This is a genomic window from Cupriavidus sp. GW822-FHT02D05 (assembly GCF_058802485.1).
In genome coordinates this window covers 1-57,056 of sequence record NZ_JBXAOE010000037.1, presented here as the reverse complement: position 1 = coordinate 57,056, position 57,056 = coordinate 1, and the positions used below count along the sequence as shown (strand labels likewise).

Below are 57,056 nucleotides of genomic sequence, written 5' to 3'. Positions count from 1 at the left end.
ATCCGGAGAACGGCATGAACACCGCGAACTGCCAGGCCATCCAGGTGTTGATCTACACAGCCAATCACGAAGGCGCCACCATTGCCCATATCGTCAAGGAGATCCAGCACCTGATTGCCGCGGACAAGACGCCGAACGTGGCGTTCCGCCTCGCCGGCGGCAATATCGGCGTGATGGCAGCCACCAACGAAGCGGTGGACGAAGCCGAGGTAACCATGCTGCTGGCGATCTTCGGCGCCATCACGCTGCTGTGCCTGCTGACCTTCCGTTCCTGGCGGGCCGTGCTGTGCATCATCGTGCCGCTGACGCTGGTGTCCGTCCTTTGCAGTGCGCTGATGGCGTGGCTGGGGATCGGCCTGAAGGTCTCGACGCTGCCGGTGATCACGCTGGGCGTAGGGGTTGGCGTGGACTATGGCATCTATCTTTATGAGCGCATGCAGCACCAGTTGCGCCATGAAGGGCAGAGCCTGCCGCAGGCGTTTGCCGAGGCCATGCGCCAGCGTGGCAATGCCGCCTTGTTCACCGCCATGACAATGTGCATCGGGGTGGGTACGTGGGCCTTCGCGGCGCTCAAGTTCCAGGCAGACATGGGCATCCTGCTGGCCTTCATGTTCATGGTCAACCTGTTCGGCGCCGTCTTCCTGTTGCCGGCGCTGGCGAGCTGGCTGGGCGTGGAAGAGGAGGAACGCCGGCCGGCCGGCAACAAAGCCCGCGGCGCGCAGGCACGCGTGGGCAAGATGGCCGGTAGCGAAGGGCGCCCGTTCAAGTCCGACGCGGCCTGAACCGCCGGGCCTTCGCGCGGCCGGCCCGTCATCATTTGAAGAATCTGCTGCAATTCGGCGGGGGCGGACGCTTACAATTCACATCTCGATCTGGACATCGCGAGTGCACTCCTCGCGATTCGACATAGCGTCCCGCGGATGGCCGGGCCGGGCCGTGGGGCAGTCATCAAACGATAGTAGCCGGCGGCCCTGCCGCATGAGGCAGGGCGTGGCGTGCCAGGCGCGACATAGCATCGCGCAGGAAGGAGAATAAGATGTCGCAGCAGGCCCCCACTGATGGATCGCCGTTCTCAACGATCCGGATCGGCCCCCTTGCGTTGCGCAACCGCCTGATCAAGGCAGGTGCGAACGAGGGCATGACACCGCAAGGATTGCCGACACAGGCGCTGGTCAAGCATCACCGGGATATCGCTGCCGGTGGCATCGGCATGACGGTGGTCGCGTATGCTGCCGTCGCGCAGGAGGGGCTGACCTTCTCGCATCAGCTCGTCCTGACCCGCGAGGCCATACCGCATCTGCGGGTGCTGACCGACGCGGTGCATCGTGAGGGCGCTGCGGCTTGCCTGCAGATTACGCATGCCGGCTCGTTTACGATGATGCGGCATGGCGGGAGCCGCGCGCCGCTGACCGCATCGGCCGGCTTGAATGCCTTCGGCATGATGTATGGCGTGTATTTCCAGCGCGCCATGGGCGAGAGCGATATGTCCCGGGTCGCCATGCAGTTCGCCGATGCTGCGCGCCTCGCGCGGGAGGCGGGCTTTGACGCGGTCGAGATCCATATGGGGCACGGCTACCTGCTCAATCAGTTCCTGTCTCCGCTCAGCAACCGGCGGCGCGACCGTTTTGGCGGTGAAGTGGAAAACCGCACGCGCTTCCCGGCGATGGTGCTGCGCCACGTCAAGGACGCCGTCGGGGCGGAACTGGCGGTGTGCTGCAAACTGAGTGTGGTTGACGGTGTGCCCGGCGGCAACGAGGCAGCGGATTCCGCCATCACGGCGCGCATCCTGGAAAGGGAGGGGGCTGACCTGCTGACGCTGAGTGGCGGACGTAATGTCGAAAGCCCGTGGGTGTTGTTTGGCAGTGCGATGCCGACGGCCCAGATGAAAGCCACGGCGCCGCACGCGCTGGCCAGGCTCGGCATCTCGATTCTGGAGAAGCGTACCCCGCGCGAGCTGAAGTTCCGTGAACTGTATTTCCTTGAGGCTTCCCGGGTGATCCGCCAGGCGGTGCGGATGCCGCTGGCCTATATTGGCGGCGTGAAGTCGCTGGACAATGTGCGGCAGCTGTTGGGCGAGGGCTTCGACTGCGTTGCCCTGGCGCGGGCGCTGATCCATGATCCCGCCCTGGCCGATCACTGGCGAACCGGCGCGGTGACACGTTCGGCATGCGACAGCTGTAATGCTTGCGTGGCAAAAATCTATGATCCCGCCGGCGTTTCCTGCATTTACGGGCCACCGGCGGATCCCAGGCTGACCACGATACTGGCTGCCGCGCAGGCTGATTGAGACTTGCGTGACTTCCGACCACCGATGCCGGGCCGATTTCGCCCGGCTTCCCGACGCCACGCCCGGACCGACGCGCTGTCAGCCGGTACTCGATTTCCTGGCAAGCCAGTCCTGTTGCGTCATGATCGTGCGAAAGCCCAGGTGCGACATGGCGCTGAACGGGTCCGACCCTCTCCTTGCGCTGACCCGGTAGCTGGTGCAATAAGTCTCGCTGCACAAAAAAGAGCCGCCCCGTATGACTCGCTTGGGGGCGTCGACGGGTACCCCTGCATCGTCGGGGTCATAGGAGTCGACGGGGCCTTGGGGGTCCAAGGCTTGTCCTTTGCGGGCCGCGATGGCGAACGCGTCGGAGCGATACCAGTCAGCCGTCCATTGCCAGACATTGCCGGCCATATCGTAGATGCCATAGCCGTTCGGCGCGAAATTGCCAACGGGCAATGTGCCGACCTGGACCTTTTCATTGCGGCTGACAACCGGAAACTGACGCCCCCGGTCGTCCCACGTATTGGCCATCTTCTTGCCATCGGGAGTGAGCTCGTCTCCCCAGGCGTAGTCCGCTTGTTCGAGGCCGCCACGCGCGGCGAATTCCCACTGCACTTCGGTCGGCAGGCGCCTTCCAGCCCAACGGGCGTAGTTCAGCGCGTCAACGTACGACACCTGCACCACAGGATGATTCTCCCTATCGGCCAGATTGCTATGGGGGCCGAGCGGATGCTGCCAATTTGCCCCAGGCACATACCTCCACCAGCGCGACCAATCGCCCAGGTCGACGGGTTCGTTCGTGCCGACAAACACCATGCTGCCGGGGACAAGCGTCCCGGGATCGGGCTCTGGCGTGCCGGGCGGCAGTTGCGGGCGTATGTCTTCCCACTTTGGTTTCTGCTCAGCTGTCGTGACGTACCGAGTGGCTTCGGTGAAGCGTCTGAAATCGGCGTTTGTCACATCGAAACTGTCCATCCAGAACCCGCTGACTTGCACGCGGTGGGCCGGTCCTTCGCTGGGAAGGGCCCGCTTGGATGAACTGCCCATCAAGAATGTCCCCCCAGGGACCCAGACCATGCCTTTGGGGCCTGTCACCCCATCGCCGATCGCGGGCCCCTTGAACTGGCCTGTCTTGGAAGAACCCCTGAAGTATTTCGCGCTCAGCAGTCCAGCCGCGCCGGCAACTCCGGTTGCCAGTAATCCCGAGATAAGCGCTCGGCGTTTCATGGTATTTCCTAATCCTTTTTTGTCGCAGCGTCCCGCGGTCTGTCTGGGCGTGCGATGAATTTAGTGGGTTGATTCCTGGCCTGGCTCATCGATGTCGTCCACGTTGGGCGATAGAGGAGGAGCCGCCGACTATCCGATGATCGCGATGATACAACTGCCTGGCATCGTCTTCCCGGACTACCGAAGCATTTATGTGTGCCATCTCCGGGCTCGCTTTGATCGGCTACGCCCACCGCGTGCATCTTTCGCTGTCTAGTCTGAAGAGACGATGAGGCATGGCCCTGGGCTATGTACTGTGGAACGTGCTAAATCAAAAGGAGGAGACATGCCTGCACCTGGCTACAAAATTGAATCCCGGCCGCTGGAATCGCGGTATGCGCGCGGCTGGCATTGCCTTGGGCCGGTCGCGGACTACCGCGACGGGAAGCCGCACACACTGAACATCTTCGGCCGCCGCCTTGCCGCCTTTGCCGATTCCGCCGGCACCATTCGCATCATTGATAGCTATTGCCCGCATATGGGCGCGGACCTTAGTACCGGTACCGTGCAAGGCGACCAGCTGGTGTGCCCCTTCCATGGTTGGCAGTGGGGCGGCGATGGCGCTTGCAAGTCGATCCCTTACTGCAAGCGAGTGCCGCCGAAGGCGCGCATCGGCAGCTGGGATACATGCGAGCAGAACAATCTGCTCTTCATCTGGCACGATCCCCAGGGCAACGCACCTCCACCCGAGGTGGCGATCCCGCGCATCGAGGCATGCTACTCGGAGCAATGGTCCGCGTGGGCAATCGACAAGATGGTGATTCAAACGAACTGCCGGGAATTGGTCGACAATATCTCCGATATGGCTCACTTCGACACCGTGCACGGTGCGCCGATCGACTACTTCGCCAATCTGTTCGAGGGCCACAAGGCCACGCAAGTGCTGGTCGGCCGCAGCGCCCGACTCTCCGCCGGAGATTGCCTGACCGCGTTATCCACCTATTTCGGCCCGGCGTACCACATTACGGAAATGCGTGGCCAGATGGACGGTCAGCCGATCCATTCGATTCTGCTCAACTGCCATGTGCCCATCGACATGAACAGCTTCGAGCTGCGCTATGGTGTCCTGGTAAAGAAGGTCCCCGGCCTTTCCGACGAGCAGAATGAGGCGATTGCGCAAGCCTACGTGGAGCAGGCGCGCAATGCCTTCTACGAGGATGTGGCCATCTGGGATTCCAAGATCCGCACCGACAATCCGCTTTTGTGCGAGGGAGATGGGCCCATCTACCAGATGCGGGACTGGTATAGCCAGTTCTATATAGACGCCGAGGAGGTACGGCCAGCCAGTGTCGGGCGCAAGGTGATCGAGATGAATATAGCGGGAATTGATGCGCCAAAACTGCATCATGTATTTGAAGCGTAGGAGGAAGAGGGCGCTGCCGTCTCCGATCCGGAGGTGGCAGCGGATTTCTAGGGGACAGCCTGCTAGAACTTGTGACGGATGCCAAGCACCGCACCGAACTGGTTTTCCGAGCCGGCAACCGTGCCGAAGCCGCTGCCCTGGACGGAGCCGGTGCCACCTGCGGTCAGACCCAGATTCGAACCATCCTTGTTCTTGGTGTAACCGAGGTTCAAGTAAGCATCGGTACGCTTGGACAGAGCGTAGTCAGCCGATGCCACGAAGCTCCACGGATCCGCATTGGTGCCCCGGAAGTCCTGGAAGTAGGCAACGCCTGTCAGGGACAATGCCGGGGTCAGCAGATAGCGCAGACCCAGCCAGTACAAATTCGAGACGTTGTTAGGGCCGAGGTTGCCCGGCAGCGTGGCGCCACCGAGCGCCTTGGCCCAACGATAGCCAGCGTAGGCCTTGACGGGGCCGATGGCGTACGAACCGGCCAGGCCGGCGCGGCGGATTTCGGCATCCGTCAGGGCACCGGTCGCAGCCGCGCCGGGATTGGTCGAGTCGTAGATGGCGCCGACAGCGAACGGACCCGCAGCGTAGGTCAGGCTGGCACTGTACTCGCGCCCGATCTTCGGGCTGCCAGGGACCTCACCAGAGGCGCCGGCGCCGGTGTTCGCGCCAAAGCTGTACAGGGCCCTGGCGGACAGGCCACTGAAGGTGCCGACGTACTTGACCGAGTTATCGGCACGGCTGCCGAAAGCGGCGTCCTGCCCCAGGATCGAGTAGTTGGTGCTGACGGCCATCGGGTCGAAGTCAACGTTGAAATCATGGAACGGGGTCTGATGCCGGCCCAGGGTCAGGGCGTTCCATTTGTTCTGCAGGCCGACATAGGCCTGGCGACCAAACAGACGGCCTGAGAAGGATGACTTGCCGTCGTCCACCGTGAAGCCGTTTTCCAGCACGAAGACTCCCTTCAGGCCACCTCCCAGGTCTTCCACGCCGCGCAGGCCCCAACGGCTGCCGGCCAGGTTGCCGGAGGTCAGGCGCGTCACGTCATGGTTGCCGCCGGACTGGTGGTTTTGGTATTCGATGCCCACGTCAATCAGGCCATACAGTGTCACGCTTGACTGGGCATAGGCACTACCCGCGGCCAGGACGGCGACGGTGGCTGCAAAGTGTCTCATTTCCATGTCGCCGCTCTCCTTGTCAGCTTATCGGGGAACCTCTCTACAGTACTTGCCTCGGCAAAAACAGTGCGTGCATTGCCGTTGGAATAATAGCCCTTTCCCGGCCGAAGGTGTCGCCAGGCGACGCTCCCGCAATGTCTGCGCCCTGCGTGCCATCAGGCGTGCGCCGCTACTTCCCGTCGCCAACGTTCACCCGCTTCGTGGAGAAGATGCCGCCGATCAGCAGATCCCCATCCTCGAGCAATGCGGTAATGCCGCCCCAGGCGTTCCATTTGCGGCTGTCGTCCGGGAACGGCCAGCGGGCCTTGATGGCGCCGGTATCCCAGTCAAGGCCTACGTACTCGTAGTTGCCGTTTTCCTTGTTGGCGAGGTAGATCATGTTGCTCTTGGCGGAAATGACAGGGACCATCACATCCGTGTTGTCGATCTCCTTGTTCACCCAGGCCTTCTCGAATGACTTCGTCCGAGTGTTCCAGTTGAACTTGACCACCCCACGCGGGGCGGGCCGGGTCAGGCCGGGCGTTATCGCGTTGCCCCATATATCGGGCGCGGGCTTCGGGTAGGAGTTATTCAGCAGGGCGACGCCATAGCCCAGCACCTCCGGTGACGGCTCGACCGTGGCCTTGGATATCTCCAGCGGAATCTGATCAGCGATGCGTGCGGACTTGGTGCCCGGCTTCTGCTTGAATCCGGGCGGAATCCGGTCGCGCCAGAAGGCCACGAGGTTGGCTCCCTTTTCATCACCGTCGGCAATCACAACCAGCTTGTCTGGGTCGTTGCCGAAGCCCATCAGCGTCGGCGTGGTGCCGGATCCGCCAGAAGTCGTCAGAGCGCCGGCAGCGATGGCCTGCGCCCTGCTCATGGTGTTGTAGTCGGACTGCCAGCCACCATCGGCTTCATCATAGGACAACTTGTTGCCGGTCCAGACGATCTTGAGCATGCGCTTGGAGGTGACCACATAGATGCCGCTATTCTCGTCAATGCAGATGCTGTTTTCGATCGCCTCGCCCGGCAGCAGCAGCGTGCTCTTGAGATTGAGGTCGCGGTCCAGCAGGAGCACTGCGCCATGCGCCGCGGCAACGACATCGCCGGCGTAGGTCATGCCCATGCCGATGATGGCAGATTTGCGCATGTCCTCAGGCAATGCCTCCGAGAAGTCCCGGAATTTGACGACGCGCAGTGGCTTCTTCGGATCATTGTCGTCGGTGGACTTGAGGATCTTCAGGCCACCAAAGGCCGCATAGTGAACGCCATCTTTGTCAATCATGTTGTAGGCGCCGTTGGCCAGCGACTGGCGCTTGAAGCCCAGTTCCTCCATCTTCCCCGACAGTGCCAGCAGCTTGGCGTCATCATTCGCGCGCCGAGCGGCATCGACTTCCTCCAGTGCCGCCCGGATCTTCTCGCGATTGGCATTCGTGGCCAGTTTCTCCATTCCAGGGTAGGGCAGGAGTGAGACCAGGTCATAGGCCTCACCAGTCGCGTCGATCTTGCTGATGCCCTCGACGCCGGCAGCGAAGATGATCGTCTTGTCGCCGATCTTCTTCACTGTGGGATTCGAGGTAAAGACGGTTGGAACGGACTTCACATCGTCTGTCGACAGCCTGCGGCCCTTGGTTGGGCCGGCATGCGGGACGGAATCGGTCGCGGCCGGATTGTCGTGCGAAATGGGATAGACGCTGTCGGTCAGCCACGGGTTGCGGCCCGGGAAGGTGGCGTTCTCTTGCTGGGCGGCTTGCGCGCACGTCAGGCTTGCTGTGGCAAGCGCAACCGCGGTCGACGCGAAGAGCAATGCTCTCATTGGGTAACTCCGTGGATAAGTATGGCTGTGATTGTGAGGTGAGGCTGACGAATTGAGGTTGTTCGGCGGAGCCATTCAATCGGCGGAATGCACGATGCGCTCACGCGGGCGTGCCGCCCGGCGGCTTGCTGTGGCCAACAACGCCAATGTGAAGGTGGCGGGGACATCTGGGCGCAGCATCTTGCCGGCATTGCGGCACGGATCTGACCAGGCCCGTCGGCATGGAACGTACACTATGGGACGCTGCGGTGATTCAGGAGGGCAACCGCGGCAACCCCAATGCTCTGCCGGCAGGTGTCGTCGCAAGACGCCTGCATGATAGCCGCGCCATTGGTTTCTTCGCCGGCCAGGTGTGCGTCGCGTCTGATCGCGCTCTCCGGATCAAAACCAGGCCGGGCAGACGGCAGGCCCTCAGCAAACGCAAGACCCAGGGCCACGGCCGCACCGGCCCCAAACAGACTACCCGCCCGCAACCATGCTCTCATCGCTGTCTCCTCTTGCTACCGCCCACCATGGGCAGGTGCCGACTCCTGTTGTACCGTTAGGGCCGGTCTCTTGATCGAAGCATATTTGCGGGATCTGGAGTCAACATCGTCCAATCGGACTATGCACATATGTGCGTCATGGGTAGCTTTAAGGGGGCTCTGCAAAGCCGTTCAGCCAACCGCGGCTCGGAAGTGTTTTTGTGGCAGCAAGAGGAGGGTTATCCCGGATTGCGTATAGATCCCGCGGGGGTAAACGTTCCAGCTTCCCTCTGGTCGTTAAGCTCTGGGCAACGTCGGACTTCACGGTTTCCAGCCCGTCTCAATCTACTGATGGGCGGGGATTGCCTCCGCCGATTTTCTCTGCCGCGATCTGATTCGCGGCGATGTAGCCAAAGGTCATCGCCGGCCCGATAGTCGAACCCGGTCCGGGATAGGTTTTGCCCATGACCGCGGCCGAGGTATTGCCGATCGCATAGCATCCCTCGATGACGCTGCCATCGGGACGGAGGACGCGGGCGCAGGCGTCTGTGCTCAATCCGCCCTTGGTGCCGATCTCGCCGGGATCGATGCGCAGCGCGTAGAAAGGGGCGCGGTCGATCGGGCCCAGGCACGGGTTCGGCTTGGAGGAGATGTCGCCATAGTAGCGGTCGAAGATATTGCTTCCCTTGCCGAATTCGAGGTCGGTACCATCTGACGCATAGGCGTTCATTTGCGCGACAGTCGTGGCAAGGCCGCGTGGATCGACGCCGATTTTTGTGGCCAGTTCGGCCAGCGTTCCGGCGCGATAGATGACATGGTCCAGCCAGCCATGCGGAATCCGGGAGTCAGGCTGTATGCTGCCGGGAAGCAGCACGCCGCACGGATAGCGTTTTCTATACTCTGCATCGAACACGAGCCATGCCGGCACATTCGCATTTGTTTGCGCGTGGTCGGCATACATGGCGTGGATGATGTCCGGGTACGGCGCGGCTTCGTTGACAAATCGTCGACCGAGCCGATTGACCAGCACGCATCGCGGCAATGAGCGCTCCACGAAAAGCCCGCGTTGTTTTTCCTCCCCTGGAACCCGTACCGTCGGCACACCCCATGTATGTCCCATCAGCGAAACGTTCGCGCCGAGCTTAAGGCCGGCGCGAATTCCGTCTCCGGTATTGATGGGCGGGGCGGCTGTCCATTCAGCTTGCGTGGGCTTGGGCAGGTATTGGTCGCGCATTTCCTGACTGGACTCAAATCCGCCGCAGGCGAGCACCACCGCGCGTCGCGCGCGTACGTTGTACTCGCGTCCCTGCCGCTCCACCGCCACGCCGGTCACGCGGGCATCGTGCGCGTGGAGCGTGCGCATCGGGGTGTTGAGCCACAGTGGTATGGACCGATGTGCGAGTGCCGCACGCAGGCTTGCGACCAAGGCGTTGCCAAGCGTCAGCCGGCGGTCCCTGGGCGTTCGGCAGCGCCAGCGCAAATCCGTTGCGTACCGGAACGCGAGGCGTGCCAACAGGCCGAGCCAGCCGGACTCCTTCGCTACGATGGTGTGGGCTTCGATCTGCGTCAGCGCTATGCGCCCGCCGACCAGGGTGGCGGGCGATGGGGCGCGGAGTTCGTCAAATGCATCGCCGAGCCGGCGCGCGTCGAATGCCGCTGGCTCCATGGTGCGGTAGCCCGGCTTTCCTCCCGTGCGGTCCGGATAGTAGTCGGGATAACGGGGCACCGCGTGGAAATGCGTCTGCGCCTGCGTGGCGAGATAGTGGACCATCTCCGGCCCGTTTTTGAGATAGGCATTGATTCTGCTCAGATCGAAATCTTCCCCTATGACATCCCGGAGATACGCCACCGCTTCCTCATAGGAGTCGTTGCCGCCGAGAGATTGGATCTGATCATTGCAAGGGATCCAGATTCCGCCACCGGAAATAGCCGTCGTGCCCCCATAGTGCGGGCTTTTCTCGATGAGGAGCACGGTCAGACCGAGATCGTGTGCGCGCAGCGCGGCCGTCATCGCGCCTGCCCCGGAACCGGCGACCACCACGTCGTACGTTGTATCCCAATTCACGGCCGGATTGCTGTTGTTCATTGGCTTGCCTTCAACGTTAAGTGTTTTCCAGGTGACCTGTACCAGTCAGTGGTTAGGCGGGCCGAAGTACGCCGGTTCAGAGGTCAACAAGTTGCCCGTTTCCGAGCGCGGCAAAGCGCATCGGGTGCGGCCACTATGGCACATAAATACAGAAATGAGTCAAAACAATGGCACAAAAAATATTCTTTGTGCAATACTGGGTGAAGGCGCTACGGCAATGCCGGGATCACACTGCGATCAAGAGCGCATCACTCCGCAAGAGGCAAGGTTCCGAATGAATAGACAACTTCGCTGGGGAGACGCCAGCCGAATAGACAGTCCCGAGCAAGGGCGCGTCCTGATTCTGAGGTCCACGCTCGACTGCATGGCCGAGATGGGTATCGAGGGTTTCACCGTGGATGATGTGGCCAAGCGCGCCAACATTTCACGCAGAACCCTTTACCGCTACTACAGCACCCGGAATGATCTGATCCAAGCCGCGATTGACGCGGAAAACGGCGTCTTTTTCGAGGAGATGCAGCGTAGCTTGTCGGGCTACGAGGGGGATTTCGAGGGGTATCTCGAAGAGTGCGTGTGTTTTGCCGTGAAGTACCGGCAACGCCTCGCCGGGCTTCGTCAGGACTACCTGGCCAGAAGCGTTACGGCGGAGGTGTTTCCCTACATCCTCGAGAACATCAAGCCCATGTGGCACAAGGTGCTGGCTGACCGCTACCGCGATTACGTAGAGAAGTCAGGCGCGACGCCAGCCTCGCTGGACGACATCATTGCGCTGGCTAGCCGCATCGGGCTTGCCTATAGCCTGGTTCCTGCGGACGAGGGTGCGATTCGCCGGCAGATGCGGATTCTCCGCGGCGTCCGGCCTGGTAGGACTGCGTGACTTTGTGCGGCATTCCGCCCGCATGACAGATTCACATGTGAACGAAAGACGCTTCCCCCCTCTGCCCGCTTGTCGGTGCGCAACTGGCGCCGATCGGATGACCGATGCGGAGCGATAAACGGCACGCCTTGCGCTCCCGTGGCGCTGGTGCTGGTATGTCTATCAAGACGCAATTACAGGAGCCAGTCAATGAGTCGCACATCGTATCGCCACCTGTTGGCGCCTGGCCGAATCGGCACGATGACACTACGCAACCGCATCGTCGTCACCGCGATGGGTGCGAGCCTTGCGGAGCCAGATGGCCAATGCGGTGAGCGCATCGTGCGCTATCACGAATCGCAGGCCAAAGGGGGGGCGGGGCTGATCATCACCGGCGTCGCCGGCGTGGCTTGGCCGACCGGTGCCAATCAGGTGAACCAGATCGCCATTTCGGACGATCGCTTTCTTCCCGGCCTGACCGCTCTGACCGAAGCCGTCCACGCGCACGGCGCAAAGATCGCCGCGCAGTTGCACCATGGCGGGTTGATCGGCGTGGAGGATATGCTTGCGGGGCGGCCGGTGTGGGCGCCCTCCCTGCCTGAACCTCCCACTGGCGATTTCACCGAGGCGTTCTTGCTCGAAGAGTTGGCCGAGGCGCCGTTCGGCCGCATCACCAGTGTGACGATTCAGGTCATGACGAAGGCCGACATCGACACGCTGATCGCGCAATTTGCCGCGGCCGCGATCCGGGCGCGGCGGGCCGGCTTTGACGGCGTCGAGATCCATGGCGGGCATGGCTATCTCCTGTCGTCGTTCATCTCGCCCACGACAAACCGGCGTACCGATGAATATGGAGGCCCGCTGGAAAATCGCGTCCGTCTCCTGGTCGAGGTGATTCGGGCCGTGCGTACGGCGGTTGGTCCCGATTTCCCTGTGTGGTGCAAACTCGACTCGCGCGAGGAAGGCATTCCAGGCGGCATCACGATTGACGAGGCGGTGCGCACCGCGCGGATCGTCGAGGAGGAGGGGGCCAACGCGATCACCGTGAGCGCCTATCACGACGCGGGCAAGCCGAAGTTGCATTCGGCATCGCATACCCCGCATGAGCCCGGGCTCAATCTTCCGTTTGCGGCGCGGATCAAGGCCGCGGTCAGCATTCCGGTCATCGCATCGGGCCGGATCGAGCCCGCGCTGGGCGACGAAAGGATTGCCGATGGCTCGATCGATTTCGTCTCCATGGGGAGAAAGTTGCTAGCAGACCCGCATCTGCCGCAAAAGCTTGCCGAAGGGCGGCCCGATGACGTACTCCCCTGCATTTACTGCTACACGTGCATTAGCGCGATCTACGTTGGCAAGCCGCTGCGCTGCGCGGTCAACCCCGAAATCGGTTTCGAGTATTTGCATCGTCAATCGCCGAAGGGTGGCAAGCGGGTCGTGGTTATCGGCGCAGGCCCTGGTGGCATGGAATCGGCGCGGCGGCTACGGTTGGACGGGCATCAAGTGACGCTGCTGGAGCAGGCCAACCAGCTGGGCGGCACGTTGCGCATTGCCGCGCTCGCCTATGAGGCCAACGAGCCACTGCTCGACTGGCTCCGGCACCAGGTTGAATCGTCACGAATCGACGTGCGCCTGCGCACACAAGCGACGCCTGAGCTGCTGCGCACGCTATCCCCGGACGTCGTTGTCGTTGCAACCGGTGCGGTGCGCGGATTGCCGCCGATACCAGGAAACGACCTGCCGCACGTCATGAGCGGGGACGACATGCGCCGCCTGATGCTTGGTGAAGGCTCACAGGAACTGGCGCGCAAGGTCGGGTGGGCGACACGCATGGCATCAAGGATCGGTGCGGCGAGCGGCCTGACCTCGAATCTCGATTTCGTTCGCCAGGCGACCCGGCAATGGATGCCGTTGGGCAAGCACGTCGTGATCATCGGTGGCGAACTGGTCGGTCTCGAACTGGCCGAGTTCCTGTCCGAGCGCGGACGATTGGTGACAGTCGTCGATGAGGCGCCGCGGTTCGGCGCGGGACTGACGATAGTCCGCCGGATGCGGCTGCTTGCGGAGCTTAAGGAGCACGGCCTTGGTCTCTTTCCGGGTGCCTCGGACATCCGGATCGAACCTGACAGGGTTTGCTTCACCGACCAGGCAGGCAATGCGCAGGCGGTCGATGCGAATACTGTCATCGTGGCTAAAGGTGCGGCAGGTGACTTGACGCTTGCCAGGCAGTTGGAGAGCGAAGGCTTCAAGGTCCATGAAGTCGGCGATTGCACCGGCATCGGCTATATCGAAGGTGCTATGCGCGGTGCGGCGAGAGCGGCGAAGGAAATCTCGCAAATATGACTCCCGGCTTCAGAGCGGTGCCCCGGCTGGGTGTTGCGGGATTCCCCTTAGTCTGCCCAGACGAAGCGGCTCGCCGGGCCGGTGACTAGTATCAAGCAAGAGGCCAAAAAGCGCTCGGGAGACAGCGTTGATTTCGCCTTTTTCTTTTTTCCTCTTTTTCATTCACGAAACCGAACACCATGACAACTACCATCATCACTGGCTCGGCCTCCGGCATGGGCGCGGCCGTACGCCGGCGCCTGCTGGCGGACGGAGACAGGGTCATCGGCATCGACCTGCGCGATGCCGAGATCCAAGCCGACCTCTCCACCCGGCACGGACGCGAGGCCGCTATCGATGGCGCGCTGTCGCAGTCCGGCGGCAGGATCGACAGGCTGATCTGTTGCGCTGGTCTGGGCCCGCATGTCGATCCTGCGACGCTGGTCGCCTCGGTCAACTACTTCGGCGTGGTAGCCATGCTGGACGGCTTGTTCGCGGCATTGCGGCAGGGCAAGGCGCCGTGCGCCGTGGTGGTGTCGTCCAATTCGGCCACGCTGCAGTCCTGGGCAGGCAGCCCGCTGCGCGACGCCTACCTGGCGGGCGATGAGGACGGCGTGCACGCCCTGGTGCGCGCGGCGCAGGAGGCGGGTGGTGAGCAGGCCGCCCAGGCGGGCTATCTGGCGTATGCGAGCGCGAAGAACGCCGTCGCGGCAGCGGCACGGCAACGCGCCGCCAGCTGGGGGCGGGCCGGGGTGCGCCTGAATGTGATTGCGCCTGGCGCGGTGGAAACACCTATGCTGCAGGCTGGCCTGCGGGATCCGCGCTATGGCGATGCCATCCGCGACTTTCTGCCTCCCCTTGGGCGGCGCGCGCAGCCCGATGAGGTAGCCGCGCTGATCGCGTTCCTGTGCCGACCCGAGGCGGCATATCTACACGGCAATGTCGTGTTCATCGACGGCGGCGTCGACGCTGTGCAAAGGCCGCTGGAGTTCTGATCCGCACGGTCGCCGGGCCGGCATCCAGATTGGGGGGCGGCCCGGCCGGTTGTCGGAAAAGTCAGTCGAGGTCGAGTTAGCGGGTGGCACAGCTTATCCCCGCCTTGCTTTTCGCTGTAGCGCTGGATGGTAGCGTGCAAGTAGGGCCCGCTGCGCCCGCATTCGCAAGGGGCATCCCAGCCGCTCAAGGTAACTTCGTCGCCGGTGATCAAGTCACCCCAGTAAGAATCCGGCGACAGATCAATGTGGCTATCTCTAGCGCTCCATCTCGACAAAAAGCGGAGCGCCTTCCTTTGGTGCCGGGCGTATTTAGGCAAACCGGCCTCCGTCCGTGATCACATCGACAGCATTAGCCGTGCCTCGTCGTTCAGGTCCGCGACGCGACGAACGCCTGGTCACTATGGCGATGCCAATCTGCCTACGAACACTATCCGTTGGGATAGTTCGCGGCAATCAGACTCGTGCGAAGAATCGTAAATTGCGCATACATGTCGTGCACCAGGTAGAGATCGCGGCGCCGAGTCCAGGCCTGCCCTGACTGTGGGTCATAATTCAACGGCAGGGCGACTTCCTGCGCCGCGTAAGCGTCCATGCCGCGCGCTTTGGACGTCTGTATGCATCGCTTCGCATGATCCCGGTGACCAACGACGGCCACTTTACCCATTGCTGTCGCTGTACCCTCAAGCGCGACAATCGCGGCTGCCACGCCATCGGTACTCAGGTAGGTAATAGAGCCATCCGCCGCGATAACGGGCTCGACCGAATGGAGGTCAGGCAGTTGGTATTTTGATGTCAGAAACCGTGCAATTTCCCATTGCGCGTATACCTTAACCGGCTTCATCTGGTAGATCTTGTACACCGCATCTGCGAGTGACTCATTGATAGGGCCAGGATCAGGCAGTGCGGCTTGGTTGGCGCCATTACTGGAGGTGTTTCCACTGGCAGCGTTGGGCCTGTTTCCAAAGCTGTAGGCAACAATTCGATCGACCTGTGCCGCCGGAATTGTTGGTAGATCCCAGGTGAAGCCGATGTCCATCAGGTAAGGCTGAATGACATTGGCGATCGACGCATCGGTCAGTTCCGTCGTCAGCTTTCCAATCATCTGCCTCTTGAGTTCAGCGTCGGACATTGTCGGAACATCTGTGACAGCGGCGTCACTGCCACCACAAGCACTCAGAGCTGTTGTCAGCAGCGGGAGCGTTACTGCGGTCGAAGTGGAAAGAAGAAATTTGCGGCGTGTAGACAAGAGAACCTCTAATTGGGGAGCGGGAGACTAGTTTTTTACCGCACCACCATTACAGGTTGATGTACCAATAGGTTGTGTGGGGAAAGAGCAGGTGTACCACATCATTCAACCGTTCGATCTTCTCTATGCCTTGCTCGTCCGCCAGCCACAATCCACTTACACATCCGACGTACCGGCTCGATGCCGTCCTGTGGCATTGCCGTATCCTCGAAGAGTGCCGCAGCGCCGAGCGAGGGCTGCTCGACCGGGTGAGAACATCTGCGGTATTGCCTCACGGAAATACCGCAGAATGGATTCGGAAATCCCCGATGTTTGGCAGGAGAAATGATAATCGGCCTGTAGGTGAGGTTTTTCCGAAAGGATCAATTACTTTCCCAATAGTGCCAGGAAGCCCACGATATCGTCGAAGGTCAAGGCATAGAGGTCTGCCATCTATTGCTGGCGGGCCTCGCCTCACCCATGACGGGGTCGGCGAGACCCGGGTGGAGGGGGCTCAGCGCAGGAGGATATCCACTCGTTCGATGGCGCCGTTAAACGGATAACCGACGGTGTAACGTCCGGCTGGCGAGCCGGTATCCATGCCAACGTCAAAGGTCTCGTCAGGAGAGAAGAAGCCTGGCGTGGTGACCGGCAGATGGCCACTGCCTACCGCCGTGCCGTTCACCAGAAGCGTGCCGGTGCCGCCCTTGGCATAACCCGTTCCCTCGTAAGCGAAGTCGAACTGCACCACGTTCCTCCCCGGTTGCAGCGGCTTGCTACCCGTAATCTCCATGCGCGCCACATCGAACACTTTCTGCACGTAGACGGGCTTGCCCTCATCGTTAAGGTAAAGGGACCAGCCCGCGGTAGTGCCACCCATGGTGGCAATGACACCATGGGCGCCGCCCTTGGGAACATCCACCGTGGCCACGATGCTGTACGAGCGGTTCTTGATCGCTGGCGCTTCAGCTTCAGGGATGCCCACCGCTCCCGCGAAGTAGCTGAACTCCGTGCGCTTACCAGTCAAGTTGGGCAGAGGCGTGCGGGAGCAGGCCGTGTCCTGCAACGGTAGTACTTGATTCTTTGCTGCCTCTGCCAGAAACAACGCCTGCATCTCCTTGAGTTTCTCCGGCAATCTGGCCGCCAGATCGGTGGACTGGCTGAAGTCCTCGTTCAGGTTGAAGAGACTCCAGGTGTCGTCGGCGAGCCGTTTGCCCTGGCATGTGCTCGCCCACGGGTCTCGGTCCTTGTGCCGGGCCGAAGCCAACCAGCCATCGTGATAGATCGAGCGGTTGCCGAATACTTCGAAGTACTGCGTAGTGTGCTTCTCCGGCGCATTTTTATCGGCGAAGCTATAGAGCAGGCTCGTGCCGTCCATTGGACGTTGCTTGACGCCATTGACATCTGCCGGGGCCTTCAGTCCCGCCGCCTCAAGAATGGTTGGCGCCAGATCGTTCACATGAGAGAACTGGCTGCGCAGACCACCGTGATCCCGGATTCGTGCAGGCCAGGAAACCACCATACCGTTACGAATTCCGCCCAGGTGCGAAGCAACCGTCTTGGCCCATGGCAGGGGAGAACTCATGGCCCAAGCCCAACCGGCTGGATACTGCACATAGCTGTCCGGGCCGCCCAGGCTGTCGAGGCGCTTCACCAGATTGGCAGCCGGTGTCTCAGGCATGCCTTGCAATCTACCCATGTAGCTATCCCCGCCGTGGATGCCGCCTTCAAGGCTTCCCCCGTTGTCCCCCATCACGTAGATAAACAGCGTGTTGTCAAACTGGCCGCTCTCCTTCAATGATTGCACCAGGCGGCCAATCTGTGCATCGGTATGTGCGAGGTACCCTGCGTAGACTTCCATTAACCGTGCGGCGACCCGCTTCTGGTCTGTGCTGAGGCTTTCCCAGGCGGGGAGTTCATCCGGCCGCGGAGTCAGCTTTGTATCCTGCGGTACGACGCCAAGGGACTTTTGCCGGGCCAGAATCTCCAGCCGCATATCGTCCCAGCCCTTGTCAAACTTGCCACGGTATTTCTCGATCCATGCCCTGGGTGCCTGGAGCGGAGCATGGGTGCCACCTGGGGCGAAGTAGACGAAGAACGGCTTGTCGGGTGCGATCGAGTGTTGCGCATGCATCCAGTTGATGGCGCGTGTCGACAGGTCTTCGTTCAGGGTGTAGTCCTTCGAGGCTGTCCTTAGGACTGGCGTGGTGCCATCGTATAGCGAAGGATTGAACTGATCGGTTTCGGCGCCGATAAATCCATAGAATTTTTCGAATCCCTGGCCGGTCGGCCAACGGTCAAAGGGACCGACCTGTGATGCTTCCCAATCGGGTGTCAAATGCCATTTGCCAAAGGCCGCAGTGCTGTAGCCCTGTTGACGCAACAGTTCGGCGATGGTTGCGGAGTCCTTTTGCAGAACCCCACGATAACCCGGATAACTGCTTGGCGAGTTCAGCACTGCGCCGACACCGGCTGCGTGGGGATTGCGGCCTGTGAGTAGCGAGGCGCGTGTCGGCGAGCACACCGCAGTGGTATGAAATCGGTTATAGCTCAAGCCCTCACGGGCCAGGCCATCCATCGCCGGCGTCTTGGCCGGTCCGCCAAAGGTGGAGGCCGCACCGAAGCCTACGTCGTCAAGCAAGACCACTACCACATTTGGCGCACCGGCCGGCGCGTGCAGCAACGGCACGACCGGCGGGGTATCGCCAGGCTGCACCTCGTTGCTGGCAGCCCAGCCAAAACCGGTCGCGGCACAACTTAGGGCCAGGCACAACGCCGTGGCCAAACGCTTGCGTAGTCTGTTCATGATGATTTCCCGCGTCTCCTGTTTTTTTCGTTCTCGTCGATGCCTATTGCGCTTTCGCGTGGGCGTGTGCCAAAATTTCTGAGCATTCGATTGAATCAAATGTTCGAATGGAATTTAGCAAGCGCCGTGGACCGTCGTCAAGACAAAATTTCGCCGGCTACGGTCGCCGATTGCACGCTGCTCGGCGCCTTTGACTCAAAAGTCTCTGTTGCCAGACTCATTCGATCACTCAAACCATCTTGACAGGAGACCCCCAATGGAATCGTTACTCGCGTCACCCAATACAGCCGTGATCGTCACCGGTGGAGCGTCAGGGCTTGGGCTTGCCTCGGCCCGCGCATTAGCCGCCGTAGGCCGCAACGTCGCGCTGTGGGACATTCAGGCAGAAAAGGCACAGAACCGAGCGTCGGAGATTGCCAAGGAATTTGGCGTTGCGGCGGTTGGTGTTGGCGTCGACCTGTGCGATCCCAGCGCGCTGCGGGTTGCGCTGAACGCAACCCGCGCGGAATTGCCCCGGATCGGTGGCTTGCTGCACGCGGCGGGCACGGTCGATACCGGGTCGCTCGAAGGCATCACTCCGGAAAAATGGGATGCTGGCATCCATGTTCACCTCCGCGCATTTGCACTGCTGGTGCAGGCGTTGTTGCCGGATCTGCGTGCCAATCCGGGGTCTGCGGTGGTCGGCATCGCGTCAATCAATGCCACCTTGGGCAATCACATCAACCCCATCTACAGTGCGGCGAAAGGCGGCATGTTGTCACTGATCCGGTCGCTGGCGGACGGCCTTGGGCGCGATAACATCCGCATCAACGCGATTTCCCCGGGCCAGATCTTGACGCCAATGCTCCAACCCGCTGTGGACAGTTTGCCGGCAGGAACCTTCGAGCGCCGCATTCTCCTCAGCCGACTGGGACAGCCGGAGGAGATCGGCCGCGTTGCGCGCTTCCTATTGTCGGACGAGGCGAGCTACATCACTGCGGCGGAGATCGTGGTGGATGGCGGCAACATCTCATCGCAGCGTATGTGAGTCGGCAGTAGTGCTGAACGTATAATCGGGCGCCACATTCATTGAGTCGTGCCCTGCCGCGCTGTTTCGCTGGGGGTATTGGCGTCATTGGCCAATCGCCCCCAGCGGGGCAGGCGGCATCCCGTACTACTTGTAATCGATGACATCTCCTACTGTAAAAGGCGAGGCCCGGGAACGCATTCTGCTGGCGGCCGAAGAGCTGATGGCCAGGTATGGCGTGGACGGCGTGTCGGCCCGCAGCATCAACGCAGCGGCTGGCGTTAGCGCCGGTATTCTCCACTATCACTTCGGCGGGCTGGATAAGGTGGTGGACGCGCTGCTGGAACGCCATATGATGCCGTTGATGGCACAACGCCGTGAAATGTACGCTTCACTTCAGGCGCAACCGCAGGTCACGCTGCGCGGCGTTGTGGAAATACTTGTTATCCCGCTTGCCAGGAAAATCATTGAAGAGGGCAGTGCGGGTGCACGCTATGTTCAGTTTTTGGCGCGCCTCCATACGGACCGCAACCCGAAGATCGCCGAGATATTCGAGCAGTCGTTTGGGGGCAACGCCGCCGCCTTGGTTGCAATGCTCCAGCGCATCCTGCCCGAAATCCCTATGGAAGTGCTCAGGTCGCGCCTGATTGTCTGTTCCCATGCGATGCTCCATAGTCTCGCCGAAATATCCGCTCGTCCCCAAGCGCCGATATCTCCAGGCAAGCCGCCGCGGGATCAGCTTCTGTGGAACCACGTGGAGATTCTGATCGAGTTTCTTTGTGGCGGGCTTGCGGCGCCAACCAGCTTGCACAGTTAAGGCGGCACATCGGGTTCTGTCCGACATGGCAGGCAACGGTGGCGGCGATCGAATACGGTAGTACCGTACGCGCGTGTGCCGCCACCAGGGGGGAGCGCTTCAGGCTAGTCAGCCTAATCGCAGGCCACGTGTTTGAGGGCCAGGATTGACGGTTGCGGCGGGCTGGCCAGTCGCAGCCTGCTGCATTTGGCCAGCGCTGTTCTACGTCACAGCGTCCGGCCGGTTACGGGAGCCGTTACCAGATTGTCTTGACGTGCGGGTAGGCGCGGATCTTCTCGTCCTTCGTCACCAGCGGCACGGAGAACTTGCGCGCGGTGGCCACGATCATGCGGTCGGCGGGATCCTTGTGGAATACGCCCGGAAGTTCTACCGATTTGATGGCGATCTCGGTATCCACAGGTACTACGCGTACGGCTTCAATTTGCCCCACGGTGGCGAACCAGCTGGCCGCATCCATTGATAGAACAAGGCGCTCGCGTGCCACCAGTGCTGCGATTTCCCATGCGGAAATCGATGAGACGAGTATCTGGCCGCCGTCCAGTTCCTTCTCGATGCTCGCCTTCGCCTTCCTGCTCAGCAGCGGATCGCGACTCACCCACCAGACTAGCGTGTGCGTGTCCAGGACGATCACTGCGCCGCTTCCCAATCATCGGCGTCCACCGGCTCGGTCGGTGCGTTGTAGCGCACCACGGAATCGCGCAGGATTGCCAACGGGCTACGCGAAGTACTCCGATATGGCCGGACCTCGAGAACCGGCTTGCCGTGGTTGGTCACCACCAGCGGTTCGCCCGAGTCCTCAACCTGGCGGAAGTACTCCAGCGCATGTGCCTTGAAGTCCGATTTCGAGACTTGCTTCTCCATCTCTGCTCCTGGTCATATGTCTATAGTCATATATTCTAAGCCAAGATGACCGGCAGACTTGAGCCTTCTTTTGACGGCGGGTGATGAAACAGGCATCTGCCCTGGCCACGGTAGGTGGCGAGGGCAAGTGCGGGTGCCGCCGCGTCCCGTCAAGCCAGCAACCCACGCTCCCGCGCCAGCGTCATGGCGGTGTCCTCGATCATGTCTTCCTGCCCGCCCACCAGGCGCTGGCGCCCCAGTTCGACCAGGATTTCGCGCGCGGGAATGCCGTACTTGGCCTGGGCGCGCTTGGCGAACAGCAGGAAGGACGAGTACACGCCGGCGTAGCCCAGCGTGAGCGCATCTCGGTCGATGCGGATCGGCTGGTCCATGATGGGCACCACCAGGTCTTCGGCCACGTCGGCGATGCGGAACACGTCCACGCCGGTCTCGATGCCCATGCGCTCGCAGACCGCCACGAAGACTTCCATCGGCGTATTGCCGGCGCCCGCGCCCAGCCCGGCGGCTGCCGCGTCGATGCGGGTGGCGCCACAGGCCACGGCTGCCAGCGAGTTGGCAATTCCCATGGCCAGGTTGTGGTGGCCGTGGAAGCCCAGCTCGGTTTCCGGCTTGAGCGCCTGGCGCACGGCAGTCAGCTTGGCGGTGACGTCGTGCGGCAGCATATGCCCCGCCGAATCGGTGATGTAGAGGCAGTTCGCGCCATAGGACTCCATCAGCAGCGCCTGTTCCACCAGCGTCGCTGCCGGCGCCATGTGCGCCATCATCAGGAAGCCCACGGTGTCCATGCCAAGCTTGCGCGCCATGCCGATATGCTGCTCGGAGACATCGGCCTCGGTGCAGTGGGTGGCTACGCGGATGGTGTGCACGCCCAGTTCATGCGCCATGCGCAGGTGGTCGATGGTGCCGATGCCGGGCAGCAGCAGGGCGGAGACCTTGGCTTGCTTCAGTTCGCCCAGCACGGCTTGCAGGTATTCCTCGTCGCTATGCGCGGGAAAGCCGTAGTTGACCGAGGCACCGCCCAGGCCGTCGCCATGGGTCACCTCGATCAGCGGCACGCCCGCGTCGTCCAGCCCGCGGGCGATCGTTTTCATCTGATCGAGCGAGATCTGGTGGCGCTTCGGGTGCATGCCGTCGCGCAGGGTCATGTCATGCACGGTAATGCGTTGGTTCATATCGGGCTCCTTATGCGGTAGTGGCCATGGCGGGCAGCGCGCCGTGCAGCATGGCGGCGCCGATGCGCTCGGCGGTGCGCGCGGCGGCGGCGGTCATGATGTCGAGATTGCCGGCGTACTTGGGCAGGTAGTCGCCCAGGCCCTCGACTTCCATGAAGATGGAGACGCGCTTGCCGTCGAAGACAGGGCCGTTCTTGAGCGTGTAGCCGGGCACGTATTGCCGCACCTCGGCAATCATGTCGTGGACCGACGCCGTGATGGCCTCCACGTCCGGCTCGTCCTCGGTCAGGCAGTGGATGGTGTCGCGCATGATGAGCGGAGGCTCGGCCGGGTTGATGACGATGATGGCCTTGCCCTGCCGCGCGCCGCCCACCTGTTCGATGGCGCCTGCGGTGGTGCGGGTGAACTCGTCGATGTTCCGGCGCGTGCCGGGCCCGACCGAGCGTGAGGAAACGGTGGCAACGATCTCGCCATAGGCCACCGCCTGCACGCGCGACACCGCATACACCATGGGAATGGTCGCCTGGCCGCCGCAGGTGACCATATTGACGTTCATCGCATTGCTGCCAAGATGTTCGTCGAGGTTGACCGGCGGCACGCAGAATGGGCCGATGGCCGCCGGGGTCAGGTCGATCACGCGCACGCCGCGCGCGGTGAGCTGGTCAGAGTGCTCGCGGTGCACGTAGGCCGAGGTCGCATCGAAAGCGATGCGGATGTCGTCGGCGGCCAGGTGCGGCAGCAGGCCATCGAGGCCCTGGTCGGTCGTCTTCAGGCCCAGTTCGCGGGCCCGGGCGAGGCCATCCGAATTCGGGTCGACGCCAACCATCCAGACGGGTTCCAGGATGGTGCTGCGGCGCAGCTTGTAAAGCAGATCAGTGCCAATATTGCCGGGGCCGATCAGGGCGCACTTGATTTTTGCCATGGGGCTCTTTGCTTGGATTGAGGGTGTGAGGGAGTTCAGGCGAATTCGGTGCTGCACGTGCCGATCCCGTCGATGCGCAGTCGCAGACGGTCGCCGGCAGCGACCGGAATCAGCGCCGCAAGGGAGCCGGAAAGAATGGTCTCGCCGGCAAGCAGTGGAATGCCGAGTTCGCCGAGCGTGTTGGCCAGCCAGGCCACCGCTTCGGCGGGATGGCCGAGGGCGGCGCTGCCCTGGCCTGTAGCGACAACAACGCCGTTCTTTTCAAGCGCCATGGTGCAGGCGGCAAGGTCGAGGCCGGCCGGGCTCACGCGCTCCTCGCCAAGCACGTAGACGCCACAAGAGGCGTTGTCCGCCACGGTGTCCTGAATACGGATGCGCCAGTCGGTGATGCGTGAATCTACGATCTCGAAGCAGGCTGAGACCGCCTCGGTGGCGGCCAGCACATCTGCGCGGGTCACACCGGGGCCGCGCAGGTCTCGTTTGAGGAAGAAGGCAATCTCGCCTTCGGCGCGTGGCTGGATCAGCGTGCTTGCGGGAATGGCCTTGCCGTCTGGATATTCCATGCTGGCCAGCAGCATGCCGAAGTCGGGCTGGTGCACGTCCAGCATCTGCTGCACGGGCAAACTGGTAACGCCGATTTTCTTGCCGCTGACGCGGTCGCCTTGTGCCAGCCGCTGCGCAACGAAATGCTGCTGGATGTGATAGGCATCGCGCACCGTGAGCGGGTGGCCACGTCCGCTCAAGGGGACGACTGGCACGCGGGCTGTCAGGGCTCGATGAAGTTCATCGCCGAATTCGGCGATCAGTTCGGGATCCATGGTCAGGCTCGATGTTAAGGGGGCAATGCGATGAAATTCGCCCCCTGGCCATGGCGGGAAGGGGGCGAATGAAGGCGTGCGGTCAGTGTCCAGCACCTCGCGCCGCGTCGGGCGAAAAGTAGGTCTCGTTGAACTCGGGGCTGTTGTTGAGCACCGGCATAGGCCCCTCGTTGGTCAGGCGATCGGCGAGATACGCACCCGAGATCAAGTCATGATATGTGGTTGTGGTCGGGTAGAGGTTTCGTGCGTCATAGGCATAGACGGTTGCCGCCAGGTTGGTTCGCCACAACTGGCCGCGCGCATCATAATTGTCTGCAGCGAGGGCGGTCCAGCTGTCCTCGTCCAGGTAAAGCACCCGCTTGGCGTACTGATGCCGGAAGCCCTCCTTGAGGGTGGCTTCCAGGACCCATACGCGATGCATTTCATAGCGCATATAGTCCGGGTTGAGGTGGCCTTTGCCTAAGATGTCCTGGTACTTGGCCGGGCTCATCAGCTTGTAGTTGTTGTACGGCACGTAGATTTCCTTCTTGCCGACAATCTTCCAGTTGTAGCGTTCACCCGAGCCGTTAAACAGGCGGTCGTCGTCGAGCGTGCGGATTCCGCCTGCGCCGGAGGGCTGATCGAAGCCAAATTCCGGGGCCTGCCGTACGCGCCGCGTACCGGGGTTGTATTGCCACGCGCGGCGGGTATCGGAGCCTTCCTTGTCATAGAATTCGTGTCCGACAGACAGCATGCCTCGGTCGCGCAGGGGCAGGTCGGTCGCCGTACGGAAAAAGCCCCTGGTGTCGCTCTTGAGGTCGAAGTTGGCGCCATTTCGCGGCGAAAGGATCGAATAACGGACACGGCCCCAGGCGATGTTGCCGTCGCCGTATACGGCTGCCTGGTCGTAGGTGGCGGATTCGGTATTCATCGACGGGGAGTAGCGCAGGTTCCACATCAGTTCGAGGCCGCTCTTCGGGATCGGGAAGGGGACGATAGGGGGTGCATCCTTCAGTCCGTTACCGTCGGCCGTCATGCGGGTGCCGGGCGCGTAGGTGCGGATGTTCTTGTAGATCGTATCGTCGTAGCGGAAGTCGCGATGGGTCGGATATACCGGCATCCTGAAGGTATCCGGATACTTCTTGAACAGAGCCTTTTCGCCGTCGCTCAAGTGATCGGCGTACTTTGCCATGTTCTGCGCGGTGATCACCACGACCGGCTTTTCGCTGGCGTAAGGATCAGGGTAGCGCTCTCCCCGCTTCCACTGCACTCCGGGCGGTGCGCCCAGCCATTTCCCGCCCCAGGCGGGGATCTGCCCGTCCTTGCTGGCGGCGCGCTCGGCGCCCATCGGGGTCAGGTTTCCATCGAGTTGCTTGAGTTCGTCCGGCGTTACCGCGGCGTACGAGGCTGCCGCCAGCAGCACGCTGCTGGCCAGCAGCGTGCTACGGATCAAAAGATTTCTATGCTGTCGCATCACGGTCTCACTCCTTTAGAGAAATCTGGCGCTTGCGCGTGGTATCGCTGCCAGGTCAAAACGAATATTTCGCATTGAATGCCGCATAGCTGCGGTCGGCCAACGGTCGATTAACAATGTTCGCCGTGCCCAGGAACATCGCGTATGTCAGATTCAGTTCGAGGTTGTTCAAATACTTGAAGGTCACGCCGACGCTCGCGCGGCGGTCACCATACCCGGTCAGCGAACCGAAGGCGCCGGCCACGGCCGCCTTTCCGCTGAATTCATGCGCATACGTAAGCGGCACCGTCATGTCCCAGCCGTTAAAGATATTGAGATAGGCGAGCGACCAGCCAAGCTGCAGGGCCGCCGAGTTCCTGGTGTTGGTGAGCGTGCTGAAGCCATTGACCGGCGTGACGCTAAGCGCATGCAGGTAGGCGATTTCGCCCACCAGGCTCTGGGAGCTGGCGAGGAATGTCGGTCCGATGGAGTAAATGGCCGACATCTGGCCCTGGACTGCCTGGCCGCGCGTTGCGGTGGCAGCGCCGTTGACATTCACCAGGATTGGCACGCCGTCTTTGTAGCTGACTTCACCCGCCACGTTGGCGCCGAGAAATTGCGTCGAGAAGCTTGCGCCAGTCAGATTGATGCCGCTGAAAAACTTCTGCTGATACTGCAGCGTCGGGAACAGGGTTGTCACGACATTCGGATTCTTGTCGTGGTAGCGCAATTGGTACAAACCAAACTCGGCGTCGAACGCGCGAAAGCGAGTACCTATGCCCCATTGGCCGGAGTCTGGAGGGTTGATATCCGAACCGCGCGGGATCTGTCTGCCACCCGGGCCGATGATGAATTGGGCACCCGGTCCAACCACGTCAGTGGTGCTGAAGTACGCGCCAGCGGGGTTGAGTTGGTTGGACTTGTAGGTGAACTGGTAATAACCAAGCAGGCTGAAGTTCGGATTCACCTCCCACTGTAATGAAGCTTGCGGCACCGGCAGCAGGATATCCTTGACCTCTGCCCCCGGTACAAACGACTTGGTGGCGTCTGCTGGCCCCTGCGCGCCAGCGATGTTGGGGAAGAACAGGCTCTCGCCCCATGCCACGACTTGGTTGCCCAGCTTGACGTTCAAACGAGTGGTGTCGATGTTGAAGGCGCCATAGGCGTAGGCATCCAGCAACTGAGCCCGCTGGCCGTTGTAGTAGCGCGCGGAATCCGTAAACTCGTTGAAAGGGCCGGAGTGGTTGACGGTGGCGGGTGCATTGTTGGAATTGGAGGTGCGATATGCCTGGTCGTAGAACACACTGCCGCGAAAGAACGCACCAAAATCGCCGCGCTGGAGATTGGCCTCGCCAAGCACGGTGGCGCGGTTAGCGATCATGTCGCCGCGCTTGAAGTTGCGGTCGCCATCGTCGCCGTTGATGTTGGACGGCGACAGCAGCGCGCCGCTCTGCCCGCCAGTGCGGACCGCTGCGCCGTAGGTGGCGGTAAAAGAGTAATTCAGCGACGTATCGTTGCCGAGATCGATGGTGTTGCCGGCCCAGGCCGACGGCGTGATCGCCGCGGCGATGGCCGAAACGATGGCGGCTGGCCGTAGCCTGCGTGTGCGATGCGGTGAACTGGTTCTTGAAGTCTGCACTTGTCTCCTCCTATGGTTTTGGTGATGCGCGGTGATGCATTGACTGGCATGTCCCATGGCTTCTTCTTTGATGGGAAGCGTAATGAGCGAGGGAGGGCGCGGAATCGTCAGAACGGACTAGACGGTTTCCCCTAGGACCGCGCGTTCCTGCGCGTGCACGCCGCTAGTCCGAACGGAGGATGAGGCGCGGCGGCACGCGCGATAGCGTCGGGCATCGCCCCGCGCGGTGAGATCGCGGCGCGGGAATCACTGAGGAGGAATGCGATGCACAGTGCAAAGGAATCCATCGTTGCGGTAGTCACGGGCGGCTCGCGTGGCGCGGGAAAGGGCATCGCGCTGGCGCTGGCGCAAGCCGGCGCGACGGTGTATGTCACCGGGCGCACCGAGCGCAACGGCGAGGCGCCGTTGCCCGGCACCATCCACGAGACCGCGCGCGGGATCGATGCGCGCGGCGGCAAGGGCATCGCGGTGGCCTGCGACCATCGCGACGATGCTCAGGTGCGCAGGCTGTTCGAGCAGGTGGGCGACGAATCAGGGCGGCTGGACATCCTGGTGAACAACGCTACCTTCCTGCACGACGAACTGATCGAGCCGGGCGGCTTCTGGGAAAAGCCGCTGGCCCTGGTGGACATCCTCGACGTGGGCCTGCGCTCGGCCTATGTGGCGAGCTGGCATGCAGCGCCCTTGATGGTCGCTGGCGGGCGCGGATTGATGGCGTTCACGTCGTCCTTCGGCGCGAGCTGCTATATGCACGGCCCGGCCTATGGCGCGCAGAAGACCGGTGTGGACAAGTTCGCCAAGGACATGGCGGTCGACCTGCGCCCGTACGGCGTGGCCGCGGTATCAGTCTGGATGGGCCCGCTGCGTACCGAGCGCACCATGCGGGTCTGGGAGCGCGAGCCCGGCAAATATGCCACTTTTGCGCCGAGCGCGGAGAGCCCCGAGTTCACCGGCAAAGTCATACTCGCCTTGCATGGCGACGCCGCCGTCATGGAGAGATCCGGCCAGGTGCTGATCAGCGCCGAGGTCGCGCAGGAGTACGGCATATGCGATATCGACGGCAAGCAGCCCGTTTCCTATCGCTCGGTGCTGGGTGGGCCGGTGCAGGCGCATCCGGCCAAGGTCGAGTAGGCGCGCGCCGGGCGGCTCAGCCTGCCTGGTGGACTGCCGCGTCGAGGAAGGCCGGGCGCTCGCCGCCACCGTCGATGACCAGGTTGGCGCCCGAGACGTACGCTGCATGCGGCGAGGCCAGGAACAGGCAGGCGTCGGCGATGTCGCGCGGGGCGGCAAGGCGGCCAAGCGGCACGGTATCGGCCACCCGCTGGAGCGTGGCCGCATCGCCGTAGTGTTGCTGCTGCGCGGTTTCGGTCAGCACCAGGCCCGGACTCACGGCCGTGACCCGCACGCGCGGGGCCCATTCCACCGCTAGCGAGCGGACTGCGTTCAGGATGCCCGCCTTGGCCGCGCCGTAGGCGGCGGTGCCGGGGGAGGGCCGCAGCGCGCTGACGCTGCCGATGAAGATCTGCGTGCCACCGCTGGCCTGGGTTTGCATGCGTGCGTTGGCGCGCTGCGCCAGTTGCAGCGGCGCCACCAGGTTCAGGCGGATGATCGATTCCAGCAGGCGCACAGAGGCGTCGGCAGCGAGCGCGAAGGGAGCGCCGCCGGCATTGTGGATCACGATATCGAGCGAGCCGGTGCTGTCCACGATCCGGCTCAGCAGGGCCTCCACCTGCTCGGCGTCGCGGATGTCGGCTGTGATGAACTCCGCCTGACGGGACTGCCCCTCGGCAGTCTCGGGTGGAGTGCGCCCGCAGATGAACACGCGGGCACCTGCTGCCAGGAAACCCTCGGCGATGCCACGGCCAATGCCGCGCGCGCCACCTGTCACCAACACCGTCTTCCCGCTGAAGTCGATTCCCGTCATCTCTGTTTTCCCTTGATCTCGTTGCCTTGCTGGTCAGTGCGATCTTAGGGAAATCCACGGTCCGCTTCGTAGTCTGAAAGGACGATGCCTGCCCCGTTGCGCATGCGCATGATGGGCCGGGTTCGTCATGACAACAGGGGAGACACCGATATGTCCAGTACGTCGCCTGCCGCAATTCCAGCCGGCCAAACCATCACTACGCCAGACGGCCTGCGCCTGCACTACCTCGATGCCGGCGCCGGCGAGCCCGTGGTGTTCATCCACGGCAGTGGCCCAGGCGCCAGCGGTCACAGCAACTTCAAGCACAACGCACCGGCTTTTGCCGCGGCGGGTTTTCGTACCGTGGTGGTCGACCTGCCGGGATACGGCCAGTCATCGAAGCCGGCGGATGTGGAGTACACGCTGGACTTCTTCGTCGCCGCGCTGCGCGCGCAGTTGCTGGCACTGGAGCTGCCGCGCTGCGTGCTGGTGGGCAACTCGCTGGGCGGCGCCATTGCGCTGAAATACGCGCTGGACTACCCGGAGCATGTCAGCCGCCTGGTGATGATGGCGCCCGGCGGCGTCGAGGACCGCGAGACCTATTTCCGCATGGAAGGCATCGAAAAGATGGTGTCGCTGTTTACCGGCGGGCAAATGAACCATGACACCATGCGCGAGCTGCTGAAGTTGCTGGTGCATGACGCCACGCTGGTCACCGATGCGCTGGTGGACGAGCGCATGGCCGTGTGCAAGGAGCAGCCGCGCGAGGTGCTGGCCACCATGAAGGTGCCCAACCTGACCGAACGCCTGGGCGAGATCGCGTGCCCGGTGCTCGGTTTCTGGGGCACGGAAGACCGCTTCAACCCGGCCGGCGGTGCCCTCAAGTTCCTGCAGGGTTGCCGCGATGCACGCTTCGTGCTGATCAATCGCTGTGGCCACTGGGTGATGGTCGAGCACAGCGACTACTTCAACCGGGAATGCCTGGGCTTCCTCGCGGATACGGCCGAGGCCGCCGTTTAGCCTGGCTGTCCGGCCGGCGTAGCGGCAGCGCAAGGTAAAAAGACGCAGGAGACAACATGGAAGATCCGTTCAACCTGTTCTGCCTGTTCCAGCGAGGAATGGAATGACCATCGACATGACCATGGCCGCGAACAAGAGCGCCGACATGAAGGCCACTTTGCTCGATTACGTGGCCGCTTTCAATGCCGCGGACGCCGAGCGCGTGGCGGCGCTGTTTGCCGACGACGCGACCATCGAGGACCCCGTTGGCGGCCCGGTGATAACCGGACGGGAGAGCATCCTCGCCTTCTATCGTCACGCGACGTCGCTCGGCGCGCGCCTGGAAGTGGTGGCGGCGCCCCGGGGTTCGCACGGCAACGCCGCAGCCTTGTGTTTCGCCGTGTATGCGCGGATGCAGGGCCAGCCGGTTCGCATCGACGTGACCGATGTGATGACCTTCGGTGCCGACGGGCGCATTACCGGCATGCGCGCCTTCTGGGGGCCGGATGACGTGCATCCGCAGTAAGGCACGTGCCACGCGGCCATGGTGAGACGTCGCGCGTGTGATGCGGCGGTCACGCGAGAGCGCATCCTGGCCAGCGCTGAGTTGCTGTTCGAGCGCCAGGGCGTGCAATGCGTCACGCTGGAGCAGGTAGCCGGTGCCATCGCCATGACACGCGGCGCGGTCTACGGACACTTCCGTAGCCGCGCCGAGCTGCTGGCCGCCGTCATGGCGCGGGCGGAGGCGCATCTGGCCGCATGGCTTGCCGCCTTCGCCGGCAACGGCGGGGGGCTGGCCCGCCCGGATCTGGAGCGCGTGCTTGCGACGATGCTGCAGGACGAGGCGGTGCCGCGCTATGCAGGCATCGTCCTCGGCTTGCTGCACCACGCTTGCACGCCTGCGTGCGAGCTATGCCACCTGAGCGTCCGCATCCGTGCTCGTGCCAAGGTGCTGTGCGACGAGCTTGGCAGGTTGCTGGGCGAGCAAGACAAGGCCGTGCTGCTGGCGGCGCATCTCTGGGGCCTGCTTTGCGCCCGTTCGCTGCGACTGGCGCCGGTAGATCTGGCGGGGTGCGTTGGGCCGCTGCTGCGACTCTATGGGGACTAGCTGGCGCCTGCCTTGGCGCTTTGCCGGCTTGCCGGCGCGTGCACGGGCATACGGGATCGCCCCTAGTCTGCTTGGACGAGGACGTTTTTCGCTCCATTGCCTACCTTTGAAGCATGAGACCGTGCCGACGCAGCGATGCACGAGCATGGCAGTGGGAAAAAATACAAGCCGGGAGGAGACCGTCGTGAAATCTGGAAATCGCATCGCATGTTTGTTGGGCGCCGGCGCAGTGCTGGCGGTAGGTTTCGCCGCTGGCCTGATCACGGCGTCGCCACCAGCCTGGGAGGACAGCGCGAACGAACGCGCATCGGCCGCCACGACGGATATCCGGGTAGCGGTGGATGCCGCGCCGACTGACTGCGATGATGCCTGCTGGCAGCGCCGGGGCGCCGAGGCCGTGATGCTGCTGAGTAATCGCCCACCGCAGTAGCCACCCGGTCCTGCCAGGGATCAAGCCACTTCCGCCACCCGTATCTCCGCCAGCAGCTTCTTCAACTCCGGCACGCAGGACCCGCAGTTGCCGCCCGCCTTCACGCAGGCGGTGACTTCGGCCGGTGTCTTCAGATCATGCTTGCGAACCGCATCGCAGATGGTGTTGCGCCCCACGCCAAAGCAGGAGCACACGGTGGGGCCGGCGTCCGCTCCCTTTTCCATCGGCTGGCCCAGCAGCAGGCCGATGCGATCGGCGTCTTCCAGGCGGTCCTTGGCGAACAGCGTGGACAGCCACGCGCGCGAGGGTAGCTCGGGGCGCGTGCACACGTAGATGCAGGCCTGGAGGCGGTCATTGATCACATGGCCGGCGTGATAGATGCCGGCGGTGCGGTCTTCATACTCGATCCAGTCCGCATTGGGGTCGTCGATGCCGAGCAACTGGCGGGCCCACGCGGCGCGGTCGGCGATATTCTCGCGGCCGGCGAACTCGTAGCGCTGGAACTGGCGGCCCTGGACGCGCGTCCAGTAGGTCAGCTCGTCCGCCTTGAGGTCCTCGCGGCTCAACACGAAGCCATGCCACGACACGCGGAACTCTTCCACGCGCACCGGCGTGTGCTTGAACTCGGGCTCGCCGGAGACCGGGTCCACCACCGGGTTGACCAGCGCGCCCACGCGCGCGTCGGAGCTGAACTGGCTGTTCCAGTGGATCGGCACGAATACGCTGCCGCGCGGGATGCCGCCGCTGTGCTGCACCCGCGCCACCATGGCGCCCCAGCGCGTGGTCACGCGGGCCAGCTTGCCTTCGCTGACGCCGGATAGCAGGGCGTCCTGCGGATGCATATCGACGAAGGGCTCGGCGATGTGGTCGGCCAGCTTGGGCGATTTGCCGGTGCGGGTCATGGTGTGCCATTGGTCGCGCACGCGGCCGGTGTTGAGCACAAGAGGGAATTCGTCGTCGGTGGCGTGGAACGGCGCGCGCGGCGCGGTGGCGATAAAGCGGGCGCGGCCATCGGGGTGGGCGAAACGGCCATCGGCGAACAGCCGGGCAGTGCCGCCGGACGCGTTGGTGAGGCGCCCCGGGGGCGCGGCCATCACCGGCCATTGCACCGGTGAGAGCGCGTCGAATTGCTTCTGGCTCATGCCAGCCAGCCCGGCGAGGTCGAACATGCGCGGCGCGTGGGCCCGATCGCTGCTGCCCGCGTTCCGGTACGTGCTCAGCCGCGCGTGCTCGTCGAAGATCTCGTGCGGTCCGGCAAAGCGGAATCCATCAAAGCCCATGCGCGTGGCCACGTCGCACAGGATCCGCCAGTCAGCGCGGGCCTCGCCGGGCGCGGGCAGGAAGGCGCGCTGGCGCGAGATGCGGCGCTCGGAACTGGTGACGGTGCCGTCCTTCTCGCCCCAGCCCAGCGCGGGCAGCAGGACGTGCGCGGCGTCGTTGGTGTCGGTGCGCAGCATGATGTCGGAGCTGACCACCAGTTGGCACTTGGCCAGCGCGCGGCGGGCCTGGTCGGCATCCGGCAGGCTGACCACCGGGTTGGTGGCGATCACCCACACGGCCTTGACCCGGCCTTGCTCGATGGCCTCGAACAGCTCCACCGCCTTCAGGCCTGGCTTGTCCGCGATGGCGGGCGAGCCCCAGAACGATTGCACGATTTCCCGGTGCAGCGGATCGGCCAGCTCCATATGGGCCGCCAGCATATTGGCCAGCCCGCCGACCTCGCGCCCGCCCATGGCATTGGGCTGGCCGGTCAGCGAGAAGGGGCCCATGCCGGGCTGGCCCACGCGGCCGGTGGCCAGGTGGCAGTTGATGATGCTGTTGACCTTGTCGGTGCCTGCCGACGACTGGTTCACGCCTTGCGAGAAGCCGGTCACCACCTTGGGCGTGGCGGCGAACAATGCGTAGAAGCCGCGCAGGGCTTCAGGGTCCAGCTTGCAGGCCTTGGCTACCTTGGCGATGTCGGCGCAGTCCGGGCCGGCAGCCGCCAGCGCGGCGTCCAGGCCGCTGGTGTGGGCGTCGACGAATGACTGGTCCACCGCGCCGTGCTGCGCCAGGTAGTGCAGCAGGCCGTTGAACAGCCAGACGTCGGTGCCGGGCTTGACCGGCAGGTGCAGGTCGGCCAGCTCGCAGGTGGCGGTGCGGCGTGGGTCGATCACCACCAGCTTCATTTCCGGCCGGGCTTCCTTGGCTTTCAACAGCCGCTGGAACAGGATCGGATGGCACCACGCGGTGTTGGAGCCGACCAGCACCACCAGGTCGGCCAGTTCCAGGTCTTCGTAGTTGCCCGGCACCAGGTCCTCGCCAAAGGCGCGCTTGTGCCCGGCCACCGCCGACGACATGCACAGCCGCGAGTTGGTGTCGATATTGGCGCTGCCGATAAAGCCCTTCATCAGCTTGTTGGCAACGTAGTAATCCTCGGTCAGCAACTGGCCGGAGACGTAGAGCGCCACGGCATCGGGGCCGTGCTCGGCGATGATGTCCTTGAAGCCCTGGGCGACCTTGTCCAGTGCGTGATCCCAGGACACTGGCTGCAAGGCGCCGTCGGCACCGCGTACTTGCGGGTGCAGCAGGCGGCCTTCCAGGCCGACGGTTTCCGCCAGCGCCGAGCCCTTCACGCACAGGCGGCCCTGGTTGGAGCCGTGGCTGGCGTCGCCGGCCACCTCGACGCTGCCGTCGGCATGGCGGGTGGCGCGCACGCCGCAGCCCACGCCGCAATACGGGCAGGTGGTATCGGTGACGGTGACTGCGGCGTCGGCGGACAGCAGGGTGGGCGAACCGGTGGAGAGGATGACGGGGATATCGGACAGGTTCACGTTAGCGCTCGCTGCTGGCGGTCAATCGGGGACTAGGTCGTTCAAGCGTTCAAGCGTTCAGGCGATCGGGTGGTCAGGCTGCCATGGCCTCGCACTGTGCCTTGCCGAACAGCAATCTCTGGCGCATGGCGCCTACCGGGGCGCCGCTCTGGATCAGGTCGAAGTACCAGGGGCCGTCCTGCACGTCGCCGTACAGCACCGCCCCGACCAGCCGCCCGCCTTGCAGCACCAGCCGCTTGTACATGCCGCGGCGCGGATCGCGCATGACGAGATCCTCGCTGCCTTCGCCGCCAATGAAGTCGCCGGCGGAGTAAAGATCCACGCCAGTCACCTTGAGCTTGGTGGCCGTGGCCTGCTGCACATAGCGGCGATGCCCGGCGCCGGCCAGGTGCGCGGCGGCCACGCGCGCCTGTTCCCAGATCGGCGCGACCAGCCCGAAGGTGGCCTGCCGGTGCTGCACGCATTCGCCCACGGCATACACGCGCGGATCGTAGCTCTGCAAGGTGTCGTCCACCACGATGGCGCGCTCGCAGCGCAGCCCGGCCTGCTGGGCCAGTTCGATATTGGGGCGCACGCCGGCGGTCATTACCACCAGGTCGGCGGGGATCTGGGTACCGTCTTTAAAGCATACGCCGGTCACGCGGTCTTCCCCAAGGATGCCGCTGGTATTGGCATTGAGCAGGAAGCGCAGGCCCTTGCGCTCCAGCGCCTGCTTGAGCAACGCGGCGGCGGGCTTGTCGAGCTGGCGCTCCATCAGGCTGTCGGCCACGTGCACTACGCTGACCTCCATGCCCTGGCGCATCAGGCCGTTGGCGGCTTCCAGGCCGAGCAGGCCGCCGCCGATCACCACCGCGTGGCGATGGTTGCGGGCCGCCGCCAGCATGGATTCCACGTCCTGGATGTCGCGAAAGGCGATGACGCCGTCGAGCTGGTGGCCCGGCACGGGGATGATGAACGGCTTGGAGCCGGTCGCCAGCAGCAGGCGGTCATAGCCCACCTCGCGCCCGGATTGCGAGCGCACCAGCCGGCGGCGGCGGTCGATCGCCACCACCGGATCGCCGGCCAGCAGTTCGATGCCGTTCTGCTCGTACCAATCGCGGGTGTTGAGCATGATGTCCGCGACCGTCTTCTCGCCCGCCAGCACCGGCGAGAGCAGGATGCGGTTGTAGTTGCCGTGCGGCTCGGCGCCGAACACGGTGATGTCATAGAGGTCGGGCGCCAGCTTCAGCAGTTCCTCGACCGTGCGCATGCCGGCCATACCGTTGCCGACCACCACCAGGCGGGGTTTGGGGGGCGTGGTCATGCGGCCACCCAGACTTTGCCGTCATAGACGCGGGCCGGATACGCTGCGATGGAGTGTTCGGGCGCCTCCAGGCATTCGCCGGTCTGCAGATCGAAATGATGCTTGTAGATCGGCGACGCCACCACGATGCGTTCGCCCAGGCTCCCCACCAGGCCGCGCGATAGCACGGCGGCGTTGGAGTTGGGATCGTAGTTGGAGATGGCGAACACCTGGTCGCCATTGCCGCCCTGATCGTCACTGTAGCCGGCGCCGACCCGGAACACGGCGATCTGTGCCTTGTCCACCAGTGCGCACACACCGGTATTGGGCACGATGTCGCGCAGGCTGCAAACGGCGGTCCAGGCTTCGGTATGGTGGGTGGGGCTCATGATGTTCTCCTTGGGCGTTGGCGCGAGATGATGGGGCGGGACGGTTCAGGCTGCCTTGACGATCACGGGGATCTGCTCAAGCCGGGATTTACGCAAGTTCCGTTCCTCCGGCGTGGCCGGGCGGATCTGGCCGCGCTCCTCCATGAAGACCAGGTTGTCGTCGCGCAGGTCGCTGTTGACGAAGTGGCGAAAGCGCTTGCGGGTTTCCGGGTTGGTCACGGCGGCCTTCCATTCGTCTTCGTAAGTGTCCACCACGTGCTGCATCTGCGCCTCCAGTTCGGCGCCAATGCCCAGGCTGTCTTCCAGCACCACGGCCTTGAGGTAGTCCAGCCCGCCTTCCATGTTGTCGCGCCACACGCTGGTGCGTTGCAGGCGGTCCGCGGTGCGCACGTAGAACATCAGGAAGCGGTCCACGTAGCGCAGCAGCGTTTCGCGGTCCAGGTCGCTTGCCAGCAGTTCGGCGTGGCGGGGCTTCATGCCGCCGTTGCCGCACACGTACAGGTTCCAGCCGCGTTCGGTGGCGATGATGCCCACGTCCTTGCCCTGGGCTTCGGCGCATTCGCGGGTGCAGCCGGAAACACCAAACTTGATCTTGTGCGGCGCGCGCAGGCCCTTGTAGCGGTTTTCGATCTCGATGGCCAGGCCGACCGAGTCGTCCACGCCGTAGCGGCACCACGTGGAACCCACGCAGGACTTCACGGTGCGCAGGGACTTGCCATAGGCATGGCCCGATTCGAAGCCGGCCGCGATCAGTTCTTCCCAGATCATCGGCAGCTCTTCCACGCGCGCGCCGAACATGTCGACCCGCGCCCCGCCGGTGATCTTGGTGTACAGGCCATACTTCTTGGCCACCTGGCCGACCGCGATCAGGCCGTCGGGGGTGACTTCGCCGCCCGGCATGCGGGGCACGACCGAGTAGGTGCCGTCCTTCTGGATATTGCCCAGGAAGTAGTCGTTCGAATCCTGCAGGCTGGCGTGCTCTTCCTTGAGCACGAACTCATTCCAGCAGGAGGCGAGGATGCTCGCCACGGTCGGCTTGCACACGTCGCAGCCCAGGCCCTTGCCGTGTGCCGCCAGCAGTGCGTCGAAGGTCTTGAAGCCGCCCACGCGCACCAGGTGGTAAAGCTCCTGGCGGGAGTAGGCAAAGTGCTCGCACAGGTGGTTGTTCACCGCCAGGCCTTGCTTCTTCATCTCGGCCTTCATCACCTGCGTGACCAGCGGCACGCAGCCGCCGCAGGTGCTGCCGGCCTTGGTGCAATTCTTCAGGGCGCCGATGGTGGTGGCGCCATCGCAGACGGCGGCGCAGATATCGCCCTTGGTCACGTTGTTGCAGGAGCAGATCTGCGCGGCATCGGGCAAGGCATCGGCACCCAATCCCGGCTTGGCCTGGCCGTCGGAGGACGGCAGGATCAGGAATTCCGGCGACTCGGGCAGCTCGATCTTGTTGAGCATCATCTGCAGCAGGGTACCGTATTCCTCGGCATCGCCCACCAGCACGCCGCCCAGCAGGTACTTGCCGCATTCGGATACCACCAGCTTCTTGTAGACCTGCTTGCGCTCGTCGGTGAACTGGTAGGAACGGCTGCCGGGTGCGTTGCCGTGCGGGTCGCCCAGGCTGGCCACGTCCACGCCCATCAGCTTGAGCTTGGTGCTCATGTCGGCGCCGGCGAACTCGGCCTGGTGGCCGAGGAGGTGCTTGGCGGCCACGCGGGCCATTTCATAGCCGGGCGCGACCAGGCCGTAGATCTTGCCGTCCCACAGCGCGCATTCGCCGATGGCGTACACGTCGGGGTCGGAGGTCAGGCACTGGTTGTCCACCGTGATGCCGCCACGCTCGCCAATGGCCAGGCCGCTGGCGCGGGCCAGCTCGTCGCGCGGGCGGATGCCGGCGGAGAACACGATCATGTCGGTGTCCAGATGGCTGCCATCGGCAAAGTTCATGCGATGGGTGCCGTCTTCGCCGTCGACGATCTCCACGGTGTTCTTGCGGGTGTGTGCGGTGACGCCGAGTTCTTCGATCTTCCGGCGCAGCATGGCGCCGCCGCCGTCGTCCACTTGTACCGCCATCAGGCGCGGGGCGAATTCCACCACATGGGTTTGCAGGCCCATGTCGCGCAGCGCCTTGGCGCATTCCAGGCCCAGCAGGCCGCCGCCGATCACCACGCCGGTCTTGGCGCGGGTGCCACATTCCTGCATGGCTTCCAGGTCTTCGATGGTGCGGTAGACAAAGCAATCCTTGCGGTCCTTGCCGGGCAGCGGCGGCACGAAGGGGTAGGAGCCGGTGGCCATGATCAGCTTGTCGTAGGACAGCGTCTCGCCGGTGGAAACCGTCACCGTCCTGGCCGCGCGGTCGATGCCGGTGGCGCGCGCGTTCAGGCGCAGCAGCATGTTGTTGCGCTCGAAGAAGCCAGCTTCCACCAGCGAGAGATCCTCGGCGGACTTGCCCGCGAAGAACTCGGACAGGTGCACGCGGTCGTAGGCGGGACGCGCTTCCTCGCACAGCACGGTGACTTCGATATCTTGCGAGCCTGCCTCGGCCAGGCATTCCAGGAATTTGTGGCCGACCATGCCGTGGCCGATGATGATCAGTTTCATGATGGTTTCCTTGTTCTGTGGGGCCGCTGGTGCGTGTGCTTGCGTGGCGTTTTTGCGTCGGGCGGGCTCAGGAGCCGGCCAGCGCGTTGTCGAACAGCGCCTGCTCGCTGGCCTTGTGCTCCGCCGAAAAGCGCACGGCGATGGCGCACAGGGCGGAGACGATGGCCGCCGCGCCCAGCACGGTCAGCGTTTGCTGCAGGTTGCCGCCCAGGCCCTTCATCAGGAAGCCCGCCGCCACGGCGCCCACATTGCCGCCGGCACCAATGATCCCGGCCACGCCGCCCAGCGCCTTGCGGTCGATAAAGGGCACTAGCGCATAGGTGGCGCCGCAGGCCATATGGGTGAACAGGCCGAAGCCCAGCATGGCGGCCACGGCAGCCACGACGTGATGCGCCTGGGCAAACCACAACAGGCCCAGGCCTTCACCCAGGATCAGCACGAACAGCAGCATGGATCGCGCATCCAGGCCACGGCGCAGCGCAGCCTTGTCCGACAGCCAGCCGCCCAGGGCACGGGCGAACAGGGCGAGCAGGCCAAAGCTGGCCGCGGCCAGGCCGGCGCTGCCGAGCGACAGGCCAAAGTGATCCACGTAATAGGTAGCGGCCACGTTGTGGATGAAGATCTCCACGCCGAAGCAGGCACCGTAGGTGATGAACAGCATCCACACGCGGTAGTTGCCAGCAGCGGCGACAAAGCTGGCCCAGCCGCCTTTCTTGCCGCTGTCGATGGCGATGCCGCGCGCGCGCAGATCCTTGAAGTCGCCTTGCGGGCAGTCCTGCGTATAGCGCCAGTACAGCACCGCCATGATCAGCATCAGCACGCCCGGCACCAGCAACGCCAGGCGCCAGCCCATGGTGTGGCTCACGCCCAGCATCAGCACGCCGCCCAGCAGCAGCGGCATCAGCGCTTGCGCCGCGCCACCGCCGGCATTGCCCCAGCCGGCGGCTGCCGCGTTGGCGGTGCCCACCACGTTGGGCGCGAACATCACCGAGGTGTGGTACTGCGTGATCACGAAGCTCGCGCCAACCGCGCCAATCAGCAGGCGGAAGAACAGGAAGGCTTCATAGCTCTGCGCCATCGCCACGCCCAGCACGGGGATCGCACCGAGAGCGAGCAGGCCGGTGTAGGCGCGGCGGGGACCAAAACGGTCGCACAGCGGGCCAATGGCCAGCCGCACGAGAATGGTCACGGCCACGGCCGCGATATTGATATTGGCGATCTGGTCGGGAGTCAGGCCGAATTCGCCCTTGAGCACCGGCATCAGCGGCGCGCAGGCGAACCACGCGAAGAAGCACACGAAGAAGGCCATCCACGTCAGGTGGAAGGCGCGCATCTGCGGGGTGCGCAGGCTTAGCAGTTCGATGCGGGTGGCTTTGCCGGTCATCATGGCTCCATAAAAACAAATGGCGTCCCGCAATCCGGTCGTGAAGACCAGATCAGGGGACGCCGTTGTCCTGGTGGCAGCGGTGAAGACCGCTGCCACCCTGTGTGGGGTGAGCGGGCCGCCGTTGGTCCGCTCGCGTCTTGTTACGCAAGCGGTGTGCCAGGGCGGTTTGTGATGGATGAAGGGGTTTTTGCGCTGCGCGGGAGCATCAGGCCGGGAGGCGATGCGCCGAGGTGGGGCGGGGCGGCACGGTCATGGTGCAGTGCAATGGACCGGGGCGGTGCGCGCGGTGGTGCAGGTAGTAGCTGGTATTTTGGCTGTCCCGGCTCAGGCCGTGGATGCCGCGTGGTGATAGTTATGCCACTTCCGCCTGCGATGCCAAGTCCTTGGCTCCGAGCCACCAGAACCCGCACTGGACGCCACCGTGCCCAGGCGCCATCGTCAATTCGAGCATGTTCGAGTCAGATCGAGGCCGAATGACACACCGCCTCCACGCGATTGCCCGCCGGATCGACGAGAAACGCTGCGTAGTATCCGGCATGGTAGCCAGGCCGCAGGCCCGGATCCCCATCCGACGATCCCCCGGCGGCGAGGCCCGCGGCAAAGAACGCGTCGACCTGTTTGCGGGACGACGCCTTGAAGCACCAATGCCGCTTGTTTGCTTCGATCCTGCTCGGGTCGAGATAGACCGCCAGGCACGTCGACGCCACATCGCTGGACGTGCAGCGCTCGCCATAGCCAAGCGCATCGGAGCGGTCATAGACCTTCGTTGCGCCCAACGTCTGCATGATCGCGTCATAGAAGGGGCGCGCTGCGTCGAGGTTGGGCACGCCGATTGAAACATGATCGAGAAGTTGCATTGGGTTTGGCTCTGGCTGGTTCCTGGGCTGTTGTTCTTGCGCGGGGCATAGGGATCGTCGCCGGCAAATCTGCCTTGCGAGAGCCTGAGGGACATTTCCCGGCGCCGCCGGGGCATGGGCTGAAGCGTCGAACGTCGAAGAATGGGCTCCCACTTTACAACCTGCCTGGGAATCCGTGTTCAGCCCGTTCACTGAGCTTTGGGCAGTGATAATCGACGTTCTGCGTGAGGTAGCGGCCAGGTGGGATCTTCCGTCCGGGATTCTTGGCAGGATGCGGGGAGGGGGACCGGGAAGCCGCACGTGGCCCCGCACTCGAACGGATGCCTGGATAGCGGAGAACGTGCCAGGAGCGCCAAAGGCAAACTGGCTTCTCAATTCGGGGCTTCATGTCTTACACACGGTTGCTGTGTAAAACTAGGCGGTCCCGCATCAAACGCATCAAACGCATCAAACGCATCAAACGCATCAAACGCATCAAACGCATCAAACGCATCAAACGCAAGAGCGACGAACCACCACATGGAAAACATCCCCCCAAGCGTCCTGATCCACGTCTACGCCGGAGAAGATGACGCGGAGCCAATGTTCGAAGAACTGCCCGCCCGCCAAATCGATGAAGACATCTACGAGCTTCTCGCCTCGCCCGGTCTCGCCTTGAATCTGGCAAGAGGCGACATCGTCTCCATCAAGAATAGAAACGCGCATGCCGAGGTCCTGTCGAGGGGCGGGAATTTCTGCGTTCAAATTTATGAGGATGAAGATATCCCGCAGGCAATCCTGTCACGCCTGGAGAAGGAGGTGTCAGCTGAGCTGGGCGGAACGCTGGATGGGATCAACGGCGGGAATCTGTCATTGACCATCCCATCCAAAAACGGGATGGACCGAATCCGCGACGTCTTTGACAGGTTTCGCGACCAGACCGGGATTCAGTGGTACTACGCGAACATCTACCGGAATCTGGACGATCCCGATGATGAAACACTGCTGGACTGGTGGCTGAAGGATTGACGGCCGATCGCGCGCAGGCTCACGCTTGCGTGGCAGGCGCTTGCGGGGATTCGCCTTCAGCCGCCGGCGCTGGCCGCCGGCTGGCGTGGTAAATCTCGATATCGTTGGGCCGCACCAACTGATCCGCATCATCCACCAGCGCCGCGCGCACGCGGCGCCCCTCCGGTGCGGTAAGCAACGTCACCGGCCCTTGGCCGCTGGCGGCCAGGTGGCGATCCCCCCATTGCATCAGCCCGATGATCACCGGCAGCAACTCCACCGCGGCGCGCGTCGGCCGGTACTCGAACCGTTCCCGCTCGCCCGGCTCCCGATAGCTCACCTTGCGCAGGATGCCTGCCTCGGTCAGCGTTTTGAGCCTGGCCGACAGCACGGCGGGGGAGCACTGCAGGCGCTCCAGGAAATCGTCGAAGCGCCTGATGCCGTGGAAAACGTCGCGCAAGATAAGAATTGTCCACTTCTCTCCAATCAGCGAGAGGGTCGCGGCAATCGAGCAGTTGCGGAGTTCTTGGGCGGTGAGATCCATCCGTTGAGCATAGCAGGCTAACTTCATTTGCAAAAGTCAGGGTATTGCTTATACTCCTGACTATGAAATATGAAGTCAGGAGCCGGACATGCAGCCTTCGAATCCTCCCAGCCTTGCCGGCCAATCCCGCCTGACCGGCGGCGGCCGGCATGCTGGCTGCCCGGAATGCGCCGAGACCTGGAAGTTGAGCGGTGGCGAGCGCGTGGTCGTGCGCGCTGTTCGTGCCGCTGATGCCGAGAGAGAGCGGGCCTTCGTCCAGGCCCTGTCGCGCGAGAGCCGTTATTACCGCTTCCTGACCGGCGGACGCGTGTCCGACGAGGTAATCGACCTGTTCATCGAGAGCAACGCCGGCCTGGCGCTGGTGGTCACGGCGGAAGTGGAGGGGCTGCCGATGATCGTCGCCAACGGCAACTACGTGGTGACGCGTGGCGAGGATGGCGACGTTGGCGAGTTCGCCGTGGCGGTGGCCGACGACTGGCAAGGCAAGGGTATCGGCCGCCGGCTGATCCAGCGCCTGCGCGACGCGGCGCTGGGCGCCGGCCTGCATCTGCTGCGCGGGGATGTGCTGAGCGAGAACCGCCGCATGCTGGCGCTGATGCGGGAGTTCGGCTTCTCCACCCGGCGCAACCCGGAAGACAGCCTGCTGTATGAGGTCAGCCTGGTGCTGGGCGAGCTGGCCGGCTACGGCGCGCAGCAAGCCGTGGCGCGGCTATCGGCGGCCTAGGCCTCGGCGCTTGCGCGCTTGCGCGATCCGGCTGTCATCGTGCACCCCACCGACGCCGTGATGATGCTGCCAATCGCCAGCCATTGCTGCGTGTTCAGCGTTTCGTGCAAAAACGCGAGGCCTGCCAGCGCGCCCATGGCGGGTTCCATGCTGAGCAGGATGCCGAAGGTGCGGCGCGGCAGCCGCTTGAGCGCCACCATTTCCAGCGAATAGGGAATGGCGCTGGAGAGCAGGCCAACCGCCAGCCCTGCTGCCAGCAGCGACGGGCTGAACATGGCCGCGCCGGCATGCGCCAGCCCGAAGGGCAGCACGACCAGCGATGCCATGGTCAGCCCGAGCGAGGTGGCTTGCCCGCCGTGCGCGTTGCCTGCCATCTGCCCGAAGATGATGTATAGCGCCCAGCCCACGCCGGCCGTCAGCGCGTAGCCGATGCCCACGGGATCGAGCGTGGCAACGTTCTCCCCAAGCGGCAACAGCAACAGCAAGCCTGCCACCGCAAAGGCAATCCAGAGAAAGTCGATGGCCCGCCGTGACGACGACACGGCGACCGCCAGCGGCCCGGTGAACTCGATGGCAATCGCCAGCCCGAGCGGGACGGTGCGCAGCGACATATAGAACAGCAGGTTGGTGGCGCCCAGCGCCGCGCCGTATAGCGCGATCACACGGGCGTTGGCCAAGCTTAGCGGCATCCGCCAGGGCCGCCACACGCATAGCAGGATCAACGCCGAAAAGCTCACCCGCAGCGCCGTGGTGCCCTGGGCGCCAACCTCGGCAAACAGGCTCTTGGCAAACGACGTACCGACGCAGAGCGAAGCCATCGATCCGATCAATGCCAGCACGGCGATCAGGGTGGCACTTTGTTTCAGGCGATTCAGCGGCAATTGCGACTCTCAGGCGATTCTGCGAGCCCGAATCTTGAACGATCCTGGCCCGGCTGGCTAGGCTGCGATGTGCTGCAAGCGCACCGCGTAACGCTCGCCCGCGGCAGCCAGCGCTTGGTCATCCAGCTTGCCCGCCTCATAGAGCAGGAAGGGCTCGGACCACGGCAGGCCGCAGCGGTTGGCGGTGGCCTGCAAGGGGCGCAGCAACTCGGCAAGCGCAAACAGATTGACGCCGCCTGGCCCGTAGGCTTGCGGCACGTTGCCAGCGGTGGCGGCTACCAGCATGGGCTTGCCTTCCAGCGCGCGGCCCTCGGTCTCATAGGCGATGTAGAACATGCGGGTCAGCACGGCGTCCTGCCAGGTTTTGAGCAGCGCGGGCGTGGCATACCACTGGAGCGGGAACTGAAACACGATGCGGTCCGCGCCAAGCAGCCGGCGGACTTCGGCGTCCACATCAATGGCGCCGTCCGGGTAGAGGGCGTAGAGGTCGGCGATTTCTACGCCGGGCAGTGTGCTGGCCGCATTGCACAGGGCGCGATTGGCCTTGGATTGGCCGAACTGGGGATGGAACAGCAGGATCAGGGTCTTGGACATGGGGGGCTCCGGTTGGTAGTGCCGTGGTGCGTGCCGTGGTGATGTCTCAAGGATGCCGCTTCACACCAAATCATTCCAATGGATAGTTTGTATGCTCTATTATCCGTTTCATGAATTTACGTGCGATCGACCTCAATCTGCTGACCGTGCTGGACGCCTTGCTCGACGAAGCCCATGTGTCGCGTGCCGCGCAGCGTGTCGGGCTGTCCCAGCCAGCCGCCTCCAGCGCGCTGGAGCGCTGCCGCCATCTGTTCAAGGATCGCCTGCTGGAGCGTGCGCCTGGCGGCATGCAGCTCACGCCGAGGGCGCAGGCTCTGCGCGCGCCGCTGAAGCAGGCGCTGGCCTCGGTGGCGACGGTGATTGGTGAGCCTGAGGTGGATCTGGCGAGCTTGTCGCAAACGGTGCGCGTGCGGATGGCGGACCATCCCGCCGTGCTGGTGGCGCGGCAACTGCATCGGCAACTGGCGCGCAGCGCGCCGGGCGTCAATCTCGTGCTACAGCCGTGGCAGGGTGCCGATGCTGCGCTCGGGTCCCTGGCGCGAGGGGACAGCGATCTCGCTGTATCCGTGTTTCCCGCCGTGGGCGCGGATTTTCGCCGCCGGCCGTTATTGCGCGAGCACTACGTGGTTGCCATGCGGCGGGGCCATCCCGCGGCCACCGGCTTTGGCCTGGAGCGCTGGCTGGAGTACCCGCATGTGTTGGTATCCGGCCGTGGCGATATCCACGGGCCGCTGGACGATGCACTGGCCGGGCTGGGCCTGGCGCGGCGCGTCGGCATGGTCGTGCCGAGCTTCATGATGGTGCCGCCGCTGCTGGCCGATTCCGACCTGATCGCCATGCTGCCCAGCCGCTGCCTGCCCGAGGACCCGGCACAGGCCCTGGCGACGTTCGCGCCGCAGGTGGCGGTGGAGGGTTTTTCCCTCCACCTGGCCTGGCATGCGCGCCGCGACGATGACGTGGCCGTGCGGCATGTGGCGGGCCTCATCGAAGGCCTGCTGGCGGCGTAGCTTAGTAGTTGAGCGCCACGTTGAGCATGACCGTACGGGGATTGCCCACCGGCACGATGTTGTTGCTCAGGCCGCCGGCGTAGTACGCCTTGTCGAACACGTTCTTGACGTTGAGCGCGGCCTTCCAGTGCGATGCCACATAGCCCACGCCAAGGTCCGCCACCGCGTAGCCGGGCACGGTGTAGTTGAAGGTGTAGCCGCGCTTGGCGCTCTCCGCGCGCATGCCGGCGCCGGCGTACCAGCCTGCGAGCGGCCCGCGGAAATGCTTGGTGCCCCAAAGCGAGACGCTGTGCCGGGGCACGTTGTTGAGCGGCTTGCCCACATTGGCGGCAACCGTGTCTTGCGTGACCTCGCTGGCGATGTAGGCATAGGCGCCCGCCAGGCTCCAGCCGCCGCCAAGATCCGCCGTCAGCTCTGCCTCCAGCCCGCGCGTGCGCTGCTCGCCCGTGGCAATGCTGAAGCCGGTATTGACCGGGTCCGAGCTCAGCACGTTGCGCCGGGTCAGGTCGAAGGCAGACAGGGTCAGCAGGCCGCTCTTGTTGGGCAAATCGAACTTGATGCCCACCTCGGCCTGGCGCCCCGTCTCGGGCTTGAAGGTGCCGCCGTTGACGTCAGTGCCGCTATTGGGCAGGAACGAGGTCGCGTAGCTGACATAGGGACGTGCCCAGCTGGTCAGGTCGAACATCAGCCCGGCGCTGCCGGTGATGGCCCGCGCGGTGTCGTCCAGGCGCGTGGCGGCCAGGCGGTCCGTGGTGCTGGTGCGGGCGGTGTCGTGGCGCAGGCCGGCGGTGAGCAGCCAGCGCTGGGCAAACCGCACCTGGTCGCGCGCGTAGAAGCCCAGCGTGCTGACGTTGTCTTCCTGGTTCAGGCTGTAGGCGCTGGGGCAGTTCACGGCCGTGCCATAGACCGGGTTGTAGACGTTCAGCGCCGCGACGCGGCAGGTGCGCTGCAGGCGGCTCTCGTTGCTGCGGTTGTAGTCCACGCCGAGCGTGACCTCATGCTGCTGCCCGGCAAGCTCGAAGCGCCGCTGCAGGTTGGTGTCCACGCCGATGGTGGTGCCGGAGAAGTCCTGCTGCGTGCCGCTGCGGTTGAGCAACTGGCTGTTGACTGCCATGGTGCCGCCCGCGATCAGCGTGCCGGCCAGCGACAGCGTTTGCCAGCGGAAATTCTGGTTCAACGTCCAGCCGGAATCGAAGCGGTGGGTCAGCGCATAGCCCAGCCGGTTCTGCTCGCCGTCGTATGGCGCCAGGCCCGGCTCGCCGGTAAAGCGGCTGTTGGGCAGGGTGCCGTTGCGGTTGGCAGTGAGCGTGCCATTCACGGGCAGGCCTTGCTGGCGCACATATTGCCGCTCGTTGTGGCTCGCCAGCAGGGTCAGGTCGGTGCGCGCGCCCAGGTCCAGCGACAGCGACGGCGCGATATAGCGGTTGCGGTAATAGACGTAGTCGGTCGCGTCGTCGCTGTTCATCGCCAGGGCGTTCACGCGCAGCGCGGCCTTGCCGTTTTCCGACAACGGCGTGCCCACATCCGCCGTGGCCTGCCGCAAGCCGTAGTTGCCTACCGTCAGCCCCAGTTCGCCAAACAGTTCGGGTCTGGGGCGCTTGCTGACGATATTGACCATGCCGCCCGGCTGCACCTTGCCGAACAACACCGAGGCCGGGCCTTTGAGCACTTCCACGCCCTGCGCGCCGAACAGCTCCTGCGCCACGCGGTTGTTGGACTCGACCAGCAGGCCATCGACAAAGACGGATTCCGATGCGCGCTGGCCGCGGATGATGAAGTCGTCCCAGCCGCGCCGGCCGTAGACATTGGTGACCACGCCCGCGGAATTGGCCAGTGCGTCACCCAGGGTTTGCGCTTGCTGGCTGTCCATCAGGTCGCGCGTGATCACGGTGATGGACTGCGCGCTGTCCGCCGCGGACGTGCCGGACTTGGTCACGCCCGCCGCCCGGCGCGTGGCAAAGCCGGTGTCGGCACGGGGGTCTTCGGCGGCGCTGACCGTGACGGACGGCAAGGTGGTCTCGGCGTCCGGGGCGGCCTGGGCCATGGCAGGGGAGAACAGGCAGCCCAGGGCGGCCGGGGCAATCAGTTGGCGAGTGAGCATGGTGCTGCGAGAGTGCGGAAAGCGCCGGATTGTAAATGATAATGATTATCGTTTGTTGGGTTTTGCAATGAAATCGGGCCGTGCTTAGCCGGGGACGGCGATGCCGAACGCATGCGCCGGTTTTGCGCCTCGCCTTCCAACGCGCTTTCCACCTCAAGCGCGGCGGACTATGGTGACTAGGAGGCAAGAGCCCGAACAGGAGAACACCATGGCATCGTCAGCATCCCCCCGCCGCATCGTGATTACCGGCGCCGGTGGCGCGCTTGGCCGCGCCGTTACCCAGGCGTTCGCGGACGAGGGGGCGCGGCTGGCCCTGATCGACCGCGACGCGGCAGTGCTGCGCGCGCACGCGCCGGTGCCCGAGGCCGCGGACTGGCACCTGTTGCTGGCGGCGGACGTGACCTCGACGGACAGCATGGCCATGGCGGCGCGCAGCATCCTCGACGCGTTCGGCGGCGTGGATGTGCTGGTGCACGTGGCCGGCGGCTTCGAGATGGGCGAGCCCGTGCATGCGCTCAGCCGCGAATCCTGGATGCGGATGATGGATCTGAACGCCTGGTCGCTGGTGGCCGTGACGCAGCATCTGCTGCCCGCCATGCTTGCGCAGGGCGCCGGCAAGGTCGTGGCGGTGACCGCGCGCGGCGCCGCCAACGGGGCCGCCGCGATGGGCGCCTACTGCGCGTCAAAGAGCGCGTTGCAGCGTCTGGTGGAGAGCTTGTCGCATGAGGTGCGCCGGGCTGGCATTAACGTCAACAGTGTCGCGCCGGGCACGCTCGACACCCATGCCAACCGCCAGGCCATGCCCGCCGCCGATCCCACCGACTGGGTCTCGACCGCGTCGGCGGCGCGCGCCATTGCCTTCCTGGCCTCGGACGCGGCGCAGGCGATCCATGGGCAGCATGTGGTGCTGGATGGGCTGAGCTGAGCGGCGCAACGACGCCAGCATCTTTTGGAAACGGCCTCTAAGCCTTGCGCTGTGCCAGCGGCAATGTCGCCAGCCGCTCCAGCACGATGGCACGCATGCCCGCCGGCGCCGGCAACTGCTCCAGCAATGCCGGCCAGCGCTCGTGCGCCATCGCTACCGCGTCTTTCACGGCGGCGGTGGCGATGCGCTCGGCGATCCTGGCCTTGCGCGCGAACTCGCGGTAGGTCTGCAGGGTTTGCTCGCGCTGCTGGCGGTCGATGGCCACATTCTGGCCGAAGCCGGCAAAGCCCGGCAGGGCGGCCACGCTGACGATGTCGTAAGCGGGCGAGAGCTCGGGCGCGACGCCGTTGCGGTACAGGAAGGAGAAGTTCTTCAGGTGGGCATCGCTGTTGCCCAGCAGGGTATTGATGGCCTGGCGGATAAAGAACTGCCGCACGTCTTCGATGCCGCGCACGCTCAGGCGCTCCAGCAGTTGCACCAGGGCGGCGTAGGCGTCATGGCCGCCATACTTGCGGTTGGGCATGCGGGTCAGCAGCTGGCAGCCGTCTTCGGCATGCACTCGCCCGCCGGGCTCGCGGTCGAAGCGGTCCACGGCGAGGAAGTGCAGGCCGGTGCCAAGGGCCTCGGCCAGCCCCTCGACCTCGATGGCGGCAAGCGGCACGGGCCGGCACGGCGCCACCGCCACGCCAGCGGCCTGCGCCAGCTGCATCGACACGTATTCGTTGAAGACCTGGCTATCGTCATTGCGCGCGGGCAGCTTGGCGATCAGGTCGGAGAGATGCCCGTGGGTGGGCATGGTGTAGCGCTTGCCGGCATGCGCGGTGGACAGCGCCAGCTTGTTCTGCACGCCCGAGACCGAGGCCGCGCCTTCGGTGGCGCCTTCGATCACGGCAATTTCCAGGTTGTCCGCTCCGCCCGTCACGCCGACGGTGCGCACGTGCTCGGGCAGGGCGTCGATGGGCGCGGGGCGCACCACCACCGCGCCCGGCAGGTCGTCGCCGGCGGCGGCCAGGATGCCGAAATCGTCGCGGTCTTCGGGATGGTGGCGCGTGGCCTCCAGGCGCTTGCGCAGCTCGCTCTCGGGCAACAGCCCGGCGAAGTAGGGCGGCAGCGCCGCGTTGGTGTTGTACAGCGCGGGATGGAAGGGGTTGGACAGCACCGAGGCGGTCAGCGTGTCGTTGCCGGGGAAGGTCAGCGAAAGGCTGAGCGTGGGCCGCAGCGGGTCGCCGCGGAAGGCTTCCGCCGGCACGAAGCGGCAGGTGCGCCCGACCTCGCACAGATGGCCGCACAGCACGCCGTGCAGGTGCACTTCCAGATAGCGGGGGCGCAGCCCGGGGCTCATGATTCCTGCTCCAGGAACATTTCCACCGAGGTCTTGGCCTCGCGGTCCGGCCCGCTGTCCTTGCCCTCGACCAGGCGCTTCACGGCGAGCAGGTGCTCGCGTGGCACCAGGACCCATTCCGCATCGAGCGCGGCACCCACGGCTTCGAGTGTGGAGGCGCGCACATCGCTGCGGCCGCTCAACGCCGTGGTCAGGTTGGACGGCGCCATGCCGATCAGCCGGGCCACTTCCCCCAGCGAGGATTTGCGCGTGGCTCGGCGTGCCTGGAGCTGATCAAAGAATGATGCCATGACATGTTTTCACATCGAAGGATATGAAATAGCATAGCACACGACGGCATTTCTTATGTTATCGCATAATTTATGTCAAATTTATATGTCATAGCATGAGTCTGCGCGATCAGGCCGCCTTGCTCTGGTCTGCCGCTTGCCCTGCGGACGCCAGAATGCGGAAGCGGCTCAGTTCATCCGGCGCGCACTGTGCAATCAACCCGGTTTCCCAGGCCAGGTAGGCACGCGCGGCGTCCTTGTTGCCCTCGTGCCGGTCGTGCACGAAAAACAGGTAGTCGATACGCGCTTCCGGCGGCAGCCCCACCGGCTCGGCCGCCTCGGGCAGCCCCGCGGCCTGCCAGGTGCGGTAGCCCTCGGCCAGCCGGTACACGTGGCGATAGCCGGCGGCCAGCAGATCCTGCCCGGCTAGGTTGGCGATGTGCGGCTCGCTCGCGATCAGGATGACCGGCTGGTCGTGGGTGGCGCCAAGGCGCTCGAGCGTGGCGGGCAGGCGCGGGCGGATCGACCAGGTGGCGCCTTCGGCATGGCCGCGGGCGTACTCGGCGCTTTCGCGCAGGTCGATGCGCAGCGCGTCAGGCGCCTGCGCGTGCAGCGCGCGCAGCAGGTTGGCGTCGAGCACCGGCAGGGCGTGGGTGGGCAGGGTGCGCGGCGGCGCGCTCGCCTTGATGGCGGCGTTGACGCCGTGCGCGAGCACGGCGCTCTCATAGCCCAGCTGGTAAAGCCAGCTGGCCACCACCGGTGCGCGCACGCCATCGTCGTCGAACACGATCACGCGGCTGCCGCGCACGCCGATGTACTGGTCGGTGGCCTGCACCAGCTGGCCGCCGGGCGCGTGCCGCGCGCCGTCGATCGAGCCTTGCGCGAATTCCTCGGCAGTGCGGATATCCAGCAGGTAGGTGGTGCGGCTGTCGTCGTCCAGCCACTGCTGCGCCTGCGTGGCCGACAGCGCGGGCAAGCCAGCGCGCTGCAGCAGCCGGGCCGAGCGAGCGCGAGCCTCGGCCAGCTCGCTGGCCGGCGGGGCCGCCGGGTAGCGGCGCTGGCTGCCGTGCTCGAGCGCGTGGTCGGCCAGGTACCATCCCTGCGTGCCGTTCTCCAGCGCCAGCACGGGATTGGGCAGGCCAAGGTTGCGCAGCGTCTGCGCGCCGATGATGCTGCGCGTGCGCCCGGCGCAGTGCACCACCACGGTGGTCTGTGCATCCGGCAGCAGTGTCGCCAGGCGCAGGGCCAGCTCGCCGTTGGGCAGGCTGTGTGCGCCGGGGATGGTCATCTTCTGGTGCTCGGCAAAGGTGCGGCCATCCACCAGCACCAGCGGCTCGCCGCTGTCGCGGCGCGCCACCAGTTCAGCAGCGCTCAGGCGCGGCGTGTGCTGCTGGTGCTCGACCAGTTCGCCAAACGTCTTCGATGGCACGTTGACGCCCTTGAACAAGGTGTAACCGGCCGCGGCCCACGCCGCTGCGCCCCCCGCCAGCAGCGTGAGATTGCTGTAGCCCAGGCCAGCCAGCCGCTGTGCCGCCAGCTCGGCCACGCCGTCGCCGTCGTCGAACAGCACGATGCGCTCGGCCAGGCGCGGCGCCAGGCGGGCAACATCCAGCTCCAGCCGGCTGTAGGGCAGGGGCACGGCGAAGAAGGGATGGCCCTCGCCATATTGGCCGTGCTCGCGCACGTCGAACAGCGCCAGGGGCTGGCCGTCGTTAAGCCAGCCGCGCAAGGTGACGGCGTCGATGGATTGGGTCATGGCGTGCTCCGCGTGAACAAGGGATGGGGCTGTTGTCTTGGCCGCAATGTCAGGCCGCTGCTTTCTCGCTGCGGTTCATCTGGGTGGCGTTGTAGTTGACGATGCGCCCGGTCTCCAGCTCCACGCCGATGCGCCCCGTCAGCGTTTCGAGTGGACGGCCGTAGAGGTGGAAGTGCAGCGTGGGGGCTTCGCCCACCACGTGGATGCTATGGATGTCCTGCGGCAGGAAGCTGATCGGCGTGCCCGGGCGCACCACCAGCTCGCGCTCCAGTTCGATGCTGGCCCGCTCGGGGTTGCTGCCGTCGTCGGTGCGGCGGTAGACGCGGTTGAGCTCATCGCCTTGCACGGCCACGATGACGGCCCACGTGTCATGGTTGTGCGGAATGGTCTTCTTGCCCGGCACGATCGAATTGAGGTAGAGCGCTGGCAACTGGCCTTCTCCGCTCAGCCGATAGCGGGTAGAGGTGGTGGTGCCGTCGCTGGGCGGCGGGAAATCGGCAAAGCCGAACAGGTCCTTCTGGTCGGCCAGCTTCTGCAGGGCGGCGGTGACCTGCCCGAGCGTGGCGCGATCCACCTCGCGCTGTGTCGTCAGTGCGCTGACTTCGGCGAGGGTGGCGGCAATGGCCGCATTGCGCTGGTTTTGCTGATCGGTCTGGTTGGTCTGGTTGGTCTGGGTCGTCATGGGGGGAGATCCTGTTATGAATACGATGCAGTGGCAGGTGGCGGCCGTGCTCCACTCTACGGAGTGCGGGACCCGGGAAGAACTAACAATATCGCCGATGCATATTCGGTTTTGATCTGGTGCAAGGCGACATGAGGCCTGCGGCGTCGCATTGCGCATTGCATCGACTATCGCATCACGCATTGCATGACCAACGGCGGAAAGATTCGTTGCCGCGGCGCGGGGCCGGGTCCTAGAGTAGGCCGCTAGAGGTGAGGGTGTTCACGGCCAAGCCGGGCAACCACCAAGCCGCCGCCCTCCAATGAGAGAACCAGCATGAGCCAACCACTGCACGAACGCCTGCAACCCTATCCCACGGAAAAACTGCAGGCGCTGGCGGCGCAAACGCCCCTGCGCACCAGCCTGCCGCCGATCAGCTTCAGCTGGGGCGAGCCGCAACATGCCACGCCGCACCTGGTTGTGCAGGCGCTGGCGGAACACGCCGGCAGCATCGGCCGCTATCCCAAGGTGGCTGGCAGCGACGCGCTGCGTGAGGCCATCGCCGCCTGGGTCGCGCGCCGCCACGGCGTGGCCGGCCTCGACCCGGCGCGCGAGATCGTGCCCGTCAACGGCGCCAAGGATGGTTTGTTCAGCCTGGCGCAAGTGGTGCTGCGCGCCAACCGGCCGCAGCATGGCGCGCCGGTGGTGCTGGTCAGCAATCCGGGCTACCAGGTCTACGAAGGCGCGGCGCTGCTGGCCGGCGCCGAGCCGTATTACCTCGACATCGACCCCGCGCAAGGGCTGGCCGCCGCGTTCGACGCGGTGCCCGCGCACATCTGGCCGCGCGTGCGGCTGGCCTACCTTTGCTCGCCGGACAACCCTTCTGGCCGCGTCTACGCGCTGCCCGACTGGGAGCACGTGCTGGCGCTGGCCGAGCGGCACGGCTTTCATATCGTGTCGGACGAGTGCTACTCCGAGCTGTACTTCGACGAGGGCGCGCCGCCGCTGGGGGTGCTGGCCGCGGCCCAGGCGCTCGGCCGGGACCGCCAGCGCATCCTGGCCGTGGCCAGCTTGTCCAAGCGCTCCAACGCGCCCGGCCTGCGCTCCGGCTTTGTGGCAGGCGACGCCGATGTGCTGGAGCGCCTGCGCTTGTACCGCAGCTATTGCGGCGGCGTGCTGAGCCCGGCGGTGCAAGGTGCCAGCATCGCAGCCTGGCAGGACGAGGCGCACGTGGTGGAAAACCGCCGTCTATACCGCGAGAAATTCGCCTTCGCCATTCCGCGGCTGCAGCAGGTGGCCCGCCTGGCGCAGCCGCAGGCGGGTTTCTTCGCCTGGCTCGACATCCGCGCCAGCGGGCTCGACGATGTGGCCTTCACGCGCGAACTGCTGGCCGAGCAGAACCTTGCCGTGGTCCCGGGGACCTTCCTGGCACGCACGGTGAATGGCCGCAACCCAGGCGCGGGCCATGTCCGCATCGCCCTGGTGGCCGCCGCCGAGGAATGCGCGCAGGGCGTGGAGCGGCTGGTGGCCTTTGCCCGCGCGCGGCAACCCGCGGCGGCATGATGTCCGCGCCAGGCACGGCATAACGATCTGCGATCTGATTCGTTAGCGCCCGGTGCAACTTCTTTTAGGCTTCAACCTGCCCAGCATTTTCAAGAGCTTCTCGCCATGACCATTACCGACTTGTCCCAGACCTTGGCCGATACTGACGCAAACGCCGACGCCACGGCCGTTGCCGACCACGTAAGCGGCGCTCGCGCCGCGGCGGTCGCCGCCTTCATCGCCCGTGCCCGAGAGATCGTCGGCGGCCACGCCGCCGACAAGACGCCGCTGGCCGCGATCGCCGACGAACTGGTGGCGCTGGCTGGCCAGGCGCATCTGTTCCCGCCGGCGCATTTCCCCGTGGATGCGGCCAGGCCCGCCGCGATCTACCGGCTGGCGGAAGACCCGGACGGTCGCTTCGCCTTGTTCGCCTCGGCTGGCCTGCCGGGCAAGGCACAGCCGCCGCACGACCACACCACCTGGGCGGTGATTGCCGGTGTGCGCGGCGTGGAGCGCAACGTGATCTTTCATCGCAGCCAGGGCAGCAAGCCCGGGCTCGACACGCTGGAGCCGCTGCGCCAGCTCGATGTACAGGCAGGCAATGCCATCACTCTATCGCCCACCGATGTGCATACCATCGAACTGATCGGCGACACGCCTGGCCTGCACCTGCACTTCTACGGCCTCACGCTGCCCCGCCTGAGCGAGCGCGTGAAGTTCGACCCCGCGCCCGAGGGGGGCACGCAATACAGCTACCGCACCTTTGCCGCGCCTGCGCTGATCCGCCATCCGCTGGTGAGCCCGGCCGCGCTCAAGCGCGCCATCGCCCAGGGGGAGGAACTCGCCGTGCTGGACGCGCGGGAAGAGGGTGCTTTCTCGCGTGAGCACCTGTTGTTCGCCGTGCCCGCGCCGCTGGGCCGGCTCGAGACCACGATCGACCGGCTGGTGCCGCGCCGCACCACGCGCATCGTGGTGACGGATCTGGTCGAGGATATCGCCCACGCGGCCGCGGCCAAGCTGCTGCGCTTTGGCTATACCAACGTATCCGTGCTGGAGGGCGGCACGCGTGCCTGGCAGGCCGCTGGCTATGAAATCTTCAGCGGCACCAACGTGCCCAGCAAAGCCTTCGGCGAAGTGATCGAGCACGAGCTGCACACGCCGTGGATCACCGCCGAGGCGCTCAAGCTGCACCAGACGCGTGGCGACAACGTGGTGGTGGTGGACAGCCGCCCCTTCACGGAATTCCAGAACATGAGCATCCCCGGCGCGGTGGACTGCCCGGGGGCTGAGCTGGTCTACCGCATCGGCGAGATCGCACCCGATCCCGAGACGCTGGTGGTGGTCAATTGCGCCGGCCGCACGCGCAGCATCGTGGGCGCGCAGACGTTGATCAACGCCGGCATTCCCAATCGCGTGGTGTCGCTCAAGGACGGCACCATGGCATGGCTGCTGGCCGGCTACCAGCTCGACCACGGCCAGACCCGTTTCGCGCCACAGCCTGGCGAAGCCGCCCAGGCCGCGGCGCGTGAACGGGCCGCCCGCGTGGCGCAGCGCGCTGGCGTGCAACATATCGATGCGGCGCAGCTAGCCGCTTTCGCGCAGCAGGCGGATGACCGCACGCTGTACCGCTTCGACGTCCGCTCGCCCGAGGAATACACCGCAGGCCACCTGCCGGGCTGGCGCAGCGCCCCCGGCGGCCAGCTGGTGCAGGCCACCGATGCCTACGCCGGTACCCGCCGCGCCCGCATCGTGCTGGCCGACTGGGATGGCGTGCGCGCACAGATCACGGCAGCCTGGCTGGCCCAGTTCAGCGGCCACGAGGTCTACCTGTTCCGCCCGGCACCGCTGGCACCGCGCGAATCCGGCCCCGAGCCCGTGCGCGTGCTGCGCGCCTCCGAGGCCGAAGCGCCGTGGATCGAAGCCGCATCGCTGTCCGCGCTGCAAGCGCAGGGCGGGGCAACGGTGGTGGACGTGGATAGCAGCCTGGCATTCCGACGCGGCCACCTGCCCGGCGCATGGTTCGCCACGCCGGAGAAGGTCGCGCTGGCGCTGGAGCATGCCAGAGCCGACCACATCATCGTGGTGACCTCCTCCGACGGCGTGCTGGCGCAAGCGGTAGCGGCCGAGTTGCGCCGCACCAGCCAGCGCGACGTACGCGCACTGCTCGGCGGCAACGCACGCTGGCAAGCGCTTGGCCTGCCAACGGAATCCGGCGAGGCCGGCACGGCCGCCGCAGCGCGAATCCTGACCGGCGACGAAGACGCGTGGTACAGCGCCTACGCCTACGAGGATGAAAGCCGCCGGAAGTCCGAGATGCACGCCTACCTGAACTGGGAAATCGGCCTGGTCGATCAACTCGAACGCGACGGTGATTTGCCGGTGCGGCTGGTGGATTACAGCCAGCAGTAGGCGCGAAAGGCATCGCTTCGGCCAGCGCCCGCCCTCTCCCCCGGCCCCTCTCCCACAAGTGGGAGAGGGGAGCGAACGGCAAGATCGACCCATTGTGGTAGCCGTGTGAAGCGCCCGAAGGGCGGGCCACACCCCAACGCGATGCGAAGCGAGCCGTGGAGGTGTGCCAAGGCCGTATGGGGCGCCTCGTGATCCGGCGAAAAGAGCGGAAAAGAGGGACCCATGTCTGAGTATCGCCTTAAGGCGATGCGAGTTTGGGTCCCGGCCGCTC

The 57,056-nt window shown here is 64.6% G+C and carries 48 protein-coding genes (1 of these 48 running past the window's edge); 19 read left to right on the top strand and 29 right to left on the bottom strand.

Annotation, left to right across the window (positions count from 1 at the left end; translation table 11 throughout):
- Window positions 1-782, top strand: the 3' end of a protein-coding gene (locus AC1RQK_RS34675) for an efflux RND transporter permease subunit (protein ID WP_492813908.1). It extends 1,681 nt beyond the left edge of the window; 782 of the gene's 2,463 nt are visible here — the last part of the coding sequence; its start codon lies beyond the left edge, outside the window; it ends in the stop codon at window positions 780-782.
- Window positions 783-1,036: 254 nt separating this feature from the next.
- Window positions 1,037-2,287 (top strand): NADH:flavin oxidoreductase, encoded by a 1,251-nt coding sequence (locus AC1RQK_RS34670; RefSeq protein ID WP_492374309.1) that lies wholly within the window; start codon window positions 1,037-1,039, stop codon window positions 2,285-2,287.
- Window positions 2,288-2,365: 78 nt separating this feature from the next.
- On the opposite strand, the gene AC1RQK_RS34665 is transcribed toward AC1RQK_RS34670, so the two are convergent.
- Complete coding sequence (locus tag AC1RQK_RS34665) at window positions 2,366-3,496, bottom strand: formylglycine-generating enzyme family protein (protein ID WP_492813906.1); 1,131 nt, start codon at window positions 3,494-3,496, stop codon at window positions 2,366-2,368.
- A 325-nt stretch (window positions 3,497-3,821) separates the two neighbouring features.
- Here AC1RQK_RS34665 and AC1RQK_RS34660 point away from each other — a divergent pair, with 325 nt between their 5' ends.
- Window positions 3,822-4,898, top strand: a complete 1,077-nt coding sequence (locus AC1RQK_RS34660; protein ID WP_492374311.1) for a 3-ketosteroid-9-alpha-monooxygenase, oxygenase component — start codon at window positions 3,822-3,824, stop codon at window positions 4,896-4,898.
- 62 nt (window positions 4,899-4,960) lie between these two features.
- Here AC1RQK_RS34660 and AC1RQK_RS34655 read toward each other — a convergent pair whose 3' ends face one another.
- The 3 genes from AC1RQK_RS34655 to AC1RQK_RS34645 form a co-directional block, all read right to left on the bottom strand.
- Complete coding sequence (locus AC1RQK_RS34655; RefSeq protein ID WP_492813904.1) at window positions 4,961-6,067, bottom strand: porin; 1,107 nt, start codon at window positions 6,065-6,067, stop codon at window positions 4,961-4,963.
- A 166-nt stretch (window positions 6,068-6,233) separates the two neighbouring features.
- On the bottom strand, window positions 6,234-7,853 hold the full coding sequence (locus AC1RQK_RS34650) for a hypothetical protein (protein WP_492374313.1): 1,620 nt from the start codon (window positions 7,851-7,853) through the stop codon (window positions 6,234-6,236).
- An 813-nt stretch (window positions 7,854-8,666) separates the two neighbouring features.
- A complete protein-coding gene (locus AC1RQK_RS34645; protein ID WP_492813902.1) occupies window positions 8,667-10,412 on the bottom strand; it encodes an FAD-binding protein in 1,746 nt (581 codons plus the stop codon).
- 274 nt (window positions 10,413-10,686) lie between these two features.
- Here AC1RQK_RS34645 and AC1RQK_RS34640 point away from each other — a divergent pair, with 274 nt between their 5' ends.
- From AC1RQK_RS34640 to AC1RQK_RS34630, 3 genes are all read left to right on the top strand, one after another.
- Window positions 10,687-11,289, top strand: a complete 603-nt coding sequence (locus AC1RQK_RS34640; RefSeq protein ID WP_492374315.1) for a TetR/AcrR family transcriptional regulator — start codon at window positions 10,687-10,689, stop codon at window positions 11,287-11,289.
- Between the two features lie 189 nt (window positions 11,290-11,478).
- Window positions 11,479-13,608, top strand: a complete 2,130-nt coding sequence (locus AC1RQK_RS34635) for an oxidoreductase (protein WP_492813900.1) — start codon at window positions 11,479-11,481, stop codon at window positions 13,606-13,608.
- A gap of 179 nt (window positions 13,609-13,787) precedes the next feature.
- On the top strand, window positions 13,788-14,582 hold the full coding sequence (locus tag AC1RQK_RS34630) for an SDR family oxidoreductase (protein WP_492374317.1): 795 nt from the start codon (window positions 13,788-13,790) through the stop codon (window positions 14,580-14,582).
- A 427-nt stretch (window positions 14,583-15,009) separates the two neighbouring features.
- Here AC1RQK_RS34630 and AC1RQK_RS34625 read toward each other — a convergent pair whose 3' ends face one another.
- Together AC1RQK_RS34625 and AC1RQK_RS34620 are read right to left on the bottom strand one after the other, a co-directional pair.
- On the bottom strand, window positions 15,010-15,828 hold the full coding sequence (locus tag AC1RQK_RS34625) for a hypothetical protein (RefSeq protein WP_492374318.1): 819 nt from the start codon (window positions 15,826-15,828) through the stop codon (window positions 15,010-15,012).
- 493 nt (window positions 15,829-16,321) lie between these two features.
- Window positions 16,322-18,613, bottom strand: a complete 2,292-nt coding sequence (locus AC1RQK_RS34620; RefSeq protein WP_492813897.1) for an arylsulfatase — start codon at window positions 18,611-18,613, stop codon at window positions 16,322-16,324.
- Window positions 18,614-18,869: 256 nt separating this feature from the next.
- Between AC1RQK_RS34620 and AC1RQK_RS34615 the strand changes: the two genes are divergently transcribed.
- Entirely contained in the window at window positions 18,870-19,640 is a 771-nt protein-coding gene (locus AC1RQK_RS34615; RefSeq protein WP_492813895.1) for an SDR family NAD(P)-dependent oxidoreductase, read from the top strand.
- A 139-nt stretch (window positions 19,641-19,779) separates the two neighbouring features.
- Window positions 19,780-20,436 carry a TetR/AcrR family transcriptional regulator gene (locus AC1RQK_RS34610; RefSeq protein ID WP_492374321.1) on the top strand — a complete coding sequence of 219 codons (657 nt, stop codon included), beginning with the start codon at window positions 19,780-19,782 and terminating at the stop codon, window positions 20,434-20,436.
- A gap of 235 nt (window positions 20,437-20,671) precedes the next feature.
- On the opposite strand, the gene AC1RQK_RS34605 is transcribed toward AC1RQK_RS34610, so the two are convergent.
- From AC1RQK_RS34605 to AC1RQK_RS34575, 7 genes are all read right to left on the bottom strand, one after another.
- Window positions 20,672-21,067 (bottom strand): type II toxin-antitoxin system VapC family toxin, encoded by a 396-nt coding sequence (locus tag AC1RQK_RS34605; RefSeq protein WP_492813893.1) that lies wholly within the window; start codon window positions 21,065-21,067, stop codon window positions 20,672-20,674.
- On the bottom strand, window positions 21,064-21,297 hold the full coding sequence (locus tag AC1RQK_RS34600) for a type II toxin-antitoxin system Phd/YefM family antitoxin (protein WP_150992282.1): 234 nt from the start codon (window positions 21,295-21,297) through the stop codon (window positions 21,064-21,066). Before AC1RQK_RS34600 ends, AC1RQK_RS34605 begins: the two co-directional genes overlap by 4 nt.
- 149 nt (window positions 21,298-21,446) lie before the next feature.
- Window positions 21,447-22,469, bottom strand: a complete 1,023-nt coding sequence (gene dmpG, locus AC1RQK_RS34595; protein WP_416052985.1) for a 4-hydroxy-2-oxovalerate aldolase — start codon at window positions 22,467-22,469, stop codon at window positions 21,447-21,449.
- 10 nt (window positions 22,470-22,479) lie between these two features.
- On the bottom strand, window positions 22,480-23,391 hold the full coding sequence (locus tag AC1RQK_RS34590; protein WP_492813890.1) for an acetaldehyde dehydrogenase (acetylating): 912 nt from the start codon (window positions 23,389-23,391) through the stop codon (window positions 22,480-22,482).
- Window positions 23,392-23,426: 35 nt separating this feature from the next.
- Window positions 23,427-24,209, bottom strand: a complete 783-nt coding sequence (gene dmpE / locus AC1RQK_RS34585; protein ID WP_492374323.1) for a 2-oxopent-4-enoate hydratase — start codon at window positions 24,207-24,209, stop codon at window positions 23,427-23,429.
- A gap of 82 nt (window positions 24,210-24,291) precedes the next feature.
- Window positions 24,292-25,662, bottom strand: coding sequence for a DUF1329 domain-containing protein (locus tag AC1RQK_RS34580; protein WP_492374350.1), 1,371 nt, complete (start codon window positions 25,660-25,662; stop codon window positions 24,292-24,294).
- A 55-nt stretch (window positions 25,663-25,717) separates the two neighbouring features.
- Window positions 25,718-27,280 carry a DUF1302 domain-containing protein gene (locus AC1RQK_RS34575; RefSeq protein WP_492813888.1) on the bottom strand — a complete coding sequence of 521 codons (1,563 nt, stop codon included), beginning with the start codon at window positions 27,278-27,280 and terminating at the stop codon, window positions 25,718-25,720.
- 264 nt (window positions 27,281-27,544) lie between these two features.
- On the opposite strand from AC1RQK_RS34575, the gene AC1RQK_RS34570 reads away from it, so the two are divergent.
- The gene (locus tag AC1RQK_RS34570) at window positions 27,545-28,411 is read left to right on the top strand and encodes an SDR family NAD(P)-dependent oxidoreductase (RefSeq protein ID WP_492813886.1); all 867 of its coding nucleotides are present in this window, start codon (window positions 27,545-27,547) and stop codon (window positions 28,409-28,411) included.
- A gap of 16 nt (window positions 28,412-28,427) precedes the next feature.
- Here AC1RQK_RS34570 and AC1RQK_RS34565 read toward each other — a convergent pair whose 3' ends face one another.
- Window positions 28,428-29,204: an SDR family oxidoreductase gene (locus tag AC1RQK_RS34565; RefSeq protein WP_492813884.1), complete on the bottom strand. Its 777-nt coding sequence runs from the start codon at window positions 29,202-29,204 to the stop codon at window positions 28,428-28,430.
- Between the two features lie 150 nt (window positions 29,205-29,354).
- On the opposite strand from AC1RQK_RS34565, the gene AC1RQK_RS34560 reads away from it, so the two are divergent.
- The 4 genes from AC1RQK_RS34560 to AC1RQK_RS34545 all read left to right on the top strand — a co-directional run bounded on the left by AC1RQK_RS34560 (window position 29,355) and on the right by AC1RQK_RS34545 (window position 31,720).
- Window positions 29,355-30,203 (top strand): alpha/beta fold hydrolase, encoded by an 849-nt coding sequence (locus tag AC1RQK_RS34560; RefSeq protein WP_492813882.1) that lies wholly within the window; start codon window positions 29,355-29,357, stop codon window positions 30,201-30,203.
- Between the two features lie 103 nt (window positions 30,204-30,306).
- Entirely contained in the window at window positions 30,307-30,708 is a 402-nt protein-coding gene (locus tag AC1RQK_RS34555) for a nuclear transport factor 2 family protein (RefSeq protein ID WP_492813880.1), read from the top strand.
- Window positions 30,709-30,726: 18 nt separating this feature from the next.
- Window positions 30,727-31,290 carry a TetR/AcrR family transcriptional regulator gene (locus AC1RQK_RS34550; RefSeq protein ID WP_492374329.1) on the top strand — a complete coding sequence of 188 codons (564 nt, stop codon included), beginning with the start codon at window positions 30,727-30,729 and terminating at the stop codon, window positions 31,288-31,290.
- A 184-nt stretch (window positions 31,291-31,474) separates the two neighbouring features.
- Complete coding sequence (locus tag AC1RQK_RS34545) at window positions 31,475-31,720, top strand: hypothetical protein (protein ID WP_492374330.1); 246 nt, start codon at window positions 31,475-31,477, stop codon at window positions 31,718-31,720.
- 20 nt (window positions 31,721-31,740) lie between these two features.
- Here the strand turns inward: AC1RQK_RS34545 and AC1RQK_RS34540 are convergent, their stop codons facing one another.
- The 7 genes from AC1RQK_RS34540 to AC1RQK_RS34510 form a co-directional block, all read right to left on the bottom strand.
- Complete coding sequence (locus tag AC1RQK_RS34540; protein WP_492813878.1) at window positions 31,741-34,533, bottom strand: molybdopterin-dependent oxidoreductase; 2,793 nt, start codon at window positions 34,531-34,533, stop codon at window positions 31,741-31,743.
- A gap of 73 nt (window positions 34,534-34,606) precedes the next feature.
- Complete coding sequence (locus tag AC1RQK_RS34535) at window positions 34,607-35,836, bottom strand: NAD(P)/FAD-dependent oxidoreductase (protein ID WP_492813876.1); 1,230 nt, start codon at window positions 35,834-35,836, stop codon at window positions 34,607-34,609.
- Window positions 35,833-36,204: a nitrite reductase small subunit NirD gene (gene nirD, locus AC1RQK_RS34530; protein ID WP_492374333.1), complete on the bottom strand. Its 372-nt coding sequence runs from the start codon at window positions 36,202-36,204 to the stop codon at window positions 35,833-35,835. Before nirD ends, AC1RQK_RS34535 begins: the two co-directional genes overlap by 4 nt.
- A 45-nt stretch (window positions 36,205-36,249) precedes the next feature.
- Window positions 36,250-38,799 (bottom strand): nitrite reductase large subunit NirB, encoded by a 2,550-nt coding sequence (gene nirB, locus AC1RQK_RS34525; RefSeq protein WP_492374334.1) that lies wholly within the window; start codon window positions 38,797-38,799, stop codon window positions 36,250-36,252.
- Window positions 38,800-38,866: 67 nt separating this feature from the next.
- Window positions 38,867-40,183 (bottom strand): MFS transporter, encoded by a 1,317-nt coding sequence (locus tag AC1RQK_RS34520; protein WP_492374351.1) that lies wholly within the window; start codon window positions 40,181-40,183, stop codon window positions 38,867-38,869.
- 461 nt (window positions 40,184-40,644) lie between these two features.
- On the bottom strand, window positions 40,645-41,043 hold the full coding sequence (locus tag AC1RQK_RS34515; protein WP_492374335.1) for a VOC family protein: 399 nt from the start codon (window positions 41,041-41,043) through the stop codon (window positions 40,645-40,647).
- 371 nt (window positions 41,044-41,414) lie between these two features.
- On the bottom strand, window positions 41,415-41,564 hold the full coding sequence (locus AC1RQK_RS34510; protein ID WP_492813873.1) for a hypothetical protein: 150 nt from the start codon (window positions 41,562-41,564) through the stop codon (window positions 41,415-41,417).
- Between AC1RQK_RS34510 and AC1RQK_RS34505 the strand changes: the two genes are divergently transcribed.
- On the top strand, window positions 41,563-42,051 hold the full coding sequence (locus AC1RQK_RS34505; RefSeq protein ID WP_492813871.1) for a DUF4265 domain-containing protein: 489 nt from the start codon (window positions 41,563-41,565) through the stop codon (window positions 42,049-42,051). The genes AC1RQK_RS34510 and AC1RQK_RS34505 overlap by 2 nt on opposite strands.
- Window positions 42,052-42,070: 19 nt before the next feature.
- Here the strand turns inward: AC1RQK_RS34505 and AC1RQK_RS34500 are convergent, their stop codons facing one another.
- Window positions 42,071-42,574, bottom strand: a complete 504-nt coding sequence (locus AC1RQK_RS34500) for a winged helix-turn-helix transcriptional regulator (protein WP_492813869.1) — start codon at window positions 42,572-42,574, stop codon at window positions 42,071-42,073.
- Between the two features lie 88 nt (window positions 42,575-42,662).
- On the opposite strand from AC1RQK_RS34500, the gene AC1RQK_RS34495 reads away from it, so the two are divergent.
- Window positions 42,663-43,298, top strand: a complete 636-nt coding sequence (locus AC1RQK_RS34495; RefSeq protein ID WP_492374338.1) for a GNAT family N-acetyltransferase — start codon at window positions 42,663-42,665, stop codon at window positions 43,296-43,298.
- On the opposite strand, the gene AC1RQK_RS34490 is transcribed toward AC1RQK_RS34495, so the two are convergent.
- Window positions 43,295-44,179, bottom strand: a complete 885-nt coding sequence (locus tag AC1RQK_RS34490; RefSeq protein WP_492374339.1) for an EamA family transporter — start codon at window positions 44,177-44,179, stop codon at window positions 43,295-43,297. The two genes, AC1RQK_RS34495 and AC1RQK_RS34490, sit on opposite strands and share 4 nt — an antisense overlap.
- 57 nt (window positions 44,180-44,236) lie before the next feature.
- Window positions 44,237-44,773 carry an NAD(P)H-dependent oxidoreductase gene (locus AC1RQK_RS34485; RefSeq protein WP_492374340.1) on the bottom strand — a complete coding sequence of 179 codons (537 nt, stop codon included), beginning with the start codon at window positions 44,771-44,773 and terminating at the stop codon, window positions 44,237-44,239.
- Window positions 44,774-44,883: 110 nt separating this feature from the next.
- On the opposite strand from AC1RQK_RS34485, the gene AC1RQK_RS34480 reads away from it, so the two are divergent.
- Window positions 44,884-45,780, top strand: coding sequence for a LysR substrate-binding domain-containing protein (locus tag AC1RQK_RS34480; protein WP_492813866.1), 897 nt, complete (start codon window positions 44,884-44,886; stop codon window positions 45,778-45,780).
- 1 nt (window position 45,781) lies between these two features.
- Here the strand turns inward: AC1RQK_RS34480 and AC1RQK_RS34475 are convergent, their stop codons facing one another.
- Entirely contained in the window at window positions 45,782-47,881 is a 2,100-nt protein-coding gene (locus tag AC1RQK_RS34475; RefSeq protein ID WP_492813864.1) for a TonB-dependent siderophore receptor, read from the bottom strand.
- Between the two features lie 208 nt (window positions 47,882-48,089).
- On the opposite strand from AC1RQK_RS34475, the gene AC1RQK_RS34470 reads away from it, so the two are divergent.
- Entirely contained in the window at window positions 48,090-48,806 is a 717-nt protein-coding gene (locus tag AC1RQK_RS34470) for an SDR family NAD(P)-dependent oxidoreductase (protein WP_492813862.1), read from the top strand.
- Window positions 48,807-48,843: 37 nt separating this feature from the next.
- Here AC1RQK_RS34470 and AC1RQK_RS34465 read toward each other — a convergent pair whose 3' ends face one another.
- From AC1RQK_RS34465 to AC1RQK_RS34450, 4 genes are all read right to left on the bottom strand, one after another.
- Entirely contained in the window at window positions 48,844-50,148 is a 1,305-nt protein-coding gene (locus AC1RQK_RS34465; RefSeq protein WP_492813860.1) for a type II toxin-antitoxin system HipA family toxin, read from the bottom strand.
- Window positions 50,145-50,438: a helix-turn-helix domain-containing protein gene (locus AC1RQK_RS34460; protein WP_150992224.1), complete on the bottom strand. Its 294-nt coding sequence runs from the start codon at window positions 50,436-50,438 to the stop codon at window positions 50,145-50,147. The genes AC1RQK_RS34465 and AC1RQK_RS34460 overlap by 4 nt, the downstream gene beginning before the upstream one ends.
- 109 nt (window positions 50,439-50,547) lie before the next feature.
- On the bottom strand, window positions 50,548-52,173 hold the full coding sequence (locus AC1RQK_RS34455; protein WP_492813857.1) for a rhodanese-like domain-containing protein: 1,626 nt from the start codon (window positions 52,171-52,173) through the stop codon (window positions 50,548-50,550).
- A 49-nt stretch (window positions 52,174-52,222) separates the two neighbouring features.
- On the bottom strand, window positions 52,223-52,855 hold the full coding sequence (locus AC1RQK_RS34450; RefSeq protein ID WP_492813855.1) for a cysteine dioxygenase family protein: 633 nt from the start codon (window positions 52,853-52,855) through the stop codon (window positions 52,223-52,225).
- Between the two features lie 315 nt (window positions 52,856-53,170).
- Between AC1RQK_RS34450 and dapC the strand changes: the two genes are divergently transcribed.
- The gene (gene dapC / locus AC1RQK_RS34445; protein WP_492813853.1) at window positions 53,171-54,397 is read left to right on the top strand and encodes a succinyldiaminopimelate transaminase; all 1,227 of its coding nucleotides are present in this window, start codon (window positions 53,171-53,173) and stop codon (window positions 54,395-54,397) included.
- A gap of 105 nt (window positions 54,398-54,502) precedes the next feature.
- Window positions 54,503-56,785, top strand: a complete 2,283-nt coding sequence (locus AC1RQK_RS34440) for a rhodanese-like domain-containing protein (protein ID WP_492813851.1) — start codon at window positions 54,503-54,505, stop codon at window positions 56,783-56,785.
- Window positions 56,786-57,056: the final 271 nt, after the last annotated feature.

Excerpts from the sequence above, each read along its gene's own strand:
- AC1RQK_RS34670 (WP_492374309.1), top strand. The coding sequence starts at position 1,037 with ATGTCGCAGCAGGCCCCCACTGATGGATCGCCGTTCTCAACGATCCGG.
- AC1RQK_RS34665 (WP_492813906.1), bottom strand. The coding sequence starts at position 3,496 with ATGAAACGCCGAGCGCTTATCTCGGGATTACTGGCAACCGGAGTTGCC.
- AC1RQK_RS34660 (WP_492374311.1), top strand. The coding sequence starts at position 3,822 with ATGCCTGCACCTGGCTACAAAATTGAATCCCGGCCGCTGGAATCGCGG.
- AC1RQK_RS34655 (WP_492813904.1), bottom strand. The coding sequence starts at position 6,067 with ATGGAAATGAGACACTTTGCAGCCACCGTCGCCGTCCTGGCCGCGGGT.
- AC1RQK_RS34645 (WP_492813902.1), bottom strand. The coding sequence starts at position 10,412 with ATGAACAACAGCAATCCGGCCGTGAATTGGGATACAACGTACGACGTG.
- AC1RQK_RS34640 (WP_492374315.1), top strand. The coding sequence starts at position 10,687 with ATGAATAGACAACTTCGCTGGGGAGACGCCAGCCGAATAGACAGTCCC.
- AC1RQK_RS34635 (WP_492813900.1), top strand. The coding sequence starts at position 11,479 with ATGAGTCGCACATCGTATCGCCACCTGTTGGCGCCTGGCCGAATCGGC.
- AC1RQK_RS34630 (WP_492374317.1), top strand. The coding sequence starts at position 13,788 with ATGACAACTACCATCATCACTGGCTCGGCCTCCGGCATGGGCGCGGCC.
- AC1RQK_RS34620 (WP_492813897.1), bottom strand. The coding sequence starts at position 18,613 with ATGAACAGACTACGCAAGCGTTTGGCCACGGCGTTGTGCCTGGCCCTA.
- AC1RQK_RS34615 (WP_492813895.1), top strand. The coding sequence starts at position 18,870 with ATGGAATCGTTACTCGCGTCACCCAATACAGCCGTGATCGTCACCGGT.
- AC1RQK_RS34610 (WP_492374321.1), top strand. The coding sequence starts at position 19,780 with ATGACATCTCCTACTGTAAAAGGCGAGGCCCGGGAACGCATTCTGCTG.
- AC1RQK_RS34600 (WP_150992282.1), bottom strand. The coding sequence starts at position 21,297 with ATGGAGAAGCAAGTCTCGAAATCGGACTTCAAGGCACATGCGCTGGAG.
- dmpG (WP_416052985.1), bottom strand. The coding sequence starts at position 22,469 with ATGAACCAACGCATTACCGTGCATGACATGACCCTGCGCGACGGCATG.
- AC1RQK_RS34590 (WP_492813890.1), bottom strand. The coding sequence starts at position 23,391 with ATGGCAAAAATCAAGTGCGCCCTGATCGGCCCCGGCAATATTGGCACT.
- dmpE (WP_492374323.1), bottom strand. The coding sequence starts at position 24,209 with ATGGATCCCGAACTGATCGCCGAATTCGGCGATGAACTTCATCGAGCC.
- AC1RQK_RS34580 (WP_492374350.1), bottom strand. The coding sequence starts at position 25,662 with ATGCGACAGCATAGAAATCTTTTGATCCGTAGCACGCTGCTGGCCAGC.
- AC1RQK_RS34570 (WP_492813886.1), top strand. The coding sequence starts at position 27,545 with ATGCACAGTGCAAAGGAATCCATCGTTGCGGTAGTCACGGGCGGCTCG.
- AC1RQK_RS34565 (WP_492813884.1), bottom strand. The coding sequence starts at position 29,204 with ATGACGGGAATCGACTTCAGCGGGAAGACGGTGTTGGTGACAGGTGGC.
- AC1RQK_RS34560 (WP_492813882.1), top strand. The coding sequence starts at position 29,355 with ATGTCCAGTACGTCGCCTGCCGCAATTCCAGCCGGCCAAACCATCACT.
- AC1RQK_RS34555 (WP_492813880.1), top strand. The coding sequence starts at position 30,307 with ATGACCATCGACATGACCATGGCCGCGAACAAGAGCGCCGACATGAAG.
- AC1RQK_RS34550 (WP_492374329.1), top strand. The coding sequence starts at position 30,727 with ATGGTGAGACGTCGCGCGTGTGATGCGGCGGTCACGCGAGAGCGCATC.
- AC1RQK_RS34535 (WP_492813876.1), bottom strand. The coding sequence starts at position 35,836 with ATGACCACGCCCCCCAAACCCCGCCTGGTGGTGGTCGGCAACGGTATG.
- nirD (WP_492374333.1), bottom strand. The coding sequence starts at position 36,204 with ATGAGCCCCACCCACCATACCGAAGCCTGGACCGCCGTTTGCAGCCTG.
- nirB (WP_492374334.1), bottom strand. The coding sequence starts at position 38,799 with ATGAAACTGATCATCATCGGCCACGGCATGGTCGGCCACAAATTCCTG.
- AC1RQK_RS34520 (WP_492374351.1), bottom strand. The coding sequence starts at position 40,183 with ATGACCGGCAAAGCCACCCGCATCGAACTGCTAAGCCTGCGCACCCCG.
- AC1RQK_RS34515 (WP_492374335.1), bottom strand. The coding sequence starts at position 41,043 with ATGCAACTTCTCGATCATGTTTCAATCGGCGTGCCCAACCTCGACGCA.
- AC1RQK_RS34505 (WP_492813871.1), top strand. The coding sequence starts at position 41,563 with ATGGAAAACATCCCCCCAAGCGTCCTGATCCACGTCTACGCCGGAGAA.
- AC1RQK_RS34510 (WP_492813873.1), bottom strand. The coding sequence starts at position 41,564 with ATGTGGTGGTTCGTCGCTCTTGCGTTTGATGCGTTTGATGCGTTTGAT.
- AC1RQK_RS34500 (WP_492813869.1), bottom strand. The coding sequence starts at position 42,574 with ATGGATCTCACCGCCCAAGAACTCCGCAACTGCTCGATTGCCGCGACC.
- AC1RQK_RS34495 (WP_492374338.1), top strand. The coding sequence starts at position 42,663 with ATGCAGCCTTCGAATCCTCCCAGCCTTGCCGGCCAATCCCGCCTGACC.
- AC1RQK_RS34485 (WP_492374340.1), bottom strand. The coding sequence starts at position 44,773 with ATGTCCAAGACCCTGATCCTGCTGTTCCATCCCCAGTTCGGCCAATCC.
- AC1RQK_RS34480 (WP_492813866.1), top strand. The coding sequence starts at position 44,884 with ATGAATTTACGTGCGATCGACCTCAATCTGCTGACCGTGCTGGACGCC.
- AC1RQK_RS34475 (WP_492813864.1), bottom strand. The coding sequence starts at position 47,881 with ATGCTCACTCGCCAACTGATTGCCCCGGCCGCCCTGGGCTGCCTGTTC.
- AC1RQK_RS34470 (WP_492813862.1), top strand. The coding sequence starts at position 48,090 with ATGGCATCGTCAGCATCCCCCCGCCGCATCGTGATTACCGGCGCCGGT.
- AC1RQK_RS34465 (WP_492813860.1), bottom strand. The coding sequence starts at position 50,148 with ATGAGCCCCGGGCTGCGCCCCCGCTATCTGGAAGTGCACCTGCACGGC.
- AC1RQK_RS34460 (WP_150992224.1), bottom strand. The coding sequence starts at position 50,438 with ATGGCATCATTCTTTGATCAGCTCCAGGCACGCCGAGCCACGCGCAAA.
- AC1RQK_RS34455 (WP_492813857.1), bottom strand. The coding sequence starts at position 52,173 with ATGACCCAATCCATCGACGCCGTCACCTTGCGCGGCTGGCTTAACGAC.
- AC1RQK_RS34450 (WP_492813855.1), bottom strand. The coding sequence starts at position 52,855 with ATGACGACCCAGACCAACCAGACCAACCAGACCGATCAGCAAAACCAG.
- dapC (WP_492813853.1), top strand. The coding sequence starts at position 53,171 with ATGAGCCAACCACTGCACGAACGCCTGCAACCCTATCCCACGGAAAAA.
- AC1RQK_RS34440 (WP_492813851.1), top strand. The coding sequence starts at position 54,503 with ATGACCATTACCGACTTGTCCCAGACCTTGGCCGATACTGACGCAAAC.